This window comes from Nocardia sp. NPDC059764, assembly GCF_042732555.1.
In the GTDB taxonomy this organism is placed as follows: domain Bacteria; phylum Actinomycetota; class Actinomycetes; order Mycobacteriales; family Mycobacteriaceae; genus Nocardia.
This window is the reverse complement of record NZ_JBHWHH010000012.1, coordinates 1-56,930: the sequence shown is the minus strand read 5'-3', so window position 1 is coordinate 56,930 and position 56,930 is coordinate 1. Positions and strand designations below refer to the sequence as shown.

Here is a 56,930-nt window from a genome sequence, read left to right as displayed (position 1 = left end):
CCGGGCGTCGCGGCGTTCGGCGTGGGTGAGCGCCGCCTGGCGACCGGCCTGGTCCGCGGCGTCCCGGTCGGCGAGCAGCGGCGCGATGGCGTCGTCGAGCGACTGCTCGGCGGTCGGTGGCAGCACCACGATCTGCTGCACCAGCACACAGCCCTCGACCGAGGCCGGCCAGCTGGTGGTGCCCAGGAATTCGTCGAGCGCCATGGCGTCGGCCTCGCCGGCGATGTCCTCCGGGAAGGGCTCCTGCGCAATGGGAGTCAGCGCGTCCTTCTCGTCGAGCTGATCCAGCAGCGCGGGCTCGGCGGCGACCAGGTCCGCGGTCGGGACCAGCGCGAACATCTGCGGCGGCCGGTCCCAGCCCTCACCGTCGACATACTCCGCGACTTCCCGAATGCACCGGTACAGGGCCGACGCCGCCCACTGCTCTGGATTCACCCGGTCATCCTCGCATCTCGTGAATACCTGTCCGACGCGGCAGGTGTTGGGCCGCGCGGCGGGCGTTTTACGTAGAGTGGGGCGCGAACGGTCCCCTGGGACCAGCTCGCATCATCGGACTGCGACGTTCGGCGCCGGTTTCCCGGCTCGGACGTCGCCGGACCCTGGGAGAGTGGCATCGTGGGCATGCGCCCCCCGACCGGCTTACCTTCGCTGTCGCGACGCAGCCGCATTCTGCTCGTCACGGCCCTGGTGCTGGCCGCCCTGTTACTGGTCGGGCCCCGGCTGACCGACGCCTATACCAACTGGTTGTGGTTCGGGGAGGTGGGGTTCCGCAACGTCTACCACACCGTGCTGCTCACCCGGGTGCTGCTGTTCCTGGTGGTCGCGGTGGTCGTGGCGGCGATCATCTGGCTGGCACTGCTGCTGGCCTACCGCACCCGGCCGGTGTTCGTGCCGGTGAGCGGTCCCGGCGATCCGATCGCCCGCTACCGCACCACGGTGATGAGCCGGCTGCGTCTGTTCGGCCTGGGCATCCCGGTGCTCATCGGCGTGCTGTCGGGTCTGGTGGCGCAGTCGAACTGGGTGACGGTGCAGCTGTTCCTGCACGGCGGCTCGTTCGGGGTGCAGGACCCGCAGTTCCATCTCGACGTCGGCTTCTACGCCTTCGACCTGCCGTTCTACCGCATGGTGCTGAACTGGCTGTTCGTGGCGGTGGTGATCGCGTTCTTCGCGAACCTGGTGGCGCACTACGTCTTCGGCGGGCTGCGGCTGTCGGGGCGGGAGGGCACGCTGAGCAATTCCGCGCGGGTGCAGCTGGCGATCCTGGCCGGAATCTTCGTGGCGCTCAAGGCCGTCGCCTACTGGTTCGACCGGTACGCGCTGCTGTCGAGCACCCGCAAGGAGCCGACCTTCACCGGCGGTTCCTACACCGATATCAACGCGGTGCTGCCCGCCAAGCTGATCCTGCTGTCGATCGCGGTCATCTGCGCCATCGCCTTCTTCGCCGGAGTCGTGCTGCGCGACTTGCGCATTCCGGCCATGGCGGCGGCGCTGCTGGTGCTGTCCTCGGTGCTGGTGGGCGCGGTGTGGCCGCTGCTGGTGGAGCAGTTCTCGGTGCGCCCGAACGCGGCCACCAAGGAGCGCGCCTACATCGAGCGCAATATCGACGCCACCCGCGCGGCCTACGGGCTCACCCCGGACAAGGTCGAGTACGTCAACTACAAGGGCGTCGCGACCAATGAACAGGTCAGCTCGCCCGCCGACCAGCAGACCATCAAGAACATCCGCCTGCTGGACCCGAACCTGCTGACCCAGACGTTCATTCAGCGCAACCAGCAGCTGCAGAACTTCTACGGTTTCCCCGACCCGCTCGACATCGACCGCTACACCGTCAATGGTGAACTGGGCGATTACGTGGTGGCGGCGCGCGAGCTCCAGCCGCAGAACCTGTCGGAGAACCAGACCAACTGGCTCAACAAGCACACCGTGTACACGCACGGCAACGGCTTCGTGGCCTCGCCGGCCAACAAGGTGAACGCGGCCCCGCCCAAGGAATCCCAGCAGGCCGGGCAGAGCGCGGGCAGCGATTCCAACGGCGGCTACGGCTATCCGGTGTTCACCGTCGGCGACATGTCCACGGTCAGCGACCTGATCACCAAGAAGGCCGGGCTCAAGGAGGCCATCCCGGTCGACCAGCCGCGCATCTACTACGGCGAGCTGATCGCCAAGAGCGACGCTGACTACGCCATCGTCGGCGCCAACGGCCAGTCCCCGCGCGAGTACGACACTCCCACCGACCAGTTCACCTACGCCGGTGCGGGCGGCGTGAAGATCGGCAACTGGTTCAACCGGATGGCCTTCGCGGCCAAGTACGCCGAGCGCAACATCCTCTTCTCGGGCGCCATCGGCTCCGATTCGAAGATCATCTTCAATCGCAGTCCGCGGGAACGCGTCACCAAGGTCGCGCCGTGGCTGACCGCCGACGGCAATGCCTACCCGGCCGTGGTGAAGGGCCGCATCGTCTGGATCGTGGACGCCTACACCAGCCTCGACAACTACCCGTACGCGCAGAAGACCCCGCTGGACGGCGCGGTCGAGGACAGCATCGACCAGGCCACGGGGCGTCTACTACCGCGCAAGGAAGTCTCCTACATCCGCAACTCGGTCAAGGCGACGGTCGATGCCTACGACGGCACCGTCACCCTCTACGAGGTGGACAAGAAGGACCCGGTCCTGCAGGCGTGGATGGGGGTGTTCCCGAACTCGGTGAAGCCGGAGAGCGAGATCTCCGACGAACTGCGGTCGCACTTCCGCTACCCCGAGGACCTGTTCAAGGTGCAGCGCGAGATGCTCGCCAAGTACCACGTGGACGATCCGGTGGAGTTCTTCAACGGCAACGCCTTCTGGTCGGTCCCCAATGATCCGACCCAGGAGGGTGCGGCCAGCAGCGCTCACCAGCCGCCGTACTACGTGCTGCTGGGCGATCCGAAAACCGGTAAGTCGCAGTTCAATCTGACCAGCGCCATCGTGGGCTACAAGCGGAACTACATGTCCGCCTACCTGCAGGCGAATTCGGATCCGGCGAACTACGGCAAGCTGACGGTGCTCCGATTGCCCGCGGATTCACAGACCCCGGGCCCGGGTCAGACGCAGACGTCCATGACGACGGCCGATCAAGTGTCGAGGGACCGGAACCTGTTGACGGGCGGCAATGTCAACAAGATCAAGTACGGCAATCTGCTGACCCTGCCGGTGGGTGACGGCGGCATCCTCTACGTCGAACCCTGGTATCTGGAACGCAATACCGGCGGTCCGAACGCGCCGTCCTTCCCGCAGCTGGTGAAGGTGCTGGCGAGCTACCGCGACAAGGTCGGCTACGGCGCGACGGTCAAGGAAGCCCTCGACCAGATCCTGCCCGCCGCGGGCAATGCCGCGACCGATCAACCGGGACAAGCGGTTACACCGCCCACCCAGGGTGCGACGCCGCCGGCCAATCCGCCTCCGCCGACCGGATCCGCCGGTAAGGACGCGGCGGTGAAGCAACTCGACGACGCGCTGCGGCAGGTGCAGGACGCGCAGAAGTCGGGCGATCTGGGCGCGCTGGGCAAGGCGCTCGAGCAGTTGCAGACCGCGGTGAACAACTACCAGAAGGCCGGTAGCTGATCCGTTGACGTGAGAGGCGCTGTCATCCGTTGGATGACCGCGCCGGTCGCTGTTCGCGCCACGGCAGTTACTGTCGCACAATAAGAATTATTGCCTCGAAATAGCGAAAGGTGCCGCGTCGCCATTGACGCAGCACCTTCCCACATCTTCCGGAAAAGGAAGGAGATTCGGGCTACTTGCCCCAGGTCTCGATGAGGCCGGCGTTCGAGGCGAGGATCTGGTTGTACTGATCCTGCATGCCCAGCTGCTCGGCGACGGTGTTGGCGACGCCCTTGGCCTGGTCGATCACGGCCTGGCGGTCGGTGGGGGCCGCGGGGGCGACGGGCGCGGGGGCCGCGAGCTCCGGGGCGGGCTCGGGCTCGGAGACGCCCGCGCGCAGGTACTGGCCGCAGACCGGCCAGGCGCCGACGCCCTGGGAGGCGAGCACGTTCTCGGCCACCCGGATCTGCTCGGCCTTGCTGGCGCTGGCGGCGTTGCCGGAACCACCGTTGGCGGCCCAGGTGCTCTGCGAGAACTGCAGGCCGCCGTAGTAGCCGTTGCCGGTGTTGATGCCCCAGTTGCCGCCGCTCTCGCACTGGGCGACGCCGTCCCAGTCGTGGGCCGGAGCGGCGGAGGCGGTCGCTGTGAAGCCGAACGGGACGGCAACAAGTGCGCCGGTGACGGCGGCGAGGCCGAGGGCGCGGGTGTTGATCTTCCGGTTCTGTTTCATGTGTTTTTCCCTCCCTGTGCCGACCGGCCCGGCGCGGATGCTCCGCCGTGTCCCTGTCCCCAGGAGTCGGGGTGCTCGACCGCGGGACAGGGTTTCCGGAGTGCAGCGGTTCGAGTCGGAGCCCATCGCAGGTTTGGTCCGGGCCGCGACTGACGATAACGAGAAAATCTCGACAGATCACGTCTTGATAACTTAAGAATTGCATGAAGCGAATGACTGGAAAATCGGCGTTGATGCAGGTTGGCTATGCTGCAAATGCCGAACCAGAGCGGTCTGTTATCTCATCGTGATGTGACTCGAATCACCGGGAATTTGTGACACCGGTCACGTTTCTGGCGTATGTCAACGGCCATACACGTGCGCGAGGCTCTCAAATGGAGGATTTTCACTCCAATTACTCCGCTTGATGGGCAACCGTCCGGTCCGATTCGCTGCGCACTCCTCGCTCGGCGCGCCCGCACCCCGCAAAATCCCGCCTGACCACCCGATTTGGTGCATCTGCTAGCCCGTGTGTAATGTTGTGTTCACCGACGCGGGGTGGAGCAGCTCGGTAGCTCGCTGGGCTCATAACCCAGAGGTCGCAGGTTCAAATCCTGTCCCCGCTACAAACGAGGGCGGTCCTGACCGGTAGGTTTCAGGACCGCCCTCAACTTTTATCGAGGTTTCTGGCAACGAATTTGGCAATCGTCCGGTATGTCGATGCCGAACGGCGCACCAATACTGCGAAATCTATTGCCACCAGGTACGTTCGGGCGGACAACGCGGGACATATGGGACGGTTGCGATCGCTGGGGTGCCAGCCCAGTGATCGCAGGCGGGCGGGATCCCGGACCTCGGGGGATCGAGGGGCAGTCGATCTGGGTGGATGGACCTGTCACAGGCTGCGATTCGGGCGGCGCAATGCACGCAAGGCGACCCCGAGCTCGAGGACCGCTCGGGGGTCGGTGAGGGAACGGCCGGTGACTTCCTCGATGCGGCGCAGGCGGTAGCGGACGGAGTTGGGGTGCAGGAAGAGTTCGCGGCCGGTGTCGGCGGCGGAGCCGTTCGCGGCGTACCAGGTGCGGAGGGTTTGCAGTAGCCGTTCGCGTTCTTCATAGGGCAGGGCCAGAAGGGGGCCGAGCGAAACTCGGGTCATCCGTTCGGCTTCGATCGGTGCTGCCGCGATCAGCATGGCGAGGGGGTCGTCGTCGAAGCGGGCGACGCCGCGGGGGCGGTCGCGTAGACCGGTGAGGGCGAGCCGGGCGAAGTGCAGTGCCTGCGGTGTCTCGGGCAGGGCGTCGTAGGGCGGGCTGATGCCCACGCGGGTGTGATGGGCTCGTAGTGCCTTCAGTGCCGATCGTTCTCGGGATTCGGGTAGGGCGAGTACGCCGATCTGCTGGTCGGGCAGCAATCGCCAGGCCGAGGTGATTTGCGCTGCGTGTAAGGCTATTTCGATGCCGGGTAGGGCCTCACGGCCGGTCGCGGGTGCGTCCGCGGCGACGACGACGTAGCGGCCGGTCGGGGGCAGGCCGAGGATTCGGGTTGCTTCGCCGAGGGTGGTCGGGTCGGCGATCATACCGGTGAACAGGGCCTCGACCAGTACGGAGCGTTCATGTTCGCGTTGCAGTACCAGTTCGGTGGTGGTTTCTCGGTAGGCGGCCGCGACAGCGACAGCGTATTCACCCGACAATGCCCAGACCTCTGCGGCGAGGGCGACGAGCATCGCGTCGGTGACCTCGGGGTGGCGTCGTGAGGCGGAAACCAGTTCGGACCACAGGAATTCGAATCCGATGCGGAAGGCGTGCAGGGTTTCGGCCAGGGGCACACCTTGCTGTGCGCGTAGTCGCCCGGTCTCCTTGGGCGGTTCCGGGTCCACCGGTGCGGTGGTGGTGAAGTGTCGCAGCATCAGAGTGAGATTGCGCGTGCAGGAGGTGCGAATGGTGTCGAAGGGGACCTGCGCCTCGTTGCGGTAGGTGTCGAGTTCGGCGAGGAAGCGCTGGGCCAGCCGCAGTCCGAGGTCGTCGATGGTCGCCAGTAGGAGCCCGGCTACTTCGACGATTGCTTCCGGCGGCGTGGTACGGGGCATTTCTGCAGGTTACCGGTTCGCTGTTGTTGTGGCGAACAGTTGGTGAACCGGTGATGTTGTCCCCGCATCCATGGGAGCGCGATCACATCGATGCGACGATTTCGGCGATGTTTTCGGCACTACCGGAAAGTTGACGATGCGCTCCTTGACCGTGAATCTGCTGCAGTCGGCCCTGCGTGTCCCGGACCGGGTCGCGGTGCGATCGGACGATACGGTCCTGACCTATGCGCAGCTCGAGGAGCGGACCGCGCGGGTCGCCTCGATGCTGCGTGCCGAGGGTGTGACTCCAGGGTCTCGGGTGGCTGTGATGATGCCCAACGTGCCGGAGTTCGCGGTTCTCTACTACGGGATCCTGCGCGCGGGATGCGTTGTGGTGCCGATGAATCCGTTGCTGAAGGCGCGTGAGGTCGCTTACTACCTGACCGATTGCGGTGCGCGCGTGCTGTTCGATTGGAGAAGCGATCCAGGGGAGGGCCCGCCAGGGGCGGCGGTGAGCGGGACCATTGTCCGGACGATCGATCCGACGTCATTTGCCGCCTTGCAGGCGCGGCACGCGCCACGCCATGACAGTCCGGAGGTGGAACTGGATCAGGTGGCGGTGATCCTCTACACCTCGGGGACCACCGGCCAACCCAAGGGAGCGGCGCTGACGCTCGCCGGGCTCGCGCACAACGCCGAGGTGTACGCCTCGACCGTGCAGGAGTTCCACCACGATGATGTGATCCTGGGCTGTCTGCCGTTGTTCCACACCTTCGGGCAGACCTGCGCACTCAATGCCGCGATCTATTGCGGAGCCGCGCTGACATTGGTTCCGCGCTTCGAGCCGGCCACGGTATTCGAGGCGATCGCCCGCGACCGGGTCACTGTCTTCGCTGGTGTGCCGACCATGTACTCCGCGCTGCTGCACGACGCGGTCGCGACGACAGCGGACGTCACGTCGTTGCGGCGCTGTGTATCCGGCGGTGCTTCGCTGCCGGTGGAACTGCTCACCGCCTTCGAGAAGACCTTCGGCTGCGAAATCCTGGAGGGCTACGGTCTGTCGGAGACCAGTCCCGTAGTCACGTTCAACCACGCCGGGCGGCCGCGCAAACCCGGCTCGATCGGTGTGCCGATCCGTGACGTCGAGGTCAAGTTGGTCGATGTGACCGACGGGATCGGCGAGATCGCGGTCCGCGGCCCGAATGTCATGTCCGGCTACTGGAATCGGCCCGAGGCGACCGAGGCCGCGATTCCCGACGGCTGGTTCCGCACCGGCGACCTCGCCCGGCGCGACGACGACGGCTACTACTACATCGTCGACCGCAAGAAGGACATGATCATTCGCGGCGGGTACAACATCTACCCGCGCGAAATCGAGGAGCTGCTCTACGAACACCCCGATGTCGTGCAGGCCGCCGTCTTCGGCATCGCCGACGATCACTTGGGGGAGGAGATCGTCGCCGCCATCGTTCTGAGCGCGGAAGCGAACACCACCGCGGAGGAACTGCAGAGCTTCGTGCGCGAACGCGTCGCTGCCTACAAATACCCCCGCCACGTGTGGCTGCTCGACGAGCTGCCCACCGGCCCCAGCGGCAAGATCCTCAAACGCGCCATCACTCAGCCGTGAAACACGCCGCCACCCTCCATATTTCATCCCTCGAAGCCGCAGGAGCATCCCCATGTCCACCTTCACCAGCAGCGACGGCACCGTCATCCACGTCCGGGAATGGCTGCCGGTCGACCAGGAACCGGTCGGGATCGTGCAGATCGCGCATGGGATGGGCGAATACTCCGCCCGCTACAGTCATCTCGCCGAACGACTCGCCGACGCCGGATACGCCGTCTATGCCCCGGACCATCGCGGGCACGGCCATAGCATTACGGGCACGCCCGGCGACCTCGGCGAGAACGGGTGGAACTTACTGGTCGAGGACCTTGTGACACTCACCAGGCTGCTGCGCGTCAAGCACACCGGGATTCCCGTCGTCCTGTTCGGACACAGCCTCGGATCCTTCGCGGTTCAGCAGTACATTCTCGAACACTCGGGCCTCGTCGACGATGTCGTGCTGTGCGGTACCACAGCGGTCGACCAGCTGTTCGCCATGATCGCCGAGGCAGATGGAGATCTGCTGGGGCTGTTCAATGCCCGATTCCAGCCCACACGCACGACGGCCGACTGGATCAGTCGTGACGAGGCGCAGGTCGACGCGTATGTGGCACATCCGTGGTGCGGGTTCGATCTCGACCCGGCCAACATGACGCTCTTGGCAACGGTTGCCGCCGAACGGCTTTCGAAGCCGACAACCGTTCCCACCGATCTACCTGTCTACGTGATGGTGGGTGATCGGGATCCGCTCAACGACAATCTGCGGTTGAGTGATCTGCTGATCGACCGATATCGCGAGGTCGGGTTGACCGACATCACCTACCGCGTGTATCCGGGGGCGCGGCACGAGATCCTCAACGAGATCAACCGCGACGAGGTGGAAGCCGACCTGATTGCTTGGATTACCCGTGTGCCAAGTCCATAATCGTCTGCTGCCCAAAGCATCTCGTAACGATGAGGGCGGAATCGGCCGGACGAGACGATTGTTCATCGCACTCGTCAGCTCGGTCAGGAAGTTCTCGAACTGCCGGAGCTGCTCGGGGAATGCCGGGCAGGACGGCGGCGACCTGCTCGCCGAGCCGGCGGAAGAACTCGTCGGCGAGCTCGTGTACCTCTGTCAACCTGGTCCGCCTAGGCCTGGCCTTCGAGGTCATCGGTCCAGGCGCCCTGGCACTGTTCGCCTTACCGGAGCGACAAGGCTCCCTGGCCCGCCCAGCCATTGGGCGCGCTGGGATCGTGATCTTTGCCGTGGTGGTGCCGATGCTGCCTGAACGTCGCCTCCGGGACCGCGAACAATTGGCACGGCGACCGACCAGCACCCACGCCGATCGGCCGGAATTGGCAACGGATTTGGCAACCGAACCCGGCGAAATCCAGTATGCCGGGTGAAACGACACGGATAGCACGGACGATCGAAACCCCGTTGACCAGCACGGAACGGATTCCGCCGAACACGGCGGGACCGTGCGGGGCAGGTCCTTGTTGGCTCATAACCCAGAGGTCGCAGGTTCAAATCCTGTCCCCGCTACTGCGAAAGGCGGTCCTGGCCAACAGGTTTCAGGACCACCTTTCAACCTTTGTCGAGGTTGGCGGCATCGCCGTTGGCATCACGCCGAAACGGTCATCTCGGTCAGGGTTGGAAACTCAGTGAACAGCTGCTGACCAGGTTCTTTCCGTGGGACAACCTGGGACGAATGGGACTGTGATCGTTGGGTTGCCAGCCCTGTGATCACACGAACTCGTCAGCGTTGCCTCAGGGTCCACGTAGCCCATAGTCGACTGCCGGCGAGAGCGGTTGTGGCGGTGTGAATCTGAGGGCGGAACGTACGGCATCCACAACAACGCAAACTTGCCGTGAACTGCGGGTCTCTGCCGCTTTTTCTGTATTTCGGCGGATCTATCGGCGATAGCCGTGGTGATCGATCCGACTAGCCTATCGTCGCGATTGGTGGTCCAGGGCGCAGATCAGTGGGCCGCGCTGCGCGCGGCTTGGTCGATCACGTTAGCGACAAGGTCAGGGTGGGAGACTGCGACCGCATGGGAAGAATCGACTTCTGTGACCTGTGCGTGTGCGCGCTCGGCCATGAACCGCTGGGCGGCCGCGGGGATGTTGAGGTCCTGGGTAGAAATCACGTCCCAGCTGGGTTTTTCGGTCCACGCGGCGGTGGTTGCTCGCTCTTCTAGGGCGGTTTGGGTGATCGGGCGTTGCGTGACAGCAGCCAAAGAAGTCCGGTCGGTGGGGACGTCGGCGGCGAACTGGTCGTGGAATCTGTCCTGGCGGATGTAAAGGTCCGTGCCGATCGTGGCGCCTGAGGAGATGATGGGAACCGGCGTCAGGGCTTCGGCCAGAGTGGACCCGGGGAACCTGCTGGAGAGTTCGGCCGCGCTTTCGCCCGGGGCGGGCAAGAAGGCAGCGACGTAGACCAGTGCTTTCACCTGGTCGAGTCCTGCCGCAGCGGCACTGATGACCGAGCCGCCGTAGGAGTGGCCGACCAGGACTATGGGGCCGTCGAGAGATGTGAGCAGACTACGCAGGGCGTCCGCGTCAGAGGCGAGGCCACGCAATGGGTTTGCGGGCGCGACTACGGGATAGCGGTTCTTGTGGAGGATGTCGATGACGTCATGCCAGCTCGATCCATCGGCGAAAGCGCCGTGCACCAACACGATTGTCGGTTGCGCAACGTCTTCGGTCGGCACGGCCTGGATGCTGGTAGTTGATGCGATGGCGGCGCTGCCGACGCCAATCGCGATGACGGTTGTGATCGCCGCGCCCGGCCAAGTCGTGCGCGGAAACCGCAGGCGTTGAAAGATGGTCATTTCCCAACTTCTTTCGATGAAAGTTTCTGTGTGGCAGTCTGTTTACGGTCGAGTTGTCGCCTGCACAGCGGCGAGGATCGATGCGGTCACCGCATCTGGCTGTGAAACGCTGAGCGCATGCGATGCCCCGGGGACTTCGTGGGTCGCCTTCGCATTGGCGCGGTGGGCCATGAATCGGTGCAAGGCGACCGGGATGTTGAGGTCGGCGTCGCCGAAGACGAACCACGAGGGGATCTCCTGCCATGCGGGGGTGCTGGTGTGCAGGCCTGCGGTGAGCGCGATCTCGGTGACCGGTCGCTGGGTCGCGCTCATTACGGCCGCCCGGCTTCTGGGTACGTCGGCGGCGAACTGGAGATGGAATGCCTTCGGCCGGATGGCGAATTCGTTGCCGCCCTGGCTGATCGGATAAGCGGTGAGCGCCTCGCCGAGAGTGCTGCCAGGGAATCTGTTGGACAGCTCGAGAGCTGACTCCCCAGGTGCTGGCGCGAACGCGCAGACGTAGACGAGGCCGGCGACCTTGTCGTGTCCGGCGGCGGCCGCAGTGATCACCATGCCGCCGTAGGAATGGCCCACGAGGATTATGGGTGTGTCGATCGTCGCTAGGACATCACGCAGGTAAGCGGCATCGCTTGGCAGGCCGCGCAGCGGGTTGGCGAGCGCGACGACCTCGAGATTGCGGTCGTGCAGTCGCTCGATCACGCCGGACCAGCTCGCGGATTCGGCGAAGGCGCCGTGGACGAGGACGATTGTCGGTTGCTCGGTCATCGTTGGTTGTCTCCTGTCGAATATCGGTGGAATGCGTTGCGGAGCATTTGGATTGCCTGATTGATGGCGGCACTCGACGCCGCTGTCCCGCGTACCGGGTTCAGCATCATGAAGTCGTGCAAAGTGCCGTTGTAACGAGTGCTGGTGGTGTGCACACCGGCGGCGACGAGCTTGCGTGCGTACGCCTCGCCCTCGTCTCGGAGGACGTCGTTCTCGGCGACGAGCAGGAATGTCTCGGGCAGACCGGTCAGGTCCTCGAGGTGGGCGCGCAGCGGCGAGGCGGTGATCTCACCGCGCTTTTCCAGTTCAGGTAGATAGGCATCCCAGAACCAAGCCATGGCTTTGGCGGTGAGGTTCGGGCCGTCGGCGAACAGGTGATAGCTCTCGGTGGCCTGGCCGGCGTCGGTGACCGGGTAGTACAGGGACTGGTGGATGAAGGTCACGTCGCCACGCTGTTTGGCGAGAATTGTCACCGCGGCAGCCATATTGCCGCCGACGGAGTCTCCGGCCACCGCTAACCGGGATGCGCTCAGACCGTGCTCGGCACCGTGCTCGGTAATCCACCGAGCGGTGGCGTATGCCTGCTCGATGGCGGTCGGGTAACGCGCCTCGGGTGAGCGGTCGTATTCGACGAACACGACCGCGGCGTTTACGCCGATGGCCAGCTCGCGGACGAGCCGGTCGTGGGTGTGCGCGTCACCGAGTATCCAGCCGCCGCCATGGATGTAAAGAATTGTTGGCAAGGGTTTTTCAGCACCGATGGGTCTGACGATGCGAACCCGGACCTCGTCCGCCTCGGTGGGAAGAGTGACCCACTGCTCGTCTATCGGCGGTTTCTCGATGGGTGCGGCCTGGATCTCGTCGAGCACTCTCCGTGCGCCCTCGGGGCCGAGTTCGTATAGGAATGGGGGCTGAGCGGCGGCATCGGCGAACTGTTGTGCCGCGGGTTCGAGGATCGGTTCGTTCATTGCATCGCTTTTCCGTGATGGCATGTGATCAAGGACCCGGAAACGGTGCGCATTCGTGACGAGTGCGCTTGAAATAACTTGTCGCGCTGGCTATCCGGTCGATATTGCGGTCTCCGTGTGGGAGGCCGTGGTATGTCGTTCACGAATGGACACCGATTTGGCGTCCTCGGTGAGCAGACGTTCCAGAGGGGCTACCTCTCCGCATCTAGCGGCGGAGAGGAACACCTTCATCAGTTGGTCGCAAGCCACCCGCTGTACCGGTAGCTGCTTCGGCTTTTCCAGGTGTGCACGAGCTCGTCGCGCCAGTTGCCGGGCGCCGGCTTCGCTGATTCCGAGACGCTCGGCGATCTCGCGAAACGGATAGTCGAAGGCTTCGCGCAGGACGAAGACCGCGCGTTCGGTCGGCGACAAGCGTTGCAGGAGAAGTGCAACCGCGCGTTCGAGCTCCGCGGACCGTTCGCTGAGCAGTGAAGGGTCCTCGGCGGTAACCGCCTGCCCCGGAAGCCAGTGATCGACCGGTATTTCGCGCCGGGCACGAGCCGAGCCGGCGGCGTTCAGGGACACACGGGTGGTGATCGTCACCAGGAAGGCCACCCGGTCCCGGACCTGCGAGCGGTCGGCGCTCTGCCAGCGCAGCCAGACATCCTGTACGACATCCTCGGCGTCGGCCACCCGTCCCAGCATGCGATAGGCGATACCGAATAGGCGTGGGCGCAGCCCATGGAAGTCCGCTGCCGATCCGCTGGCTGCACATGCTGGTTCAGACTGGATGTCAGGTCCGGGAATGACGGTCGTGATGCTCGTCGGGCGCATGGGATCGTCCTTTCGTGGTGACCTCGATCGCTCATCTGGTCCGGCGATCGACCGCACGGCTGCTGATAACCGCGAATCCACCGTCGCTCGCAGCGACTGCCGATCGCGCCCTTGGAGATCCCGGGCGAACCCCCGGGCCGGGGAGACCAGGGGCACGTGCCTGCGGTACCCCCGGGTGTCCCAGGGGCACGGGGTGCAGACCCTGTGTTGCCCTGGGCCAGTGGTTATGCGCTGACGGTATGCCCGCTCGGATGGAGGTCGCCCTGGGCGGATCGTCGGATCATCGTCAGGTAGTGGGAAGATGTGCTGGCCCCTTGCGGATTGGGGACTCGACCTTCTTGCGGTGGTGGTGATGTCGGATAGCGATCGGGTGGGCCCGCTGCGCGGCAGACGCAACGAATGCGCACCGCTGGACAAGTTGCTCGCCGACGTGCGTTCAGGTTCGAGCCGAGTGCTGGTGCTGCGCGGCGAGGCGGGTATCGGCAAAACGGCGCTGATCGAATACCTGGTGGGGAACGCGGCGGACTGCCAGATCACGCGAGCCGCCGGTGTCGAGTCTCAGATGGAGTTGGCTTTCGCCGGTCTGCATCAGCTGTGCGCGCCGTTCATGGACCATCTCGATCGCCTACCGCCGCCGCAACGCGAAGCATTGTCGGTTGCCTTCGGATTGAGTTCTGGCGGCGTCCCTGATCGGTTTCTCGTCGGGCTGGCGGTGCTCAGCCTGCTGGCCGAGGCCGCCGAGACGCAGCCACTGTTGTGCGTCGTAGACGACACACAGTGGCTCGATCGGGTGTCCGCGCAGACCTTGGCCTTCGTCGCCCGCCGGGTGCTGGCCGAGCGGGTCGCGTTCGTCTTCGCCGAACGCACCCCCGTGGCTGATCCGGAGCGGGATCCACTCACCGGTCTGCCGGAACTCCAGCTACGGGGTTTACCGGACAAAGACGCTCGTGCACTGCTGGTATCTGCCATTCCAGGGCGGGTGGATTCGGACGTCATCGACCGGATCGTGGCCGAGGCTCGTGGTAATCCGCTGGCTCTGCTGGAATTGCCGCAGGGACTGACCAGCGCGCAACTCGCGGGCGGGTATGCGCGGCCGGACGTGCGACCGGTAGTGACCCAGATCGAGCACAGCTTCCTACAGCGCATCGAGGCGCTCTCGACCGCCGCGCGCCGCGTGTTGCTCACCGCGGCGGCCGAACCCTTGGGAGATATGGCGTTGCTGCGGCGGGCCGTCGAACGGCTCGGTCTCGGCGCGGACGCCATGGCTGCCGCGGAGAAGACCGGCTTGATCGAATTCGAGGCGCAGGTTCGATTTCGGCATCCGCTGGTCCGTTCGGCGGCCTATCGTGCCGCGGATCCGGGGGACCGCCGGGCGGCACATCGTGCGCTGGCCGAGGAGACGGATCCTGCCCTCGACCCGGACCGGCGCGCATGGCATCGGGCAAGTGCCACAGTCGAACCCGATGAGCAGGTGGCTGCCGAGCTCGAGCGTTCGGCGGTTCGCGCCCGGGCTCGCGGGGGCGTCGCTGCGGCTGCCGCGTTCCTGCGTCGCGCGACCGGACTGACGCCGGATCCGGGCAGGCGCGGAGCGAGGGCGGTGTCGGCGGCGCAGTTCGCGTTCGAAGCGGGCAGCCCGGAAGCTGCTCTGGAGCTGCTCGCCGCGGCGGAGATGGGACCGCTGGATGCTTTTCAGCGGGCACGGCTGGCGCGCTTACGCGCCCAGATCGTCTTCGCGCGCCGACGCGGCGGCGACGCGTTGCCGTTGTTGCTCGACGCGGCTCACCGGATGCGGGTCCCGTCGCCTGAGCAAGCGCGCGAGACCTATCTGGAAGCGATCGGCTCGGCGGTGTTCGCGGGCAGACTGAACGGTCCCGACGGTGTGCGCCCCGTAGCGGAGCTCGCGCGTGCCGCGCTGCCCGGGGCGGGGACCCGGGCAGTCGATGTCCTGCTCCACGGGCTCGCGGCGCGCTTCGCCGACGGATACGTCGTGGGCGCGGAGCCGATGCGCCGGGCGCTGCGGGCATTCAGGGGAGGGACCGCCGCCGCCGACGACATCATGCGCTGGCTGTGGTTGACCTGGCCCACTGCCGCAGACCTGTGGGACGACGAGACGTGGCACGAACTGACCGCGCAGGCGGTCCGAACCGCAAGGGAGGCAGGAGCTCTCAACTTCCTGCCCTTGGCCTTGACCTACCAGGCGGCGGTGCATGTGCACGCGGGTGAGTTCGATCTGGCTTCCACACTGGTGGAGGAGGCCGAGGCTCTCACCGCGGCGACGGGCAACTCACCGCTCGGCTACACCGCGCTGCTGCTCGACGCCTGGCGTGGCACTGATCCGCGGGCCTCGGTGGCGATCGCGGCGAAGCTCGGACAGGCCGCCGACTGGGGTGAGGGCCGAACGATCGGGACGGGCAGTTATCTGCTCGCGGTGTTGCACAACGGCCAGGGCCAGTACCAGGCCGCTCTGGACAGCGCCGGAAAGGCCTGCGAGCACGATGATCTGGCAGCGGTCGGACATGCGCTCGCCGAGCTGGTGGAAGCCGGGGTGCGGGTCGACGATCGGGTGCAGGCCAGGGTCGCGCTGCGTCGGCTGGAGCGCCGCGCGCACGCCAGTGGCACCGACTGGGCTCTCGGAATGCTGGCGCGATCACGCGCGCTGCTCAGTGAGGGAGAAGACGCCGAAAGATCGTATCGCGAAGCCCTGGAACGACTCTCGCGCACCCGCATCGCCGTGTATCGCGCTCGCACCCACCTGGTGTACGGAGAGTGGCTGCGGCGGGAGAACCGGCGTTCCGATGCGCGTGAGCAGCTGCGCACCGCCTATGACATGTTGCATCGGTTCGGTTCCGACGGCTTCGCCGAACGGGCCCGGCGCGAATTGCTGGCTGCGGGCGAGTCGGTCCGGCGACGTGGTGCCGAAGCCAGCGAAGTCCTGTCTGCGCAGGAGGTTCAGATCGCCCGGCTCGCCGGCGCGGGTCTGACCAACTCCGAGATCGGTGCGGAGCTGTTCATCAGTCCGCGCACGGTGGAGTGGCATCTGCGCAAAGTCTTCGCGAAGCTGAACCTCACCTCGCGAAAAGAGCTGCGCCAGGCCCTGAACAAGTGAGTTCGATAGGTGGCTAACAAGTTTGGCCACCTGGTCGGATCACCATCTCGTTGACCGCCACATGCCGCTCCCGCGTGACGATGTAGGCGATCGCGTCGGCCACATCAGCGGGCCGCAGGGCCGTCATCGGGTCCACGACCGGGCGCGCCACGTCCGGCTTCGTGCCGTGGGCGTCTCGCTCGGTCGAGTCGACAGTGCCCGGCGCCACCACGCTGACCCGTACGCGGTCCGAAAGCAGCTCCTGCCGAAGCGATTCGGTGAAGCCGTTGAGACCGAACCTCGTCAGGCTGTAGACGCTGCCGATCGGCCGTGCGATCCGCCCGGCCAGCGATCCGACGTTGATCAGGTCCGACACCATTCGCGGTGAGGTGGCGGCTGCGTCGATCAGATAGGGGAGGGCGGCGTGCGTGATGTGTACCAACGCCGAGACATTGAGCGAGATCATCCGATCCCATTCCTCGATGGGGGTGTGCAGCGCGGTATCGAGCACCATGAGACCGGCGCTGTTGACCACGACATCCAATCGCCCGAACCGGTCGTGCGCGTCCTCCACCGCTTGGTAGGCCAGCGCGGGTTCGGTGATGTCGGTCGCGACAGCGATGGCTTGGCTGCCCGCGGTAGTCAACTCGCCCGCGAGGCGGTCCAGCCGCTCGCCGCGGCGGGCGAGCAGAGCGATCGCCGCGCCCTCCCGAGCCAGACGACGCGCGGTCGCCGCTCCGATGCCGCTACTGGCACCGGTTACGAGTGCGACGGCGCCGTGCAACGGACGATCTGACATGACTGCCTCACTTCCACGATTCCAGGGCGGTCGGCATACAGCGCCGACACGGTCAGACTCGTCTGACCGGTACCCCGGTGGCACCCGGGACAGTCCCTGGTCTTGGGAGACCAGGGACCGGCGCGGCCGGTCGGCGCCGGTCCTCGTCGTCGGATCCAGTGAGACGGTTCGCTTGTGCGGGCGGCTATTCGGCGTGCGGCAGGGCGTCGCGGAGTTGGCGGCGCGAGGTGATGGAGAGCTTGGTGAAAATCTTGCGTAGATGCCACTCCACCGTCCGTGGGCTGAGAAACAGCCGCGCGCCCACTTCGGGATTCGACAGGCCCTCTCCGACGAGTAGTGCGATCTGTCTCTCCTGCGGCGTCAGGTCGTTCTCGGTGGTCTCGACCGTGCGTTTGCGAATCTTCTCACCACTGGCGAGCAGTTCACGCCGGGCGCGTTCGGCGAAGGCCGCCATGCCGATTGTCACGAACATGTCGTAGGCCGTGCGTAACTCGCGGCGTGCGTCGACACGGCGGGATTGCCTGCGCAGCCATTCGCCGTAGAGCAGATGGGCGCGCGCCAGCTCCGGACGCATCAGGGTGCGTTGCAGCCGTTCGATCGATTCTCGGTAGAGATCGTCAGCGGCCTCGTCGGCGAGCAATGCCCGGCAGCGCGCGAGGATGCCGTGCGACCAATCGGTATCGCCGGCCTCCGCGGCCGCCACCAAGTGGTCGAGCGCCTCGTGCGCGGCCTTGTCGTCCCCGACTCGTGCCGCAGCCTCGATGAGTTCGGGCAGCACCCACACCGAGACGACCAACTGGGCGATGTGGGTGCTGGCCCGCGCCGCCGAGAGTGCCTCCTCGTAGCGGGCCAGTCCGTTGTAGAGGACTGCGGCCGCCCAGTGTGCGGTGGTGACACCGGTCAATTGACCATCGGCGCTGGTTTGTTCGATCGTGGCGGCGATGATCGCCGCGGCCTCGTCCTCCTTGCCCTGCATCGCGGTCAGGATCAAGGTGGTGTATGGCGCGAGCGGTATACCGGTGGCAGCGGCGAGGCCCTCGGATTCGGCGACGATCCCGGCCGCTGCGGTGAAATCTCCGATCAATGAGGTCGCCGCCCCCAACGAGGCGAGGTAGATGGGGAGTTCGGTCAGGATGCCCGCTGCGCGTACCACCTCGGCCGCCCGCGAATACGTCTCGATCATGACCTGCTCGCTCCAGACCGCCGGGCTCAATCCGCATGCCGCCCAACCCCACCCGAGCACGTCGGACGCCGGAAGATCCACGAGTGCGTCCATCGCCCGGCGCAGGGTGGTGATGGCGGTGGCGAGACCTTCGGTGACGAGTAACGCACAGGCCTTCAGAACCAGGTCGATGGGGCGCGGATTGCCCTGTGGCGGTGGAAGTTCGCGGATCTTCTCCGAGATCGCCACCAGATTCGCGGCATCCGCGGCACCCCACGCCGCCGAGCCCCAGGCGAGAAGATACGTCTCGCGAGCGAGATCCATGTCGAAGGATTCCAGCCGCTGAGCCGCAGCCAGCAGGATCGGCGGTGCCTCATTGTTGAACCCGGCGGCCTGTGCGATGCGGCCGCGCACCAATTGGGTTCGGGCACGCAGCAATTCGCTGTCGGCATCGAGGTCGGCGATGTCGGCGTAGCGCCGTGCGGCGGCTGGATCGCCGGCCCGGACACTGGCATCCGCGGCCGCCACCGCACGCTCGGCGCGCCGCGCAAGATCGGTCGTCAGCGCCACCGAACGCTGCAGGAACGCCGCTGCCGCAGCCATTCCACCACGGGCCTGCGCGCGCCCGGCGGATCGTTCCAACTCAGCGGCGACCGTCTCATCCGGTCCGGCAGCCGCCGAGGCCAGATGCCAGGCTCGCCGATCCGGATCAGTCCGGGCATCGGTGACCTCCGCGAGCGCGAGATGCACGGCCCGGCGGTCTGCGTCCTCGGCATTCCTGTAGACGGCGGACCGGACCAGTGGGTGCCGGAAGGTGACACGGACATCGAACGACACCAGCTGGTCGATCTCGTCGTCGAGAGCGGTCCCCGGTGTGACTCCGAGCTTTTCGGCGGCACCCCACACCAAGGCGGGATCGCCGATCGGTTCGGCCGCAGCGACCAGCAGTAGCAGCTGACTCTGCCTGGGCAGCACCGCGATCCGGTCCAGGAAACTGTGCTCGATGCGGGTGGGCAGCGTGTCGGTCTGCAGCAGGCCGTACCCGCCCGCCAGCTGGGTGACCGTGCGCTCGCGCGGCAATTCCAGCAGGGCGAGCGGATTGCCCTTCGCCTCGGCCACGATCCGGTCGCGGATATGAGGATCCAGCCGGGCATGGGTCGTCGACTCCAGCAGAGCCAGGGCCTCGGCCTTGTGCAGACCAGCGACCTCCAATTCCGGTAGACCGAGCAGGTGCTGAGTCCGGACCCGGGCGCCGAACACCAGCGCGACCGACTCCGCGAGCAACCGACGGGCCACAAAACCGAGGACTTGCGCCGAGGCCTGATCCATCCACTGTGCGTCGTCGACCACGCACAGCAGCGGTCCGCTTTCGGAAGCATCCGAGAGCAGGCTCAACACCGCGAGCCCGACCAGGAACAATTCCGGCGGGGTGCCGGTCCGCAATCCGAAGACAGTCTCGACCGCGGCGCGTTGCGGAGCGGGCAACACCGGCAACCGGTCCAGCAGCGGGACGCACAGCTGATGCAGCGTGGCAAACGGTAATTCCATCTCGGATTCCACCCCGACCGCGCGCATCGTACGCAGCGCGGCCCCGGCGTCTTCGAGATATTCCAGCAACGCGGATTTGCCGACTCCGGCCGCACCGTGAACGACCAGGACACGGCTCTCGCCGGACCGGACCGCAGTGATCAATTGATCAAGTGCCGTGCACTCCAGCGCCCTCCCCACCAGTCCCACTGGCCTGCGAAACGCCACCCTGCCCCACCTTCACCGGTCGATCGGTGCTGGAAACTCCCAGCAAACACTCGAAGGTCATCTTGTCTGGAAATTTTTCATTTTGAAAGTCCTGCGCCAGGTGCGAACGGACCACATCTCGACACCGATCGTCGACCCTCGTCACGAATCCGCGAGATGTCTTGTCCTAGTTGCCGACAGACTCCGCCGACTATGCCGAGACGAGGTTCCCGCATGGACATGGGCTATCCGGCCATCGATTCCCTTGACGATCTACGCCGCCATTTGCAGTGGGCGATCGAGCTCGAGCACGCAACCATCCCGCCGTACCTGTGCGCGCTGTACTCGCTCGATCCGACCCGCAATGCCGAAGCGGCGCAGGTGATCAGCGGAGTGTTCGTGGAGGAGATGCTGCACCTGGCACTGGCCGCGAACCTGCTCAACGCCGTCGGCGGGAAACCCGAGCTCGACGCGCCGCACCTGCTCCCGGCCTACCCTCACCCCCTGCCGCACGGGGACCCCTCGATCCAGCTCGAGCTGCTGCCCTATGGCCCTGAGTCATTGGAGCTGTTTCTCGATGTCGAGCGGCCTGCCTCGGCCGCTGCGGTACCGGAAGCAGAGGGCTACCACACGATCGGACAGTTCTACGCCGCCATCGAATCCGGGTTTCGAGAACTGACCGACCGGCTGGGCGAAGATGCGGTCTTCTGCGGCGACCCGAAGCGGCAGTTGCAGGAGATGCATTTCAGCAGCGGTGGGGGACAGGTCATTCCGGTGCATGATTTGAAGTCCGCGTTGGCCGCGCTGTCCGAGATCATCGAACAGGGCGAAGGCGCGGCCCGAACCGAGGTGTGGGACGGCGACAAGGACGTTTTCCATCCCGAGCGCGAACAGGTCGCCCACTACTACCGCTTCGTCGAGTTGAAACAGGGCCGCAGGTTCCACGCCGGGGACACTCCGCAGTCCGGCCCCACCGGCGAGGCGATCGCGAGCGATCCCGGTGGGGTGCTGCCGATGCGACCCAACCCGCGCACCACCGACTACCCCGAGGGAAATCCGGTGCGACTGGCGCAGGAGGAGTTCAACAACACCTACTGCCTGCTGTTGTATCTGCTGGAGGACACCTTCAACGGCAACCCCGGTCAGATGCGGGATGCCGTCGGGGCGATGTACGCACTGAAGTCCCAAGCCCAGGCGCTGATGAAGATGCCGAGCGGCGACGGCCGCACCACCGCGGGGCCGACCTTCGAATACGTGCCGATCGACCAGCGGGCGTGAGCGCGCGAGCGTGACGCCCTCCGGCCAGGTCCGGCCGAGTCGCGAGATAAGAGCGGGAACACCGGGTTTCAGACGGCTCCTCGGAGCATGCGTCAAGCAGATCGTGGCTGGTCCCACCCGCCGCCGGAGACACCCCAACCTAGGAAACACACCATGGCCCTGGCTCAGCAGTTCTCACGTATGCGTGCCCGCCGGGCAGCCGCCCGGACACGCCCCGCGCCCGCGAACCTGCCGCACGTGGTGGTGGTCGGCGCAGGGTTCGCCGGGCGCGCGGCGGCGCGCGGGTTGCTGCGTCGCCTGCACGGCCGCGCACGGATCACCGTCATCGATCAACGCGACCACTTCGTGTATCTGCCGCTGCTCCCGGAGGTCGCGGTAGGCACGATCGAGCCGCGCCGGGTCGCCATCGCCTTGAACCGGTCTCTCCGCGGCGCCGAGTTGATAACGGGCGCGGTCGATCACATCGATGTCGACGCGCGCACGGTTTCCTGGCGCTACGTCGACGGTGGACATGGCCGGACCGGTTACGACCGGCTCGTTGTCGCGGTAGGCAGCGTCGGCAAGTTGCTGCCGATTCCCGGTGTCGCTGAGAATGCGCACGGCTTCCGGAGCATCTCGGAGGCATTGTCGCTGCGCGACCATATGGTGCGACAGGTGGAATTGGCAAGTGTCGCAGTCGATCCGGCGGAGCGCGCGGCGCGGCTGACCTTTGTGACGGTCGGTGCGGGCTACACCGGGACCGAAGTCACCGCACAGGGCGCCGCGTTGACGGCGATGCTGGTCGCAGATCGCCCGAGCTTGGCTGAGACGCCGGTTCGCTGGATGCTGCTCGACCACTCCGCTCGGGTGCTGCCCGAACTCGATTCGCGCCTCTCCGGTGTTGCGGACCGGGTCCTGCACGAGCGCGGCGTCGACGTCCGCACCGGGACCTCGATCTCCGAGGCGATGCCCGGTGCGGTGCGTCTCAGCACGGGGTCCGAGGTGCCGACCCACACGCTGATCTGGTGTGTCGGCGTGCGGCCGGATCCGCTGGTCGCCGCTCTCGGCCTGGCGACCGATCGCGGGCGGTTGGTTGTAGGAACCGATCTGAGCGTGTCAGACCACCCCGACATCATCGCCTGCGGTGACGCGGCGGCCGTGCCGGACGTCACCCGGCATGGCGCCCCGACTGCGATGACCGCACAACACGCGACCCGGCAGGGTCGGCTCGCTGCCCGGAATATCGCCGCTTCCCTCGGTTACGGCCGTGCTCGCCGATACCGACACCACGATCTGGGATTCGTGGTGGAACTCGGTGGCGCGGACGCCGCGGCCAATCCACTGGGTGTGCCGTTGTCCGGCGTCGCCGCCGCCCTGGTGACGCGCGGCTACCACCTGTATGCGATGCCGGGCAATCGGATACGCGTGGCCTTGGACTGGCTCGTCGATGCCTGCACCGGTCGGCAGGCGATCGCGTTGAGCACCATCTCCGCGCGGCCCGAACCGCTCGAGACCACCGCGTCCGTCACGAAATCACCAGCTGTCCTGTCCTCGATACAGGGACATTCCACCGACCTCGAAACAACGCTGCAACGGAAGGAAAGAGCATGAAGATCGTCGTCATCGGCGGTACCGGGCTCATCGGCTCGACGGTCGTCACCCGCTTGGGTGAGCACGGCCACCAGGCGGTTCCCGCCGCGCCCAGCCTGGGCGTGAACACGATCACCGGCGAAGGCGTGAAGGAGGTGCTGCAAGGCGCGGACGTGGTCGTCGATGTGTCGAATTCGCCGTCGTTCGCCGACGACGACGTCATGTCGTTCTTCCGGACCTCGACCACCAACCTGCTCGACGCCGCCGCCGGGGCAGGTGTCGGCCACTACGTCGCCTTGTCGGTCGTGGGCAACGACCGGCTCCCGGACTCCGGCTACCTGCGTGCGAAGGTGGCGCAGGAGAAGCTCATCAAGGCGTCGGGCCTGCCCTACTCGCTGGTGCACGCGACCCAGTTCTTCGAATTCGCCGCGGGGATCGCCGATACCGCGACCGTCGGCGGCGAGGTCCGGCTTCCCGGCGCGGGCGTGCAGCCGGTCGCCGCCGAGGAAGTCGCGGCCCTGGTGGGCAAGACCGCGGCGGGCGACCCGAGCAACGGAATCGTGGAGATCGGCGGGCCCGAAGTGTTCGGTCTCGACCAGTGGATCCGCACCGTGCTGATCGCCCGGTCCGATCCGCGTGAAGTCGTCACCGACCCCCAGGCGCACTACTTCGGAACGGCCTTGCAGCACGACAGCCTGCTGCCCGGTCGGGACGCGCAGCTCGGGACGACGCGCCTCGCGGACTGGCTGTCCCGCAAGTGAATTCCGCACGCGGGCGGGCGCTACCCCGTGGCGCCCGCCGGCGTGGCCTCGTTCGAGTTCGAAAGGAATGAACCCCATGGTCGACTCTTCGACCGAACGACAGTTCGCGACCTCGGTGCTGGTGATCGGCACCGGCGGCGCCGGGCTGCGCGCCGCCATCGAGCTGGCCGAGCGCGGCGTGGACGTCCTCATGGTCGGCAAGCGGCCGAAGGCCGACGCCCACACCACGCTGGCGGCCGGCGGAATCAATGCCGCGCTGTCGACGATGGACGCCGAGGACAGCTGGCAGCAGCACGCGGCGGACACGATCAGCGAGAGCTATCTGCTGGCCCGCCCCGACACCGTGCGCATCGTCACCGAGAACGCCGCCCGCGGCATCGAGGATCTCGAGCGGTGGGGGATGCCGTTCGCACGCGAGGCCGACGGGCGAATCTCGCAGCGGTTCTTCGGCGCGCACACCTATCGGCGGACCTCGTTCGCAGGGGATTACACCGGTCTGGAGATCCAGCGAACCCTGGTGAATCGGGCTGCGCAGCTGGGTATCCCGATCATCGACACGTGCTACGTGACCCGAATCCTGGTGCACGACAACGTCGTATTCGGCGCGTACGGATTCGATCTGGAATCGGGGCAACGCTACGGGTTCCGGGCCGACGCGGTGATCCTGGCCGCCGGTGGGCACACCCGGATCTGGCGGCGCACCTCCTCGCGCCGCGACGAGAACACCGGCGACTCCCTCCGTCTGGCCGTCCTCGCCGGCGGCCGGATCCGCGATCCCGAGCTGGTGCAGTTTCATCCGTCCGGGCTCATCGAACCCGAGAACGCCGCCGGGACACTGGTTTCCGAGGCCGCCCGCGGCGAGGGCGGGATCCTGCGCAACGCGGAGGGTGAGCGTTTCATGAAACGCTATGACCCGCGGCGGATGGAGCTCTCCACCCGCGACCGGGTCGCGCTGGCGGCGTACACCGAGATCAAAGAAGGCCGTGGCACCGCGAACAGCGGTGTCTGGCTGGATGTTTCGCATCTGCCACGGGAGACCATCATGCGGCGGCTGCCGCGCGTCTACCAGACGATGCTCGAATTGCAGATGCTCGATATCACCCGCGACCCGATCGAGATCGCGCCGACCGCCCACTACTCGATGGGTGGGGTGTGGGTGCGTTCGGAGGACCACGGCACCGGCGTCGAGGGCTTGTACGCCATCGGCGAGGCTTCCAGTGGATTGCACGGTGCCAATCGGCTCGGTGGCAACTCCCTGATCGAACTGCTCGTTTACGGCCGCATCGTCGGTGAGGAGGCGGCCCGGTATTCGGCCGAGCTGTCGATCCAACGGCGATCCCACGGCGTGCTGGCCGAGGCCCGCGCCGAGATCGACATGTTGCTGGCGGCCGATGGCCCGGAGAATGTGAGAGCGCTGCAGCGCGCACTGCGCAACACCATGACCGAGCACGCCGGTGTGGTCAGGGACGAATCCGGCATCCGGAAGGGGCTTGCCGAGCTCGACGAGATCGAGGACCGGATCGCGGACATCGGAGTGCACCCCGATGCGGCCGGTTTCCAGGATCTGGCACACGCGTTCGACCTGAAGTCCTCGGCACTCGCGGCGCGAGCCACCTTGGAAGCCGCGCTGGAACGAAGGGAGACACGTGGCTGTCACAACCGCTCGGATTACCCAGCACTCGACCCGGAGCTGCGGGTGAACCTGGTGTGGTCGGGTCCGGGCCGACTCGAGCGCGAGGAGATCCCCCCGATTCCTGAGGAGATCGCTCGGCTGATGCGCGATGTCTCGACCGACGGGAAGCTGGTCGAATAGTCGTATGACGAGCACGCCCACGGACGCGGGCCTCGACCGAGCCCTCGACGACTTCTCCGACCTCAAGCCACGGTTGTTCGGCATCGCCTACCGCATGCTCGGCGCGGTCGCCGACGCCGAGGACCTCGTCCAAGACGTGTGGGTGAAGTGGCAGTCCTATCCGGACCGCGTGTCGGTGCGGGACCCGGCGGGCTTCCTGATCACCATGACCACCCGGCTGGCGATCAACGCCACCCAGACCGCACGCGTGCGTCGCGAAACCTATATCGGCCCTTGGCTTCCCGAACCGGTGGACACCGGCTCCGATCCCGCACTGGGGGCCGAGCGAGCCGCGGCGCTCGAGACTGCGGTCCTCGTCGTACTCGAGAAGATGACCCCGACCGAGCGGGCGGCCTTCATTCTGCGGGAAGCGTTCGACTATCCCTACGACCGGATCGCCGAGGTCCTCGAGGTCAAGGAGGCCGCCGCCCGCAAGCTGGTCAGCCGGGCGCGGCAGGGCATCGATTCCGAGCGGCACACTCCGGTCGACGACGCCCAGCAGCGCCGACTGCTCGGTGCGTTCCTCCGCGCCGCGCGGGCCGGGGACTTCGACGACCTCGAGGCGCTGTTCGCCGCCGAGGTGGCCAGCTACAGCGACGGCGGCGGCAAGGTGCGGGCCTCGCGTATCCCGGTGATCGGGCGGACTCGGGTGGCCCGCTACGTGGCGGCGTTCGCCTCACATTTCTGGACCGGGGCCACCATCGACTGGGTCGACGCCAATGGCCGGCCCTCGGTGCTATTGCGCCGGGACGGATCCGTCTTCGCATGGCTCGCCATCGGCGCGGTCGACGGCGAGCACATCGACCGGATCTTCTGGATGCTCAACCCCGACAAGCTCGGTCGTCTTGCCGCCTCGATCGGACCGGCGGAGGAGTCCACCGCGCAGTGATACGCCCAGGGCCGTCGCGCAGACACCGGCGACGGCCGTCACGGTCAGATTCGGGATCGTTAGGGTAGCGAGCGGCGCGGCGAGCACCGATGCCGCTGCGGTGAAGAGGATTCGGGGATTCGGGCGCAATGTCATTCCGGCATGCGTCACCCAGAGCAGTGCCAGGAACACAGCTGTCGGAATCGCGACGGTGTATCCCACAACCAGCGCCGAACCATTGTGGTCGTCGATGCGCACCGCCACTTCCAGACCCGCGCCGAGCGCGGCGAGCGCCGCGAAGGATGTGTAGTGGCCGTAGCCCCACAGGAACGACCATGTCCTGCGCTGGGCTAGCGCATCGCCGCTGGGCTGCAGTTCGTAGAGCCACCACAGCATGAACAACAACGCCAGACCCGACATCGCGACCAGCACCGGCATCGGCCGCAGGCCGCCGCCGAGAGCGTCGGCAATGCCCGTGGACACCGCGAGCACGCTCTCGCCCAGCAGAATGATCGTGAAAAGCGAGTAGCGCTCGGCGATGTGATGGGGATGCCAGGTGGTTCCGATCGCCCGTTCCGCCCACACCGGAACAGTGAGTTCCGTCAGAACCAGCGCGCCGAAAACCCCCTGTGCCCAGACGTCGTGCAGGACATCGAGTTCGACGGCCAGCAGCCGGGTCAGCCACAGCACCTCGAGTACGGCGATGCCCACCGTGTACCGCAGCGCGGTCGCCCGGCCTGCGGCATCCTCGCGTGCGGCCCGAATCCATTGCGTCGCAAGAGCGCTGCGCATCACCAGGTAGCCAACGGTGATGACGATATAGTCGCCGCGCTCGAAGGCCGCGGGAATTCCCGCGGCCAGCAACAGGACTCCCGCCATCTGTGTCAGGGTGAGCAGCCTGTACGGGACGTCGTCGGTGTCGTAGGACGAGGCGAACCAGGTGAAATTCATCCATGCCCACCAGATGGCGAAGAAGACCTGTAGAAATGGCAACAGAGCCGCGCCCGGATGCCCGGCGGCGACGGCATGCCCGAGCTGTGCCACGACGCCCGTCACCGCGACCACAAAAGTAAGGTCGAACAACAGCTCGAGCTGCGTCGACGCGCGATGCGGCTCGTCGATCGATCGGCCGCGCATCCGAATCCGCAGCGGCACGGCCTTTTTGCTGCCGGTCGGGACCGTGGTCGGTTTCGTGGTCATCGGTGTCGACTCCTGCGATCTGTCGAGGTTTACCACTAGGACAGGGCAGCGGCGACATTCGTGACGAGCAGAGCCGAGGTCTGGTTGTCACAGATCCGGGTCGGCCGTTGTCCTTGCTGTGAAGTCAGTCCACGACAGCACGGGAGGAATCGAGATGACCGACGGATCCCCAGCACCCACCGCTCGGAAAAGCACCTGGGAGACGGCCTTCACCGTCGTGCAAGAGGTGACGCCGCCCTTCGTTCCGGCGGGGGCGCACGCGATGACCGTTGTCATCGCCTACCCGCCCGGGGACCGGGGCGCACCGCCGCACCGGCATCCGGGCGGTCCCGCCTTCGGCTATGTGATCGAAGGCGAGATGCTGTTCGAGCTGGAGGGCGAGCCGCCCCGCGTGATCGGAGCCGGTGAAGCTTTCTGGGAGCCCGGCGGCGATGTCATCCACTATTCGGATGGCAACCACCGCGACGACATCGGACTGCGCTTCGTCGTCACCATGATCTGCGACCCGAACCAGCCGATGCTCACCCTCGTCGACGACGCCGAATTGCTCGCGCGCGCCGACCGCCGTGTCCCGTCCGAGCCGAAAGCCTGAGGAGGAAGGGCATTCCAGTGTCGAAGATCCTGCTGCAGACAACCATCACCGAGAGCCCCGACGACTGGAACATCACCCGATTCTCTTTGCTCGCAGCCGAATTACGCGCCGCAAGCCATCATGTCACCGCCCGCAACCGGCTCGGCCGGGGCGAGAGCGACCCTATTCTGAGTCGGCTCGACACCGTCGATCTCGATCAGCTGTGGCTGCTGGCCGTTGATGTCGGGGACGGTCTCACCGACGATGAATCCAAGGCCATCGTGCGATTCCGTGAGCGCGGTGGCGGGGTGCTCACCGCACGCGATCACGTAGGTGCATCGATTCGGCGGCTGCGCAGCCCATTTCGCGCAGCCGCCCTCGACGGCCGGATGCCTCAGGAAGCGCGGCGTTCGGCGACGACGCGGTAGCTCGCGGATTCCGAGGTGAGGTGAAGTCCGGGATCGTCGAACAAGCGCCGCCGCGAGGTACGCCATTCGGGATTGCCGGTCGCTTTGCCGAGCGCGAGGCCCGATTCCCATTCGGCCACATGGATGAATCGGCCTCGGCAGCATCGGCGAGCGGCCGGTGCAGACGCGAGCGGATGGAGCCCGGCTGGGTCGACATGATCCGGGCGTTCTCGTGGTACGCCTCGACGAAATAGTCGGCTTCGGCGGCCGGCACCGTATAACTCTTGATCACGGTGACCGGTCCGTCGACTCCGGTTTTTGGTACCAAGGATTGGCTCATATCCAAAGGGACAGGCGAGGATTCGTTTCTGTGACGCCTCGCCGCCAAAGAGCCGTCAGCGATCGGCGTTCGATGCCCAGTGCGTTTCGAGAGCCGCCGCGACTTCGGCCGGCCTCTGCAGCACCGTCCAGTGGTTGCAATCGATCTCCTCGATGCGCGAAGCTCGGACATTCGCCGCGAGCTGACGCCCGAACTCGATCTGGCACGCTGGGTCGAGGGCGCCCCAGAACACCAGGCATGGAGCGGACACATCAGCCAGGGCCGGCTCCCACTCCGCGCCCATGGTCACAGCGGACCGGTAGAGCCTGAGGATGCTGTCCTTCATCGGTTCGTCGACGTGCCGAACCATCTCGTCGGCCGCCTCTGCGGGGACGTCGAACCCGACCACCAGATCCTCGGCGAAGGATGTCGGCTCCAACTCGGCCATGAAGCGGTCGCCCTCGGTCCGGTCCTGCCAAATCTTTGCCAACGGATGCCACACATAACGAGAGCTGATGGGCCCATTGCCGCCCGCCCACGTACGTACCAGGTCGGGCCGGACCGAGGCGACGCGGGCGGTGAAGATGCAGCCCCAGTCGTGGCCGACCAGGTCCACAGGCTCCCCGATCCGCTCGAGCCGATCGATGAGCCAGTCGACGTACTCCTCTTTGGTGGAACCGAAACCGTTCGGCCGTGCCGCACCGAAGCCTGGGAGATCCCACGCCTCCACGTCGGTGCGCGTCAGGTGCCGACGCACGGCGTCCCATACTCGGTGTGTGTCGGGGACGCCATGGATCAAGATCGCGGGCATGCGTTGCGGCCTTTCATTCATCAGAGGTCATGGTCAGCCGACGGGGCGCGGCGCATTTTCCCGCTTCCCTGGACTGACTCGACAGTTCTGAAGTGTGGACCGGACACAGGGTCCTTCTGTGACACCTGGAACAACCGGACTGCATTCCTGCGCCCTGCGGCCGTGGCGTGACGAATCGCGGCGGGCTCGTCCCCGGATGTCGTCACTGCCAAGGTCGCTGGTGTGGCGGCGGCAGAAGACATTTCGATCGCCGGTCGTGGTCGCGCGGCGGCTGACCGTGTGCATGACGAAATCGCTGGTCCTGGCGTGAAATTGGCATCAAATTTGGCATCACGACAGGGCGGGACCCACGGGTCAGTGTGGGATCGCATGGACATCGTGGACGCTATCGGTTGCGCTGACCCGCACCGATGACACGTGGCGGTACGCGATGGAACCTCCGGGACGGCAACCCGTTGGCTCATAACCCAGAGGTCGCAGGTTCAAATCCTGTCCCCGCTACTAAGGAGAACGACCCCGGAACCATTGGTTCCGGGTTCGTTCTTCGTTGGATCGGCAACGGAGTTGGCAATGTCAGCGAAGCTGAGCGTCATCCGTCTCGATGGCGAGACGCGGGGTGATCCGGTCGAGCCACCGGGGCAGCCACCAGTTGGCCGGCCCGAGCAGCTGCATGATCGCGGGGACCAGGATCATGCGCACCACGGTCGCGTCCACGAGAATCGCCACGGCGAGACCCAATCCGAAGACATTGAGGGTGCGGAGTGGATCGCCGATGACGAAGGACCCGAAGACGCAGACCATGATGGCCGCCGCCGCCGTGATGATCCTCCCGGTCGCGGCGATCCCGTGTGTCACCGCCGCGCTGTTGTCCTGCCGGCGCCGCCACTCCTCCTGGATGCGTGAGAGCAGGAAGACTTCGTAGTCCATGGACAACCCGAAGGTGATGGTGAACATCATCAGCGGGATCCAGGGGTCGATGGGGCCGGTCCGGGTGACCCCGAAGATCGCCGACAGCCATCCCCACTGGTAGACCGCGACAATGGCGCCGTAGGCCGCGCCGATCGACAGCAGATTCATCGCCGCCGCTTTGAGCGGGATTGCGATGGAACGGAACGCCGCCATCAGCAGGACGAAGGACAGCAAGATCACCAATCCGATCACCCACGGCAGCCGGGTGCCCAGGTGTGCTGACTCGTCGATTCCCGCAGCGGTTTGGCCGCCGACCAGAATCCTCACATCGGTGCCCGTGGTGGCCTGTGGCACAACGGAATTGCGCAGACGCTCGACCAGTGCCGCGGTATCCGCGGACTGTGGGTCGCTGGTCGGGTATACCGTCAGAACGGCCGCGTCGCCGGACGCGTTGTAGAGAGGAGCGGCCACGCGGGCTACGCCGGGAACGGTGGTGAGCCGCTGTTCGAACCCGGTGAGTACCGCGTGATCGGTAGTCCCGCCGGGCAATTCGGCGGCCAGCACCAGCGGGCCGTTGAAGCCCGGCCCGTACGCGTCCGACAGCAGGTCGTAGGCCTGACGGGTGGTGAGTCCGGCAGGGTCGTTCCCCGAGTCGCTGAAGGCCAATCGCATGGCGACGGTAGGGACGGCGAGGACGAGTAGCGCGAACAGTGCGGCCGATCCGCACAACACCGGGCGTTGTTGGACCACCCGGCTCCATCGCGACCACGGACCGCGCTCGGCGCCGATCGTCGCGGATCGGAGCGGCCTCGGCACATGCCATCGATCGATGGTGGGACCCGCGAAACCGAGCAGGGCCGGGAGCAGGGTGACAGTCGCCGCCAGTACGGTCAGCACGGCCAGGATGGTTCCGGCGGCCAGGCCGTCGAGGAACTGCTGACCGACCAGGAACAGGCCGCACAGCGAGATGAGGACCGTCGTGCCGGCGAACAGAACGGCGCGCCCTGCGGTCGACATGGCATGGATGAGGGCCTCACGCGGGTCGAGGCCGTCGGTGAGCGCTTGGCGGTACCTGGTCACGATGAACAGCGCGTAGTCGATTCCGACGCCCAGGCCGATCATGGCCATCAGGGCCGGTCCGAAACTGGGCTCGGTGAGCAGGTGGCTGACGAGGGCCACCACCGCGTAACCGACGCCCACTCCGACGAGCGCGACGAGGATCGGCAAGCCCATGGCCACCACCGACCCGAACGCCACCAGCATGATGAGAACGGCCGCACCGATGCCGATGGCTTCGCTCGGTCCGGGCTTCGGCTTGACCGCGACGCTGATCGGCTGACCGCCCAGGGCGACATCGAGGTCCGGCCGGGCATACGAGCGCGCGGTGTCGATCACCCGCTGTACATCCGGCTTGGCCAGGTCGGCGCTGACCGCGTCGAACTGGATCGTCGCGAATGCCGTGCGCCCGTCGTCCGCCCGGACCGGCGGTGAGACCGAGACGACTGTCGGCAGCGGTCGAATCCCGTTGAGTGCCTCGGTGATCCGATCGGTGGCGGCGTCGATCGATGCGGACGAGTGGAACACCACCCGCGCACTGTCGCCGGATCGGGACGGGAACTGCTCGTGCAGGATGTCCTGGACCTGCTGGGCCTGCCCGACACCTCCGAAGTTGTCCTTGAAGTGCGGTCCGAGACCGCTCGCCGCCCCGAACATCGCGAGCAGCCCGATTATCCAGGCCGCCAGCACTATTCGGCGGTGGTCATAGCACCAGCCCCCGATCCGGCCGGGCCGGTTGACGCCCTGCGGAACGGGCCCGGCGGTCTGCCCCGGGCCGGTTGCCAACATAGAATTCATAGTGTCTGATTTAAGCATGGAATTCATAGTGTGTGAATTGTTGAAGGGAGATCTCCATGGCGGGACTCGGACGCAGGCCCGGCGATCAGGGCACCCGCGAGGCGATCCTCGCCGCCGCGCGGGCCGCATTCCTCGAGCAGGGCTTCAACAAGGCTGCGATGACCGGTATCGCGCGGCGTGCCGAGGTGGACGCTGCGCTGCTGTATCACTACTTCGGCACCAAACTCGAACTGTTCGTCGAGAGCATGGCCGGCCTGTACACGCAGGAGCGACAAGCGGCGGCCGCGGCCGAGGGACGGGTGCGCGGCGGCGTCGAGATCGTCTCGGACTTCCTGCGCAAATGGGAGAGCGGTCCGGAGGAGCCGGGCCGTGCCTTCGTCGCCCTGGCGCAGGCCGCGTCCAGCTCACCCGAGGCGGCGACCCTGCTCAATGAGTTCGTCACCCAACGGATCTGGCGCGGCGGCCAGGCCGAACCGCTCGGAGACGCCGCCGCGCGCCGCGCCGCGATGATCGGCGCTCAGCTCGTCGGCATTGCCTGGGCCCGCTACGTCATGAAACTCGGACCTGTCGCCACCGACCCCATCGACGATGTGGCGCGCTGGTTCGGGCCCACCATCGACAGCTTCAAAACAGCTGTCCCCGAAACGAATTGACCGGAGACCCGCATGACCGCACTCTCATCGAAACAGCGCTTCCGCAATCGAGTCGTCGTCTTCTCGCACCGCATCGGACTCCCGTTCGGTCCGATGCACCTGCTGACGGTGCCCGGTCGCAAGACCGGCCGACCGCAGATCACGCCCGTGGCGCCGGTGCTCATCGACGGCACCCACTACCTCGTGCGGGCCTACCCGAACGCCGACTGGGTCAGAAACGTGCGGGCCGCGGGCCGGGGCACGCTCACCCGGGGCCGCCAGGTGCGGAGCGTGGATCTGATCGAGATTCCAGAAGCCGAGCGGGGCCCGATCCTGCGCGAGTTCCCCAGCCAGAACCCCCGGGGCGTGGCAGCATTCGTCCGCAATGGCTTGGTCGATTCCGAGTCTCCGGACAGCTTCGCCGCCGCGGCCCCGCGCTGCCCACTGTTCAGGGTGGCGCCGCGGTAGCGATCAGGTGTGGAGGCGCGGGACCGGTTCCATCCTGTCCCCGCTACCTGGGGCCTTTGTCATTCCGCGATGGTGAGCAGGGCCTGCGCGACGGATGCCGGGGATGGCCGGGTCGGTCTGATCGCCACGGCCCCATAACTCGCCGCCCGAGTGCGCGCGGCCACCCGCTAGATGTTCCTTTTTGGTGGATCGGCTCACTCCGGGTACTGTTCAGTCCACCCGACGCGGGGTGGAGCAGCTCGGTAGCTCGCTGGGCTCATAACCCAGAGGTCGCAGGTTCAAATCCTGTCCCCGCTACTAGCGAGGGCGGTCCTGACCGGTAGGTTTCAGGACCGCCCTCAATTTTTGTCGAGGTTCGTGGCAACGGATTTGGCATCATCCCGATTGTGCCGATGGTCGCCTGAGAGCCAGTGAAATGTATCGCTACCAGCTGATATCGAGCGGAGCGCAGTGGAGCTGGTGGAACTGTGTTCGCTGGGTTGTCAGCCCATTGGTCCTAGACGGCTGTTCAGGTTGAGTTCCGTTGATGTCCATGATCTTTCGGGTCTGGGTGGCTTCCGGGTTGTACCGCGTGCGCGGCACGGCTTGTGCTGCAGGGTCTCAGGTTCAAATCCAGTGCCCGCTACTGGCGAAGGCCCCTTGGTGAGATCGTGAAAAGTGAAGCGGGAACTGCCCATACGGATGAAGTCACCGGGCCGCAAAATGTGACGACCTGTCAGCCGGTCGCCGTTGATGAATGTGCCGTTGAGCGAGAGGCCGCCGTCGAGCCGGGTCCATTGCTCCCCCAGATATTCGGCGGTGGCATGCACGCGCGACACTTCCTCGTCCGATGACAGCGATACGTCCGCCTTCGGGGAACGCCCGATCGTGATCCGTGATCGCCTGGGCGACAGGGCCAATTCCCGATGCCGTCCCCCGTTGTCGTAGACCCGGAAGAACGGTCCCTCGGCGCGGCTCACCGCGCTCCCTTCGTCATCGGGCCGGTCCGCTGTCGGCGACGACCGCGACACCCGCTGTGACATGACGGTCCTTCTTCGTCGAGTTGTCGGATGGTGGTCAGTGGGTCCGGTGCTTCCAGGCCAGTAGTGCGGCCTGCGCGATGAAGAACACACCGCCGCCCGTGGCGTAGATGGCCAGCACGTTCAGGGCCGGGGAGCCACCAGTGGCCCGGGCGATGTAGGTCGCGCCGACCAGGAACGACAGTCCGCCGGAGATCAGGGTCGGCCATTGTCTGCCCCATACCGGGCCCCGCCGGTATATGCCGACAGCCAGCTGGGCAGCGCCGGACAGGACGGCCCAGGCGCCGAAGACCCCCAGCACCGCGGCCGCGCTGCCCGCGGTTCCGGCAATCCCGAGAGCGATGGCGATGACCGCGCTGAGGGTGCCGTTGACGGCGGTCAATCGGCGTTCGGCGCCTTCGGGCACCGCGAGGAAGTCGATCAGCGACGACACGGCGTCGATCAGCGGATAGACGACCAGCAGCGTCACCGCGACGGCATTCAGGGTGTCGTGGGCAGCGGAGAAGGCGATCGCCCACCCGACCGCCAGCACGCCGCGGCTCAGGTACAGGCGAATCAGCGACGAATGCTCGTTATTCGAATCGAGAAGAGCAGCAGTGGTGTTCATGGACACCACCCTCACGCCGGGCCGGAGCCCCCCGCATCCGTCAGCTGACGGTGATCGCGACGTAGGTCATCGGGCCGCGCAACGACGTACGTCGATGCCAGCGTCACCTGACGGATGTGCCGCCAGGGCTCCGGCGACGACAGTGGAATCGCACAACCCGCATCCACCTGCTAGAAGGATGAAATCCCATGGTCTACAACGGAAATGGCCGAAACAAGCGACACGCTACCCGGGCTGCCACCGCGCTCGTGGCCGGTGTAGCGGGCCTGAGCCTCGCCGTCGCCTGCTCCTCGAACACCGTCACCCACGCCGGTCCCGACGCGGATGCGCCGCGACCGACCATCGTGCTGGAGCACGGCGCGTTCGCCGACGGGTCCAGCTGGAACGATGTGATCGCGAAGCTGAGCAAGGACCGGTATCCCGTGGTGGCGGCGGCCAACCCCCTGCGTGGTCCGGGCAGTGACGCCGCCGCGCTGCGCAGCGTGATCAGCCACATCGACGGGCCCGTCATCCTGGTCGGGCATTCCTACGGCGGCTCGGTCATCAGCGCCGCGGCGGCCGGAAACGACAAGGTCAAGGGGCTCGTCTACGTGGCCGCGTTCCTGCCCGCGCCGGGCGAGACCGCGCTCGAACTGACCGACAAGTACCCGGGCTCCACGCTGTCGGGAACCTTGAACCCGGTGCCGTTCACCAATGCCGACGGCAGCGCCGGCACCGATCTCTACATCCAGCAGGACAAGTTTCCCGCTCAGTTCGCGGCCGATGTCCCCGGGGATCGCGCCGCCCTCGCCGCCGCGGCGCAGCGGCCGATCGCCCAGTCCGCCCTCGGGGAGAAGGCCACGGTCGCGGCCTGGAACGAGAAGCCGAGCTGGGACATCGTCACCACCAAGGACTTGAACATCCCGGTCGCCGCGCAGCGCTTCATGGCCGAGCGGGCCCACGCGCAGGTCACCGAGGTCGATGCCTCGCATTCGGTCGCGGTCTCGCATCCGGATGTGGTCGCCAAGGTGATCGAACAGGCCGCCGCGGCCGCGCACTGACCCGAAACTCCCACCACCACAGGAGAACACGATCATGGATATGAAGCTGGAAGTCATCGTGCTGCCCGTCGCGGATGTCGATCGGGCGAAGGCGTTCTATGCCGAGCAGCTCGGATTCCGCCTCGACGCCGACTTCACGGTGGACGACGGCTACCGCGTGATCCAGGTGACCCCGCCCGGCTCCGAGTGCTCGCTCATCTTCGGCACCGGCGTCACCGCCGCAGCGCCCGGCTCGCGGGACGGCCTGCATCTCATCGTCACCGATATCGAGAAGGCCGTCGCCGAACTCACCGAACGCGGTGTCGCCGTTGACGGACCGTTCCGGGACGCGACCGATGTCTTCCATCACGCCGGAACCACCGGCCGCGTCGCGGGCGTGCATCCCGAGCGCCGCAGCTATGGTTCCTTCGCCGCCTTCCACGATCCGGACGGCAATGGCTGGTTCCTGCAAGAGATCACGCAGCGCGCGCCCGGCCGCTGACCCCAGAGCCCTGAGAGCACACCATGTCTGACGAGAACATCCAGATCTACGACGTCATCGTCCTCGGGGCCGGGCCGGTCGGCGAGAATGTCGCCGACCGCACCAGCGCCGCCGGACTGCGCACCGTCATCGTCGAATCCGAACTGGTCGGCGGCGAATGTTCCTACTGGGCTTGCGAACCCAGCAAGGCGCTGCTGCGTCCGGCGCTGCTGTACGGCGCTGCTGCGCGGTTCCCGGGCGTCGCGAGCGCGGTGAACGGACCCCTCGATGCCCGCGCGGTCCTGAAACACCGCGACCGCATGGTCGCCGACTGGAACGACCAGGGCCAGGTCGAATGGCTCGAATCCGCGGGCATCGCACTCATTCGCGGCCACGGGCGACTCGACGGTGTCCGGCAGGTCACGGTCGAAACCCCGGGCGGCGGCATCGTGCGCCTGCACGCCCGGCACGCGGTGGCCGTCTGCACCGGCACCCGCGCGGCGCTGCCACCGCTGCCGGACCTGGACACGTTGCGGCCGTGGACGAGTCGCGAGGCCACCAGCGCCAGGGAGGTGCCGCGCCGGCTCGCCGTTCTGGGCGCGGGCGTGGTCGCGGTCGAAATGGCCACGGCCTGGCGGGCTCTCGGCTCCGAGGTGGTCCTCATCGCCCGGGAGCCGCGGCTGCTCACCCGCGTCGAACCCTTCGCCGCGGACCTGGTGGCCGACCGGCTCCGGGCGGCGGGCGTCGAGCTGCGCTTCGGCTCGGGCATCGCGACCGCCGAACGGTCGGGCGGCCCCGATGACGGTGTGCATCTGAGCCTGGACGACGGCACCCGGGTCGTCGTCGACGAGCTGCTGCTCGCGACCGGGCGTGCACCGCGCACCGAGGACATCGGCTTGGAGACGGTCGGTTTGGCCTCGGGGGAGTGGCTCACCACGGATGACACCTTCGCGGTGACCGCGGTCGAGGGCGAATGGCTCTATGCCGTCGGCGATGTCAACCACCGGGCGTTGCTCACCCATCAGGGCAAGTATCAAGCGCGGATCGCGGGCACGGTCATCGCCGATCGGGCGTCCGGCGGGGAACTCGACACGTCCCCGTGGGGACGGCACGCGGGAACCGCCGATCTGCTCGCCGTCCCGCAGGTGGTGTTCACCGATCCGGAGATCGCCGCCGTCGGCCTCACCACCGAGGACGCGGAACGGGCGGGCCGCACGGTCGATGTCGTCGACTACGAGATCGGCCGGGTCGCCGGTGCGCTCCAGCATGATCCGGACTATCGCGGGCGGGCGCGCATCCTCATCGATCCTGAACGCCGGGTGATCGTCGGGGCAACCTTCGCCGGAGCGGGCGTCGCCGAACTCCTGCATTCGGCCACCATCGCCATCACCGGCGAGATCACCCTGGACCGCCTCTGGCACGCGGTGCCGTCGTTCCCGACCATCAGCGAGGTGTGGTTGCGGCTGCTCGAGACCTATCGGGATCAGCGTGCGAAGGCCTAGTCGGCCGGCGTGTGTGAGCGTCGGTGATTACGTCATTCGACGCTCGCCGCCGGTTCGCGCCGGTTCCTAGCGTCGGAGCTATGACGAACACCCTTCAGCTCGGCGGTGAGCTCACAGTCAACAGAATCGGCTACGGCACCATGCGATTGGCTCCACAGGAACCCGGATACGATCCGGCGGTGTTCCACGTCTGGCGAGCACCCGCTGACCGGCAGGCCGCTATCGCGGTACTGCGCCGCGCGGTCGAGTCGGGGGTGAACCTCATCGATACCGCCGATGCCTACGCGCTCGGCGAAATCGACGACCTGATCGCCACTGCCTTGTCCCCGTACCGCGACGACATCGTGGTCGCGACCAAGGTCGGCGCCGTGCATCCGACTCCGACCGAATGGCTGCCGCTGGGGCATCCGGTCTACCTGCGCCAGCAGGCCGAACTCTGCCTGCGCCGATTGCGACGCGACCACATCGACCTGCTGCAATTGCACCGCGTCGACCCGGCCTATCCGCTCGAGGATCAAATCGGTGCACTCCAGCAGCTCGTCACCGAGGGCAAGGCCCGCCATATCGGTCTGTCCGAGGTCAGCGTGGACCAGATCCGAGCGGCCGCGGAGATCGTTCCCATCGCCAGCGTGCAGAACCTCTACAACCTCACGTACCGGGATGCCGACGACGTCGTGGAATACGCTGCCGCGCAGGGCATCGCGTTCCTCCCGTGGTTCCCCGTCGCGGCGGGCGCGCACGCCGCGACGACCGGCCCGCTGGCTGATATCGCCGCCGAACTCGACGCGACTCCGGTGCAGGTGTCGCTGGCGTGGCTGCTGCACCGATCACCGACGATGCTGCCGATCCCGGGTACCAGCTCCCTGGCGCACCTCGAGGAGAACATCGCGGCGGCGCGGATACGACTGTCCGACAACCAGTTCGGGCGGCTCTCGGCCATTGCGGCAGGAGCAGTCGCGTGATCACATACGACCAGCTCTACATCGGCGGTTCGTGGACCGAACCCAGCGAACCGGCTCTGCTGGAGATCCTCTCGCCGCACGATGGGTCGCTCATCGGCCGCGCGGCGCAGGCGCAACCCGCCGATGTGGACCGCGCGGTGGCGGCCGCGCACACGAGCTTCGAAAGCCGGGTGTGGCGCGATACCGCGCCCCTCGAGCGAATCGCGGTGCTGCGCAAGTTCAACGAGGTGCGCGAGAAACAGGCGGATCGGATCGCCGAGCTCATTACCGCCGAAAACGGATCCGCCGCGTGGTTTACCAATGCCGGTCAGGCTGGTCTGACCCGGCAGGCGAATGCCTACCTGGTGGCCGCCGAGAATTTCGACTGGGAGCGCACGCTGACCCCGTCGGAACCGAATACGAAGGTGCGCAGCGTGGTTCGGCGTGAGCCGATCGGCGTGGTGGCCGCGGTGATCCCGTGGAATTCACCCTTCTCGTCCGCGACCTCGAAGATCCTGCCCGCGCTGCTCACCGGAAATTCGGTGGTGCTGAAGGTATCTCCGGAGAACTCGCTGAGCATGGGCCTGCTGGCCGAACTGGTGGATCGCATCGGACTGCCGGACGGCGTGATCAGTGTGCTGCCGGCGGAACGGGAGACGAGCGAGTACCTGATCTCCCATCCGCGGGTGGACAAGATCGCGTTCACCGGCTCGACCGGAGCCGGTCGCCGGATCGCGGCCATCGCGGGCGAGCAGCTCAAACGGGTCAGCCTGGAGCTGGGCGGCAAATCGGCGGCGGTGATCCTGCCCGATGCCGATCTGACCGCCGTGATCAACGGCCTGAAGTTCGGTTCGCTGCTGAACAACGGCGAATCCTGTATAGCCCAGACCCGGATCCTCGCCCCGAACTCCCGCTACGAGGAGGTGGTCGCGGCGCTGACGGCGCTGGTCGAATCCCTGCCGGTCGGCGATCCGCGCGACCCCGACACCTTCATCGGGCCGATGGTCCGCGGCGATCAGCAACAGCGAGTCCGTGACTACATCGAAATCGGCATCGGCGAAGGCGCGCGCCTGGTCTGCGGCGGCCCGCAGCTACCACCTGGCCTGCGCGACGGATTCTATGTCACGCCAACGGTTTTCGCCGACGTCACACCGGACATGAGGATCGCGCGGGAGGAGATCTTCGGCCCGGTCCTGGTCGTCATCGCCTACGACGATATCGACGACGCGATCCGCATCGCCAACGACTCCGACTACGGGCTCTCCGGTGGCGTGTGGTCGGCCGACGAGGCCGCCGCCGTGGCCGTCGCCCGGCGCATCCGCACCGGCACGGTCACCATCAATGGTGCACCGGTCGGATTCGACGGTCCTTTCGGCGGATTCAAGGCCAGCGGGATCGGCCGTGAATTCGGCGCTGTCGGCCTGGGTCAGTACACCGAATACCAGACGATCACGGTCTGACACCGCTGGTAGAGTGGCCGCGTGCTCATCGAGGAAGTCGACAGAATCTAGCCGCCCAGTCGAAGGCGGCGCTTTCTCTCACACCTTCTTGCCTTCGTCTGGCTCCGTGACGTCCGAAATCACGTGCGGCCCGCTCGTTCACGAGCAGGAAAGAGTCGACGACCCATGTCTTTCATGCACTCAGCCACATCCATGCCCTCTGCCATCACTCTGCAGAATCTGTCCTTCGAATGGCCTGACGGCACCGTCGCGCTGTCCGGGCTCAACGGCACATTGAGCACCGGGCGCACCGGTCTGGTCGGCCGCAACGGCGCCGGGAAATCGACGCTGTTGCGGCTGATCGCCGGACTGCTGGCACCCACCTCCGGGCGCATCGAAACCACCGGCGCGGTGGGCTATCTCCCGCAGACGCTCACCCTCGGCCGCGAGATCACCATCGCGCAATTGCTCGGTATCGCAGGCAAACTCGAGGCCCTGCGCGCCATCGAATCCGGCGAGACCGCCGACGAGCACTTCGAGACGATCGGCGACGACTAGGACATCGAGGCCCGCGCCGACGAGGCACTGCACGAAATCGGGTTCAGCGCCGCCGATCTGGACCGGCGGGTCGGGGAGATCTCGGGCGGTGAAGCCGTACTCGTCGCGATCACGGGTCTGCGGATCCAACGCACGCCGATCACCCTGCTCGACGAGCCCACCAACAACCTCGACCGCGAAACCCGCGCCAAACTGGCCGGATTCGTGGACTCGTGGCCCGGCACCCTCGTCGTGGTGAGTCATGATCTCGAACTGCTCGAGCATATGGACGCCACCGCGGAGCTGCACGGCGCGACGCTCGAGGTATTCGGCGGGCCCTACAGTGCCTGGAAACAGTACCTGGAACAGGAACAGGCGGCGGCCGTGCAGGCGGCCCGGACCGCCGAACAAGCGCTGAAGGTCGAGAAGCGGCAGCGCATCGAGGCCGAGACCAAACTCGCCAGACGCGAGCGCACCGCCCGCGCGACACAGAAGGATGGCGGCATTCCGCGGATCCTCGCGGGCAACCGGGCGAGCAGGGCGCAAGGCTCGGCCGGGGCCATGCGCACCACGCTGGACACGAAAGTCCGTGCGGCTCAGGAAATCCTTGATGCGGCGTCGTCGCGAGTCCGCCGTGACGAGCACATCCATCTCGAACTGCCCGATCCGGAGGTGCCGCGTAGCCGTCGCATCGCGGAACTGGGTGACAGTGACCGGCGCATCGTCATTCAGGGCCCGGAACGAGTCGCCCTGATCGGCCCTAACGGTGCGGGCAAGTCGACGCTGATCGAGCACCTGCTCGCGGGCGGCGACCCGGACCGCGGCACCCTGCTCACCGATCGGGTGGGCTACCTGCCGCAACGGCTGGACAATCTGGACGAGCAGGCCAGCGCGCTCGACAATGTCCACGCGGTGGCCACCACCACCGCGCCCGGTGCGATTCGAAATCATCTGGCCCGCTTGCTGCTTCGTGGCAGCAATGTGGAGCGGCCGGTCTCGACGCTGTCGGGTGGTGAACGCTTCCGAGTGTCCCTGGCGCGCTTGCTGTTCGCCGATCCGCCGGCGCAACTACTGATTCTCGACGAGCCGACCAACAATCTCGATATCGCCAGCGTGGATCAGCTGGTCGAGGCCCTGGCCGACTATCGCGGCGCGATACTGGTTGTCAGCCACGACTATCCGTTCCTGCGCAGGCTCGGCATCGAGACCGTCATCGAGCTCGATGACGATCGCGGCATGCAGCGTCGCGACTCGCTGTAGACAGCAGTCAGCCGGGCCCGGCGCTATCGTCGGGCCCGGTGTCGTGCGATGTCAGAGGTGGTCGGCGTCGATGATCGCCTGGGCGAACGGGTGCGGCGCTTCCTGCGGGACGTTGTGCCCGATGCCGTCGAGCACACGGTGCTCGTACTTCCCGGTGAACTTGGCGCGGTAGCCCTTCCCGTCCTTGGCGGCTCCGTCGAAGTCGCTGCCGATCGTGATGGTGGGCACCGAGATTGCCGGTCCGGTGGCGAGCTGCTGTTCGTACGCGTCGTACTGCGGCTCGCCCGGGGCCAGACTCAAACGCCACCGGTAGTTGGAAATGACGATGTCCACCTGATCGGGATTGTCGAAGGCGGCAGCGCTGCGATCGTAGGTCGCGTCATCGAAGTTCCAGGCCGGCGAGGCGCGCTTCCAGATCAGCTTGTTGAAGTCGTGCCGATTCCGGTCGTAGCCGAGCCGGCCGCGCTCGGTGGCGAAGTAGTACTGGTACCACCAGCCCAATTCGGCCTCGGGCGGCAGCGGCTGCTGCTGGGCCGCCTGCTGGGTGATGATGTACCCGCTCACCGCGACCATGGCCTCGACCCGCTGCGGCCACAGCGCGGCGATGATGTCGACCGTGCGTGCGCCCCAATCGAATCCGCCGAGCACCGCCTTGTCGATGTGCAGGGCGTCCATGAAATCGACGATGTCGCGGGCGATGGCCGACTGCTGTCCGTTGCGGACCGTCTGCGCGGACAGGAAGGTGGTCTCGCCGTAGCCGCGCAGGAACGGGACCAGCACCCGATAACCGGACGCGGCCAGCAGCGGAGCTACATCGGCGTAGCTGTAGGCGTCGTATGGCCAGCCGTGCAGCAGGATCACGGGCTGCCCAGTGGCGGGTCCGAACTCGGCGTAGGCGACATTGAGGACACCGGCATCGATCTTCTTGATCGGGCCCAGGCTGGTGTTGGCTCCCGATCCCACCCGCAGGGCGGCGCCCGGGATGGTCGCGGGAGTGTTGGTCGTGGGCGCGGAGGCGGAGTCCGTGGAGCAGGCGGTGAGGGAAGCCGCGGCCACGCCCGCCGCCAGCACTCCAGCGAAGAGTCCTCGTCGGTTGATGTTCATGCCGTCGACGCTAGGCAGCGTGCCCACCCCGCCGCGTGCGTCGGATGACGTACTCGGTGTCGATCGGCCGCGTGGGCGGCCGATCGGTCAGCTTGCCGTTTCCTCCAGGGTGGGCAGCAGCGCCGCGAGGTCGCCTCGCGAACTGATGCCGAGCTTCGGGAAGATCCGGTGCAGGTGGGTGCTGACTGTCCGGTGCGACAGGTACAGCCGCTGCCCGATCTCCCGGTTGGTCAGCCCCTGCGCCGCCAATTGCGCGATGCTCAGCTCGTGCGGGGTGAGCCGCTCGCGGGCGTCCGGGTCGCGATTCGGGCTGGATTCGCCCGCGCTGCGCAGTTCCAGGCGGGCCCGTTCGCTCCAGGCGGTGAAGCCGAGAGCATCGAAAATCTCTCGGGCGGTGCGCAAATGGGTGCGTGACTCCACGACCCGGCGCTGCCGCCGCAGCCATTCCCCGTAGGCCAGATGCAGGCGGCCGCGCTCGGCGGGCCAGCCGGTGAGATCCGCCGCCAATGCCACGGCGAACAGTTCCGAGGCCGAATCCCCGGCGAGAACTGCTCGCGCGTAACGTATTCCGATGTGCAAGGCAGGCGACGACGTCGTCGCCACCACCGGTTCCAATCCGTGCAGCAGAGCCACCGCCGCGTCGGTCTGCCCGGCGCGGACCGCGGCCTCGGCGAGTTCGGTGAGGAAGCACGCGCGCAGCGTCAGCGAATACGACGGGTCGCGCGGATCATAGATACGGGCCAGATCGGTGAAGGCGTCATCGAATCGGCCTTCGCCGAGCGCGGTGAGCCCCCGGGTCAGCTGCACGGTGGCCAGCACGGGCCGCGCGCCGGCGGCAAGTCCGGTCCGTTCGGCCTCCGCGGTGAGCGCCATGGCCTGCCCGTAATCCCCACGTAGAGCGGCGATTTCGGCCTGCACTGCGATGGCGGTCGCGTGCATGAAGGGTTGCCCGGTCTCTAGGGCGAAGGCCGCGGCCTCCGTCGCGATGGGCGCGGCGGCGGCGAGGTCACCGAGCCGGGCCAGGCTCCAAGCCTGGATCGAGAGTGCGCGGGTCAGCAGCCCCAATTGCCCGGCGGCCCGGAATCCCGGTGCTGCCGCGGCGGAGAAGTGAGCCGCGAGGTCGAAGGCGCCGACCTGGTAGGCCGCGCTGCTGAGAAAGTGATCGACGTCCGAATCGCGCCCCGTGCTCATGGCCAGCACCCGCAGGTGACCGAGGACCTGTTCGCCGCGTTCGAACGGCGCCACGATCGAGTCGATCGCGAGCTTGGCCGGATCGCCGTCGGGAATGCCGAAGGTATCGGCGACGGAGAGCACCGCGTGACGGATATCGGGTCCGGGTTCGGACCAGAAGCACCGCGAGGCCGCGGCCCACAGGATCCGCAGCCCGGCATCGGGAAATCCGTCGGCGGCGACGGAGGCCGCGAGCGCGGCCAGCTCGCCGATGTGCGCGTGACTGTCGCGCATGCCGTCCTCGAACCCGCTGAGCACCCATTTCGCGGTGGCCTCCTGCTCGGCGGTGAGCGGGAGCATGCGCGCGGTGTCGACCAGCCGTTCGACCATCTCGCGGTGGCCGGAGTCGACGGCCAGCTCGGCCGCCCGCAGCAGCCTATCCGCGCGGCGGACGGGAGTGGCGCTCAGGGCCGCGGCCCGTTCCAGTGCCGCGATCGCACCACCGCGGTGCCGTGACCGTTCGGCCGCGCCCTCGAGCGCGGCAGCCACGTTCTCGTCGGCGCCCGAAGTGCCCGCCGCTCGATGCCACACTTGACGATCCGGCTGTTCACCGAGTGTCTCGGCGAGTGCCTGGTGTACACCTTGGCGTTCCTCGGCCGTCGCCGCCGCGATCATGGCGGACCGAACCAGCGGATGGCGGAAGGTCACCGTGCCGGAACCGGTGCCGATCAATCGGGCCGCCACCGCAGGCGCGAGCACTTCGGATGTCACCGCCGTGTTCAGGAGAATCCCGGTGGCAGTGAGTGTTTCAGCGGACGAATTGCCGTCGTTGAGGGCGGCGACGAGCAGCGCCGAGCGCGTCGGCCCGGGCAGTGCGGAGCCACGCGCGGAGAACGCCCTCTCCAGCCGCTCGGTCAAGGGCAGCGTGGGGCCGTTCTCGGTGAAATCCGTTGCAGCCATGGGTAGTTCGGCCAGTGCCAGCGGATTGCCCTGGGCCTCGGTGAGTACTCGGTGGCGGAGTGGGGCGGGCAGGTTCGGTGCGACGGCGTCGAGGACTGCGTTCGCGTCCTCATCGAGCAGCGGGCCGAGCCGCATGACGCTCAGTCCGGTGTCGCGCAGCGGCGACGTCATGGATTCGCGTGAAGTTGCCAGCACCGCAACGGGTTCGGAGTCGATGCGGCGCGCGACGAAGGCGAGTGCCTCGGCGCTGGCCATATCGAGCCAGTGCACGTCCTCAGCGACTACCAGCACCGCGCGGTCGGTCGCCGCGTCGGCGAGCAGGGTCAGCGCGGCGAGACCGACCAGGTGGATGCTCGGCTCGTCGGTGCTGTCCGACATGCCCAAAGCGGTCGCCAGCGCCTCGAATTGACGCGGCGGCAGGGCATCGAACTCACGCCGCAGCGGGTACAGGAGTCGTTGCAGTCCGGCGAAGGCGAGATTGCTCTCGGCCTCTACCCCGGCGGTCCGCAGCACCCGCGATCCCGCGGCGGTCGCGGCGGTCACGGTCCGCTCGACGAGCGTCGATTTTCCGATGCCGGGCTCACCTTCGATCAGGATGCCGCTCCGGCCGAGGCTGTCCACGAGCGCGGCCAGGTCTTTCAGCTCGGTGTCGCGTCCGAACAACGGCATGGTGCGGAATCCTCCTCCGGGCCCCGAACGGTATCGGGCCCGGTCGCGACCCTACCCAAACTGGATTACGTCAAGACAGCGTCATCTGACAGATTCGGCGCCCTGCCACCGGCGGCGAAGGTATTTCCCATGACTACCGTTCGCTTTCACCTGATGTCCACCCTGTCTCCCGCCGAAGTCATGCACGTGCTCACCGACTTCGGACCTACCCGGCCCGAAGCGTGGCCGAGCATCGACGCCGAACATTTCACCGTCCACGCCCGCGGCGAGAACTGGGCCGAAGTCACCGAGGGCACCGCCGCGGCCTGGGAACGGGCCCGCTACGACTGGGATCCGGCCGGGGCCATCGTCACCGTCACCACGCTGGATTCCAAGCTCTTCGGCGCGGGCGGCGGCTGGGTCTTCAAGATCACGCCCGATCTGCCCGGCTGCCGGGTCGATGTCGAACTGACTCGGACCCCGCAGGCGTTCAAGGGCAAGATCCTGGCGGCGCTGCTGCCCCTGGTCGGGCCGTCCTCGCTGCGCAAGTCCTTCGCCGTACCGCTGAAGGCCGCGTGATGGCCGCGCGGCAGCAGACCTCCGGCGCGCTCGCGCCCGGCGGGCACGCCTTCGACTTCGACGGCGTCGTCCAGCGGTATCACGTGCACGGCAATGGACCCGTCTGCCTGGCGCACCCGGGTGGACCGGGCATCCACTGGGAGTACCTGCGCATGCCCGAGCTCGAAGAGCACCTGACCATGGTGTACGTCGAAGCGCTCGGCACCGGCGAATCCGGCCGGCTGCCGACGCATCCCAACGGCTACACCCGCGAGCGCTACAGCATTGCGCTGCAACGGATCATCGACCACCTCGGTGTGCCGAAGGTGTATCTGCTCGGTCATTCGCACGGCGCGTTCGTCGCCGCCTACCATGCGATCCACCGCCCTGCCGGGCTCGCGGGGATCGTCCTTTACGAGGGCGCACCGGTGACCGGACCCGAGCACGGCGCGGAGGCCGGTCGGCGGCTGCGGGAGTTCGCCGCCGCGAACGCCGACCAGCCCGGATTGAACGAGGTGCTCGCGGCATTCGATGGAATGCAAGATATTTCGAGCGATGAGCAGACCCTCGCCGTCGCCCGCGGCGTCCTGCCCTCCTACATCGCCGACTACTGGGGCGACGAACAACGCTGGGCTTCACTGCGAGATACGGTGCGCGCCAGTTATATCTCCGGACTGGACGCGCTCGGTTCCCCCGACCTCATCGACGATCGCGCCGACCTGCCGAAGATGACCGTCCCGGCACTGGTCATCGTGGGTCTCTTCGACGTCATCTGCGGACCACGCTGGGCGCGGGAACTGCACGACCTCGTCCCCGATTCGCGACTGGTGATTCTCGAAAACAGCGGTCACCTGGGGCATCTGGAGGAACCCGAGCGGTTCACCGACGCCGTCCGGAACTTCGTCCACTCGACTCGGTCTCAGCCATTGCCGAGCGACAGCAGTCCCGAAAGGCTCATGAGATGAACCGGCAATATCGCGAACAACCCATGATCGCAGAGCTTTTCGTCTGCGGACCGATCGCGATGCTGATCTGGTCGGAGACCGCCGTGCTGCACGGTCGTGGACCGTCCGTACAGGAGCTCATGGGCTAGCGCCCGCAAGACACCACCACTGATTCACAAGCTATTTCATCACCGAACAGGAACCACCATGGCCAAGCTGACGGTGGGTCGCGAGAACAGCGACACCATCGGCATCTACTACGAAGACCACGGCAGTGGCCGGCCGGTCGTGCTCATCCACGGATACCCGCTCGCCCGGCGCGAACGTTCGTCGTCTGCTGGGCATGCCTAGTCGCGGCGGGCGGGTTGCTGTTGCTTCCGGCACGGATGGGTGATTTCGAAGCAACTGTCGTTGCCGTCCGCCGCGCGGTCGTCGGTCGGCAACCCGCGATGAAATCGCTGGTCAGTGCCGGGGATTTGGCATCAAATTTCGCATCACGACAGCATTGGAACCATCGGACGCAGTGGGATGGGGCGGACGTCGGGGACAGCAAGAATTTCGTTGACCTGCACGATCGGGATGCGGTGACATGTGATGGCAGGTGTGGGACGGTGTCCCCTTGGCTCATAACCCAGAGGTCGCAGGTTCAAATCCTGTCCCCGCTACTACGAAAAGGCCCGGAACCATCAGGTTCCGGGCCTTTGTCGCGTCTACGGGACGAGTGGGCGCTAACTGTTCGCCAGGATCACATACTGGGCGGCAGCACGCCGGTGGACGTCCTGCTCGTCATTACTCCAGACAAGAGCGACATGCCTGCCGAACGTCACGCCGCACTGGAACCGGAGGTCGGCGTCGCCGGCCCAGATCGAGTCGTTCGGTCAGCACCTTCAGTGCGACGGTCCGTCCCTTGACGGTGTCGAAGGCTTCGTAGACCTCGCCCATGCCGCCGCGTCCGATCATCCGGTCGAGCCGGTAGCGGCCGAACATCGTTCCGGCGCGCCATGATTCATCGGGCACGAGAATCCCTCCCCGGTCGGCGACGGCCGCGGAGCGTGCGCGGCGGCGTCTCGGGAAATTGTCCTACCGGCGGGGGAGTGGGGCAGGGTATTCGGGCGATTCGGCCGCCGGTCGATCAGGCCTGCGTCCGGCGAGCCTCGAGCGCGTCGAGGATCAGTTCCAGGCCGTAGGCGAATTCGCCGGTGTGGTCGTAGCCCGCCCCGAGGGCGTGGTCGACGATCATCTCCCGCAGGTAGGGCAATTGCTCGGGAGGCAGGCGTTCGAGGATCCCGCTTGCCACGTTCTCGACGTCGGCGGGTGTCGTTATCGGCAGGTTCGCCTCTTGGAGAACGTATCCGCCGGTATAGCTGTCGATGAGCGACACCGCGTGCGCGGCCAGCGGTAGCGGGAAGCCCGCTTCGCGGAGTACGCCGAGCACCGCGTCATGGCTGCGGAGCGTGGCCGGTCCCGGGTTGCGCCGGGAGTCCACCAGTCCGAGCGCCCAGCTGTGCCGCGACAGAACCGCTCGGGCTGATCGGGCGCGCACGCGAATCGCGTCACGCCAGTCGCCGCCTCCGGCCGCGGGGAGTTCGATCGCCGCGAACACCGTGTCGACCACGCCGTCGAGGAGGCCGTCCTTGTTCGGCACATGGTGGTAGAGCGACATCGCCTCCACGCCCAGTTCCTGCGCCACCCGCCGCATCGTGATCGCTTCCACGCCACCGCGATCCGCGACGCGGATGGCGGCCTCCAGCACGCGTTCCCTGCTCAGTGGTTGCGATGGTCGCGACACGGCGGCTCCCTGGACGAGGTGTTGACAGGCTTACGATCGTAAGTCAACCTTACATGCGTAAGGGTGGCTTACGCATGTAAGGCACCGACGTCATGCGCACTACCGTCAGAAGGAGATGCACCATGCCGATGCCACGTGAACAAGCGGGTGTTCAACCCGCGCGCGATCGCGAGCGGGAAGTGGCCCGTGCTGACCCACGTCGGCCGCGTTTCCGGCGCGACGTACCGCACCCCGATGGACGCCTACCCGATCGACGGCGGCTACCTGTTCGTCCCCGTGTACGGATCCCGCTCGGATTGGGTACGCAATGTCCTGGCGGCCGGTGGAGCCAGCCTCCGGATCGACGGGACGGATATGGAACTCACCGCACCACGCTTGGTCGGAGCGGGCGAGGCCATCCCCGCCTTCCTCGAAAAGGGAGCGCGCCCACCGAAATTGCTCCGCATCAGCGAGTTCCTCCGCATGAACCTGGTCACGGACTGATCGTCCGCGGGTTCACAGTGGCCGGTCCCCGGTCGTGCCACGGGTGGAGGCGGAGACGAATTCGCGGACCGTGTCGGCGAACCGACCGGTGTTCCTCCAAGTGGCCGAGGCGCTACCGCATCACAGCGCTTCCGCGATCAGGTTCGCGAACGCCTGTCCGCCACGGGCATTGGGATGGAACGGCGCGGCCGGGGAGGCGGGCAGCAGCGGCTCGATCCAGCGGTCCTGCGGGGCGGCGCACGAGTCGTGTCCGAGGCCGGCTCGACGCAGATCGACGAAGGTCGCGTTGTGCGCGGCGGCCTGTTCGGCGATGCGGTCGCCGAGACGGTCGATGGTGGTCTGCAGGTAGTCGGCGTCGCGGGCCGTGATCGGGGCCGCGAGGTCCGGGCATCCGCCGGGGCGCAGGTACTGGCCGTAGCTGGTGATCATGACGCGCGCGCGGGGTGCGCGGCGCGCGATCTCGTCGAGGGTGGCGCCGATGGTCGAGGCGGCGGCGTCCACCTTGTTGGCGAGTTGGTCGACGCCGCCGCCGGTGAAGCGGTCCACGCAGGCGCGGGCGGCGTTGTCCGGTGCCGGGTTCGAACAGCCGATCAGGTCCTGGAACAGTCCTGCGTCGTTCGCTCCGATGGTGAGGGTGACCAGGTCGGTGCTCGCGCTCAGGGCGTCGTACTGTGGTGTCGTGCCGCGGCCCCATCCGGGACCGGCTTTGTCGAAGTCCTGGGCTTTGGCTCCGGAGCAGGTCACGTTCCGGAAGTTCCGGATGCCCAGGGTGGCGGCCAGTCGTGCCGGATATCCGTTGTCGACCGACCGCAGGCAGCTCGGCGAGTCGCCGGCCTGGGCCGGTACCAGGGGTCCGGCCGCGAACGAGTCGCCCAGGGCGACGTACTCCTCATAACTCTGCGGGCTCGCGTCGGCCGCTGTCGGCGTCGTGAGCATCGTCGCGAAGGCCGCCGCGGCGGCGAGGCCGGTCAGTGCGGAACGCATATGTCCTCATCTCGGTCGAGGCTGAAATCTGTGCGAGTGTACAGATTATTAGAATCTGTGCGTTTGTACAGGATTCTTTGGGTGATTCGCTGCGCCGCTGGGGGTTTCGGAGAGCTACTCGGGTTCCGGCCCGACGCGCCGCCGCAGCAGCCGGTCGGCCGCATCGCGTTCGGGCCCGGCGAGATGTGACAGCGTCAACGCGCGCAACGCCTGGTGCAGGGAATCGGCTTCCACCGCCCGGGTGCGCGGACGGCCGAGGCGATGCAGCAGGAAACCGTCGATCATGGCAACGATCTGCCCGGCCGCCTCCTCGGGATCGACGGCCCCGCAGGCGCGCAGCACCCGCGCGGCGAGCGCTTCGAACTGTTCGAGCGCCTCGGTGACCGGGCCCTCCAGTTCGGGTCGCCGCCCGGCGTCCAGGTACAGCTGGAACTGGGCGACCACCGCGGTGCGGGAGCGGGCGGCGGTGACGGCGATGAGCCGCAGCAGTTCGTCGAGGGTGGGGCGTTCAGCGAGGGCCTTCTCGAACATCGGCCCGAATTCGGCGATGCGGTCGCGGACCTGCAGTGCGAGCGCCTCGTCGATCAGGTCCTGGACGGAGGCGAAGAAGTACCCGGTCGTCGCGCCCGGTAGTTCGGCGCGGGCGGCCACCTTGCGATGGGTCACGGCCGCGGGTCCCTGCTCGGCGATCAACTCCAGCGCCGCGCGGACCAGCGCCTCGCGCCGCAGCCGGCTGCGTTCCTGTCGGGGCTGTTCGCGCGCGGGACCGCCCATGCCTCCCAAACCCTGTTCGGCGCACAGGCATCCGGGCATCCTGTGCGAATGCCCAGATTCTAGTGCCTGCGGTGGGTCAGCCGTAGAGCTGCACGAATCGTTCGAGGGAGCGTTCGATATCGCCGCGCAGGGCGCGTGCGACGGCCGAGCCGATGGGGCCGAACAGCGGTGCGCCGCCGAGTTCGAAGTTCGCGGTGACCTGTGAGCCGTTCGAGCTCGGCGCGACTCGCAGTTCGATGCCGAACTTGGTGCCGCCGATGCCGGAACCGTTGAGGATCAACCGGTTCGGGGGTTCGGCCGTCTTGACCGTCCAGGTGACGCGATTGCGGAAGCCCTTGACGGTGGCGACCCCGATCAACCGGGTGCCGGGGGTGAGTTCGTCGGGGATCGTGCCGCGCCAGCCCTCGTGCAAGGTCAGCCACTTGTCCAGTTCGGGCAGGTCGGAGGCGCGCGACCAGGCCTGGTCGGGTGGGATCGGGACGTCTATGGAAACCTCGAGCTTGGCCATGGGTGCGATGGTATCCGTTACACGACGTAGCACTGAATGCGCGAGGTCGGCTCGGCGGTTCCTCAGCAAGCCCACAGGCAATTCGGGAGCGGAGCAGGGGTTTCGCCCGTTGAATGGGTAGTGCTGGTCGACAGCACCCCGTGAGTCCGAGTCCCAGGAGGTCGGGTCGTGCACACCGAAGCCATCGAGGTGGGAGGCGTCGAGGTCGATGCGGGGGCGCTGCTCGTCCGGGTGTCGGGGGCGGGGGTGAGCCGGTTGGGCCGTCGGACCGTCAATGCGGACGCCTTCGCCACGTTCACGGATATGCCGAGTGGGCGTAGCGCTTTCGTGGTGGCCGACGGGGTCGGCGACCATCTGGCGGCGGCTCGGGCGGCCCGGCTGGCGGCCTCGATCGCGGCGAAGGTGGCGGTCACCGAGGGCGCGGAGGCCGGAATCCTGGCGGCGCAGCAGGGTTTGGTGGACGAGCTACCCGAGTCAGCCGCCGACTGCGTGCTGGTGGTCGCGGTGCTGCCGAGTCAGGGGCAGCCGGACGGGCCGTGCGATATCGCGTGGGTCGGCGACTGCCGGGCCTACCGCTGGAACGGCCGTGTCCTGCATCGCATGACCACCGATCACACCGTGGCCGAGTACTTCCGGGCGCGCGGGCATGATCCGCTGCCCGGCATGCGGCATCTGGTGACCACGTCGGTGCGCACGGTGCGGCCCGGCGATATCGGCCGCGCGTCCACCGGGTCGAGCGCGGGGCGGCTGCTGCTGTGCAGTGACGGGGTGGGCAAGCAGCTCGGTATGCCGATCATCAAATCGATCCTGGCGCAGGGGTCCTCGGCGGGTCAGGTCGCCGAGGGGCTGGTCGGCGCGGCGCTCGGACGGGGCGGCACCGATAACACGACGGCGCTGGTGGTGGACGCGATTCGCTGACTCGGCAGGACAATTTCCCCGAATCCACCCATGCTGGTCGAGTGACCAACTAGCTTGGGCTCGAACGTTCCACTGGGCAGTATCGGGGTTTCGCCGTGGCAGACAGATCGACATCCATTCGCGCACGCATCGGCGAGCTGCTCCGGACGCGCCGGGCCTCGGGTCCGCTTCGGGTCCTGGTGGTGCTGTTCCTGGTGGTGCCGACGCTCATCTCGGCGGTCTACATGTGGATCATGTGGGACCCGGAGCTGTATCTGAAGCGGATCCCGGTGGCGGTCGCCAGCGACGATGTCGGCGGCGTCTCCGACGGCAAGGCCCAGAACATGGGTACCGAGATTCTCGACACCCTGGTGTCCGGCGGCGAGCTACAGTTCCATCGGGTCAGCAGCGCCGAAGCCGTGCAGGGCCTGCGCGAGAGCCGCTACGCGTTCTCCGTCGTCATCCCCGCGGATTTCACCCGCAGCGTGCTGAGCGTGACCGATCCGGTGCCGCAGCGTGCCCGAATCGCGGTCTGGTACAACGACTTCAACGGCACTCTCGGCCCCGCCGTCGCCAATAGCGTGATCGCCGACGCCCAGAACCAGATCGCCGCCACCATCGGCCGCGGCTACGCCTCGCAGATCCTGGTCGGCGTCAACAGTCTCGGCACGGGCATCGGCGACGCCTCGAAGGGTGCGACCCAGTTGGCGCAGGGCACCGCCCAGCTGGCCGACGGCTCCGGGCAACTCTCGACCGGCCTGGACGAGGCTGCCACCGGCGCCACGCAACTCGTCGCGGGCACCCGCGAACTCCACACCGGCACAGTGCAACTCGCCGACGGCGCCCACGAGCTGGTCTCGGGCACCGATCAGCTCGGCACCGGGGCGACCCAGATCCGCGACGGCGTCGACCAGATCATCACTCCTCTGCTCGACGCTATCGAACCCGCCGGAAAGCTCGCGACCCAACTGAACCCGTTGCTCGACGAGCTGAGCAAGAACCCCGATCCGTCCCTGGCCGATGCCGCCACCCAGTTGAAGGGCCTGATCGGCCAGGCCCGCCCCGGCGACCCCGATTCCCTGGTCGGTCAGCTCGCCCAATTGCGGGACGGCACCAAGGAACTGGCCCGCCAGCTCACCGACCCCAAGGCCGAGTACCGCGCCGGTGTCCTGGCCCTGGCCGACGGCTCCACCCAGCTCCGCGACGGCACGGTCCAACTCGGCACGGGCGCCACCGAACTCTCCACCGGCCTCCGCCAACTCGCCGACGGCGGCCACGAACTCCGCTCCGGCGTCACCCAATTGGGCGACGGCGCAACCCAACTCGACACCGGCCTCCGCGACGGCGCCACCGCTGCCCCCCACATCGAAGACCCCACCGCCTCCGCCGACGTGATCGCCCAGCCCGTCACCATGGACATCCGCAACCAGGAGCCGAGTCAGGTGGTGCGCGGCGGCGACCGCAGCCACAAGGAAATCTCCCGAGGCGCCGCCCCCGCCTTGATCGTCATGGGCACCTTCCTCGCCGCCATCATCCTCTGGATGCTGTTGCACCCCTTGCGAGGCCGCACCCCCGGCGGTACCTCCTGGCTGCGCTCGGCGACCCCTCTTCTCCGCGGCGCAGCCGTCGGCACCACCGCGGTCATCGCAGTTGCCGCCCTCGCCGCGCTCTACGGCCATTCGACAGGTTGGTCCCCCGACAACTGGCTCGCCATGTCAGCAGTCCTGGTCCTCGTAGGTGCGGTAGCCGCCACCACAACCCAACTCTTCGTCATCCTCTTCGGCCGAGTAACCGGCTCCATAGCCGCCTTCGCCTTCTACATGTTCCAGATCTTCACCTTCGGCGGCGTATTCCCCGCCGGCACAACACCCCCCGCCTTCCGTCCCTTCCAAGACATCGCCCCCATGACCTTCGCCCGCCGAGCCATCATCCGAGCCGACATCTCCCTCTACGACACCATGTTCTGGACTTCCATCGCGGTCCTCCTGGTGATGCTCGCCCTATCCCTGGCCCTGATGCTCACCGCCCGCCATTACTCCACCGCCCCCGCCCGTTCGAAGTCCCCCTCCACCCCGGACCTCGCCCCCATCGAAGCCTGAAGACCACCCCTGACCACCCGATTAGGTGCATCTCCACCCCTCTGTGTAATGTTGTCTTCACCGACGCGGGGTGGAGCAGCTCGGTAGCTCGCTGGGCTCATAACCCAGAGGTCGCAGGTTCAAATCCTGTCCCCGCTACAAACGAGGGCGGTCCTGACCAGTAGGTTTCAGGACCGCCCTCAACTTTTGTCTACGCTGCGGGAGGCGGCGTTGACATCATGCCGAGACGATCAGGTCGGTCACCGCCTGAAAAATCGTGAGATGTATGGCCATCAGATGCTTCCAGTGGACAGAGCGGGACAGGTGGGACCGTGATTGCTGGGTTGTCGGCCCTGTGATCGCACGACCTCGCCGATGTCCCCTGGGAGCTCCCCGCGGCCCGTGGTTGGGCACCGGGCAATAGCGGTCATGCCGGTTCGAATCTGCGGTGTGGCGCGCACAGCATCCACAACGTCGCCGCCCAGTAGTGAGCTATCGCGGAGAGTCGTATCGATCGCGGTGGTGAGCCGTTCGAAGCTGATGTCGACCGAGCGGGGCATCGCGAACCTGCGTGAAAGTTCCAGGGAGGGCCTGCCGTTCGGCGAGGTAGTCGACGAGCACATCCCGGATATCGCGATTGGCCAGCTGGTAGCGGTCGACGAGCGTCCTCGACGCTCTGCTGGTCGCCCAACGCGGTGATCCCCCGCCGGTAGCGGCCCACTCGCTCCCGCGCAAACGGTTCCATCGGATTGCGGTGGGCATGCGCCCGCCGCTCACCCTTGCCACGGTCCAACGTGCGCAGCTAATTCGGAGATACCGTGACCGTTTGTGCCTGGGCACTCTCGTTCCGTGCCACCAGCGCGGTATTCGGGTTGCTCTGGTACGGGAGCTCGGTACTGTGCGGCGTGGATGAGCTGATCGTGGAGCGTGGCGGGGATCCGGTTGGGGTTATCTCGTCGCACTCTCACGTCGGATCATCCGGCCGGGGCCATAGTGGACGGCTTCGGAACCGGTGCCCCGCTTCGCCAACTCGTGCGGTGCATCGTGCTCGGCGGCCGGGTGGATCGGCCCGCAAGCTCTTCTGATCCACCCGGCCTGCGCCGCGATTGGACCGTCACGGTGGCAGTCGATGATCGCCATCGGTGATGAGCTGCGCGACCGCTACCCGCAACTATTGCCGGTGCTGACCGGCCTGGATGGTGCCGCCGATCTGGTCCAGGCCGACATCGGGATGCGCCACCGACTCCTCGACGCCGAAATCTGCAGTCGCAAAGCCGATTTCACCACGATCCCCCGATCGGATGCGCCGGCGCCGGCGTACCACCGCCGACCGACGATGTGAGCAATCTGTTGGCGCGGCGGTGGTGAACTATCGAGCGGGTCCTGTTGTCGGTCGAGGGGCAGTGCCGGGGTGCCGATGTTCATCAGCGGTCGTGTCAGTCGCTGCGGTGGTGAGGCCGACGTCGTCATCGGTGCACCGCGTCGGTTGCGGGGTGCGCCCGCTGTGACAAGGTCTGCCACGTCGAAATCCATTGGGCGGACACGGTCTGCGGTTGCATCCGCGGCCGGGGTCCACGCGGGTGGCACTGGACAATGTCAAGATCCACCGACAAACACCATCCAGCAT

Annotated in this window: 46 protein-coding genes, 3 tRNA genes and 5 pseudogenes (1 of these 54 running past the window's edge); 32 read left to right on the top strand and 22 right to left on the bottom strand. The window is 66.9% G+C overall.

The window, feature by feature from the left end; all coding sequences use genetic code 11:
• Positions 1-435, bottom strand: the 5' portion of a protein-coding gene (locus ACFV4K_RS04525) for a PPA1309 family protein (RefSeq protein ID WP_357086854.1). It extends 174 nt beyond the left edge of the window; the window shows 435 of its 609 coding nt (coding positions 1-435); it begins with the start codon at positions 433-435; the stop codon falls past the left edge of the window.
• A 180-nt stretch (positions 436-615) separates the two neighbouring features.
• Between ACFV4K_RS04525 and ACFV4K_RS04520 the strand changes: the two genes are divergently transcribed.
• On the top strand, positions 616-3,600 hold the full coding sequence (locus tag ACFV4K_RS04520) for a UPF0182 family protein (protein ID WP_379272040.1): 2,985 nt from the start codon (positions 616-618) through the stop codon (positions 3,598-3,600).
• Positions 3,601-3,772: 172 nt separating this feature from the next.
• Here the strand turns inward: ACFV4K_RS04520 and ACFV4K_RS04515 are convergent, their stop codons facing one another.
• On the bottom strand, positions 3,773-4,309 hold the full coding sequence (locus ACFV4K_RS04515) for a transglycosylase family protein (RefSeq protein WP_379272038.1): 537 nt from the start codon (positions 4,307-4,309) through the stop codon (positions 3,773-3,775).
• A gap of 531 nt (positions 4,310-4,840) precedes the next feature.
• Between ACFV4K_RS04515 and ACFV4K_RS04510 the strand changes: the two genes are divergently transcribed.
• A tRNA-Met gene (locus tag ACFV4K_RS04510) sits at positions 4,841-4,914 on the top strand.
• Between the two features lie 269 nt (positions 4,915-5,183).
• Here ACFV4K_RS04510 and ACFV4K_RS04505 read toward each other — a convergent pair.
• Positions 5,184-6,374, bottom strand: a complete 1,191-nt coding sequence (locus ACFV4K_RS04505; RefSeq protein WP_379272037.1) for a PucR family transcriptional regulator — start codon at positions 6,372-6,374, stop codon at positions 5,184-5,186.
• A gap of 136 nt (positions 6,375-6,510) precedes the next feature.
• Here ACFV4K_RS04505 and ACFV4K_RS04500 point away from each other — a divergent pair, with 136 nt between their 5' ends.
• The 3 genes from ACFV4K_RS04500 to ACFV4K_RS04490 all read left to right on the top strand — a co-directional run bounded on the left by ACFV4K_RS04500 (position 6,511) and on the right by ACFV4K_RS04490 (position 9,348).
• The gene (locus ACFV4K_RS04500; RefSeq protein ID WP_379272035.1) at positions 6,511-7,980 is read left to right on the top strand and encodes a long-chain fatty acid--CoA ligase; all 1,470 of its coding nucleotides are present in this window, start codon (positions 6,511-6,513) and stop codon (positions 7,978-7,980) included.
• Between the two features lie 52 nt (positions 7,981-8,032).
• The gene (locus tag ACFV4K_RS04495; protein ID WP_379272034.1) at positions 8,033-8,884 is read left to right on the top strand and encodes an alpha/beta hydrolase; all 852 of its coding nucleotides are present in this window, start codon (positions 8,033-8,035) and stop codon (positions 8,882-8,884) included.
• Between the two features lie 311 nt (positions 8,885-9,195).
• A complete protein-coding gene (locus tag ACFV4K_RS04490; RefSeq protein ID WP_379272032.1) occupies positions 9,196-9,348 on the top strand; it encodes a hypothetical protein in 153 nt (50 codons plus the stop codon).
• Between the two features lie 576 nt (positions 9,349-9,924).
• Here ACFV4K_RS04490 and ACFV4K_RS04485 read toward each other — a convergent pair.
• The 4 genes from ACFV4K_RS04485 to ACFV4K_RS04470 form a co-directional block, all read right to left on the bottom strand.
• Positions 9,925-10,776 (bottom strand): alpha/beta fold hydrolase, encoded by an 852-nt coding sequence (locus ACFV4K_RS04485; protein WP_379272030.1) that lies wholly within the window; start codon positions 10,774-10,776, stop codon positions 9,925-9,927.
• Between the two features lie 42 nt (positions 10,777-10,818).
• Positions 10,819-11,541, bottom strand: a complete 723-nt coding sequence (locus ACFV4K_RS04480) for an alpha/beta fold hydrolase (RefSeq protein ID WP_379272029.1) — start codon at positions 11,539-11,541, stop codon at positions 10,819-10,821.
• Entirely contained in the window at positions 11,538-12,509 is a 972-nt protein-coding gene (locus tag ACFV4K_RS04475; RefSeq protein WP_379272027.1) for an alpha/beta hydrolase, read from the bottom strand. Before ACFV4K_RS04475 ends, ACFV4K_RS04480 begins: the two co-directional genes overlap by 4 nt.
• A gap of 90 nt (positions 12,510-12,599) precedes the next feature.
• A complete protein-coding gene (locus ACFV4K_RS04470; RefSeq protein ID WP_379272026.1) occupies positions 12,600-13,322 on the bottom strand; it encodes a sigma-70 family RNA polymerase sigma factor in 723 nt (240 codons plus the stop codon).
• Positions 13,323-13,674: 352 nt separating this feature from the next.
• On the opposite strand from ACFV4K_RS04470, the gene ACFV4K_RS04465 reads away from it, so the two are divergent.
• Positions 13,675-16,428 carry an AAA family ATPase gene (locus ACFV4K_RS04465; RefSeq protein ID WP_379272025.1) on the top strand — a complete coding sequence of 918 codons (2,754 nt, stop codon included), beginning with the start codon at positions 13,675-13,677 and terminating at the stop codon, positions 16,426-16,428.
• Positions 16,429-16,441: 13 nt separating this feature from the next.
• Here ACFV4K_RS04465 and ACFV4K_RS04460 read toward each other — a convergent pair whose 3' ends face one another.
• On the bottom strand, positions 16,442-17,206 hold the full coding sequence (locus tag ACFV4K_RS04460) for an SDR family oxidoreductase (RefSeq protein ID WP_379272023.1): 765 nt from the start codon (positions 17,204-17,206) through the stop codon (positions 16,442-16,444).
• A 184-nt stretch (positions 17,207-17,390) separates the two neighbouring features.
• Positions 17,391-20,096: an AAA family ATPase gene (locus tag ACFV4K_RS04455; protein ID WP_379272057.1), complete on the bottom strand. Its 2,706-nt coding sequence runs from the start codon at positions 20,094-20,096 to the stop codon at positions 17,391-17,393.
• A 240-nt stretch (positions 20,097-20,336) separates the two neighbouring features.
• Here ACFV4K_RS04455 and ACFV4K_RS04450 point away from each other — a divergent pair, with 240 nt between their 5' ends.
• The 5 genes from ACFV4K_RS04450 to ACFV4K_RS04430 all read left to right on the top strand — a co-directional run bounded on the left by ACFV4K_RS04450 (position 20,337) and on the right by ACFV4K_RS04430 (position 26,451).
• Positions 20,337-21,380, top strand: a complete 1,044-nt coding sequence (locus ACFV4K_RS04450; protein ID WP_379272022.1) for a ferritin-like protein — start codon at positions 20,337-20,339, stop codon at positions 21,378-21,380.
• Between the two features lie 87 nt (positions 21,381-21,467).
• The gene (locus ACFV4K_RS04445) at positions 21,468-22,970 is read left to right on the top strand and encodes an NAD(P)/FAD-dependent oxidoreductase (protein ID WP_379272020.1); all 1,503 of its coding nucleotides are present in this window, start codon (positions 21,468-21,470) and stop codon (positions 22,968-22,970) included.
• Entirely contained in the window at positions 22,967-23,710 is a 744-nt protein-coding gene (locus tag ACFV4K_RS04440; RefSeq protein WP_379272018.1) for an SDR family oxidoreductase, read from the top strand. The genes ACFV4K_RS04445 and ACFV4K_RS04440 overlap by 4 nt, the downstream gene beginning before the upstream one ends.
• A gap of 76 nt (positions 23,711-23,786) precedes the next feature.
• The gene (locus ACFV4K_RS04435; RefSeq protein WP_379272017.1) at positions 23,787-25,523 is read left to right on the top strand and encodes an L-aspartate oxidase; all 1,737 of its coding nucleotides are present in this window, start codon (positions 23,787-23,789) and stop codon (positions 25,521-25,523) included.
• Positions 25,524-25,527: 4 nt separating this feature from the next.
• Positions 25,528-26,451 (top strand): RNA polymerase sigma-70 factor, encoded by a 924-nt coding sequence (locus tag ACFV4K_RS04430; RefSeq protein WP_379272015.1) that lies wholly within the window; start codon positions 25,528-25,530, stop codon positions 26,449-26,451.
• Between the two features lie 21 nt (positions 26,452-26,472).
• On the opposite strand, the pseudogene ACFV4K_RS04425 reads toward ACFV4K_RS04430, so the two are convergent.
• A pseudogene (locus ACFV4K_RS04425) lies at positions 26,473-27,567 on the bottom strand (low temperature requirement protein A); the annotation flags it as partial.
• A 217-nt stretch (positions 27,568-27,784) separates the two neighbouring features.
• On the opposite strand from ACFV4K_RS04425, the gene ACFV4K_RS04420 reads away from it, so the two are divergent.
• Positions 27,785-28,222 carry a cupin domain-containing protein gene (locus ACFV4K_RS04420; protein ID WP_379272014.1) on the top strand — a complete coding sequence of 146 codons (438 nt, stop codon included), beginning with the start codon at positions 27,785-27,787 and terminating at the stop codon, positions 28,220-28,222.
• A 17-nt stretch (positions 28,223-28,239) separates the two neighbouring features.
• Positions 28,240-28,531: pseudogene (locus ACFV4K_RS04415) on the top strand (hypothetical protein); the annotation flags it as partial.
• On the opposite strand, the gene ACFV4K_RS04410 reads toward ACFV4K_RS04415, so the two are convergent.
• From ACFV4K_RS04410 to ACFV4K_RS04400, 3 genes are all read right to left on the bottom strand, one after another.
• Positions 28,514-28,948 carry an antibiotic biosynthesis monooxygenase gene (locus tag ACFV4K_RS04410; protein WP_379272012.1) on the bottom strand — a complete coding sequence of 145 codons (435 nt, stop codon included), beginning with the start codon at positions 28,946-28,948 and terminating at the stop codon, positions 28,514-28,516. The pseudogene ACFV4K_RS04415 and the gene ACFV4K_RS04410 sit on opposite strands and share 18 nt — an antisense overlap.
• Before the next feature lie 55 nt (positions 28,949-29,003).
• Positions 29,004-29,738, bottom strand: a complete 735-nt coding sequence (locus ACFV4K_RS04405; RefSeq protein WP_379272011.1) for an alpha/beta fold hydrolase — start codon at positions 29,736-29,738, stop codon at positions 29,004-29,006.
• A 573-nt stretch (positions 29,739-30,311) separates the two neighbouring features.
• Positions 30,312-32,492 carry an MMPL family transporter gene (locus ACFV4K_RS04400; protein WP_379272009.1) on the bottom strand — a complete coding sequence of 727 codons (2,181 nt, stop codon included), beginning with the start codon at positions 32,490-32,492 and terminating at the stop codon, positions 30,312-30,314.
• Positions 32,493-32,557: 65 nt separating this feature from the next.
• Between ACFV4K_RS04400 and ACFV4K_RS04395 the strand changes: the two genes are divergently transcribed.
• The 3 genes from ACFV4K_RS04395 to ACFV4K_RS04385 all read left to right on the top strand — a co-directional run bounded on the left by ACFV4K_RS04395 (position 32,558) and on the right by ACFV4K_RS04385 (position 33,898).
• Positions 32,558-33,154, top strand: coding sequence for a TetR family transcriptional regulator (locus tag ACFV4K_RS04395; protein WP_379272007.1), 597 nt, complete (start codon positions 32,558-32,560; stop codon positions 33,152-33,154).
• Between the two features lie 12 nt (positions 33,155-33,166).
• On the top strand, positions 33,167-33,601 hold the full coding sequence (locus tag ACFV4K_RS04390) for a nitroreductase family deazaflavin-dependent oxidoreductase (protein ID WP_379272006.1): 435 nt from the start codon (positions 33,167-33,169) through the stop codon (positions 33,599-33,601).
• Positions 33,602-33,824: 223 nt separating this feature from the next.
• A tRNA-Met gene (locus tag ACFV4K_RS04385) sits at positions 33,825-33,898 on the top strand.
• A 185-nt stretch (positions 33,899-34,083) separates the two neighbouring features.
• Here ACFV4K_RS04385 and ACFV4K_RS04380 read toward each other — a convergent pair.
• Together ACFV4K_RS04380 and ACFV4K_RS04375 are read right to left on the bottom strand one after the other, a co-directional pair.
• Entirely contained in the window at positions 34,084-34,623 is a 540-nt protein-coding gene (locus tag ACFV4K_RS04380; protein WP_379272004.1) for an FHA domain-containing protein, read from the bottom strand.
• A 34-nt stretch (positions 34,624-34,657) separates the two neighbouring features.
• The gene (locus tag ACFV4K_RS04375) at positions 34,658-35,227 is read right to left on the bottom strand and encodes a DUF308 domain-containing protein (RefSeq protein WP_379272002.1); all 570 of its coding nucleotides are present in this window, start codon (positions 35,225-35,227) and stop codon (positions 34,658-34,660) included.
• A gap of 188 nt (positions 35,228-35,415) precedes the next feature.
• On the opposite strand from ACFV4K_RS04375, the gene ACFV4K_RS04370 reads away from it, so the two are divergent.
• The 6 genes and pseudogenes from ACFV4K_RS04370 (at position 35,416) to ACFV4K_RS04345 (ending at position 42,406) form a co-directional block, all read left to right on the top strand.
• Complete coding sequence (locus tag ACFV4K_RS04370; protein ID WP_379272000.1) at positions 35,416-36,267, top strand: alpha/beta fold hydrolase; 852 nt, start codon at positions 35,416-35,418, stop codon at positions 36,265-36,267.
• A 34-nt stretch (positions 36,268-36,301) separates the two neighbouring features.
• Positions 36,302-36,748, top strand: a complete 447-nt coding sequence (locus tag ACFV4K_RS04365) for a VOC family protein (RefSeq protein ID WP_379271998.1) — start codon at positions 36,302-36,304, stop codon at positions 36,746-36,748.
• 23 nt (positions 36,749-36,771) lie between these two features.
• On the top strand, positions 36,772-38,229 hold the full coding sequence (locus ACFV4K_RS04360; RefSeq protein ID WP_379271996.1) for a dihydrolipoyl dehydrogenase family protein: 1,458 nt from the start codon (positions 36,772-36,774) through the stop codon (positions 38,227-38,229).
• Positions 38,230-38,309: 80 nt separating this feature from the next.
• Complete coding sequence (locus ACFV4K_RS04355; protein WP_379271994.1) at positions 38,310-39,191, top strand: aldo/keto reductase; 882 nt, start codon at positions 38,310-38,312, stop codon at positions 39,189-39,191.
• Positions 39,188-40,630 (top strand): aldehyde dehydrogenase, encoded by a 1,443-nt coding sequence (locus ACFV4K_RS04350; protein ID WP_379271992.1) that lies wholly within the window; start codon positions 39,188-39,190, stop codon positions 40,628-40,630. Before ACFV4K_RS04355 ends, ACFV4K_RS04350 begins: the two co-directional genes overlap by 4 nt.
• Before the next feature lie 174 nt (positions 40,631-40,804).
• Positions 40,805-42,406: pseudogene (locus ACFV4K_RS04345) on the top strand (ABC-F family ATP-binding cassette domain-containing protein).
• 51 nt (positions 42,407-42,457) lie between these two features.
• Here the strand turns inward: ACFV4K_RS04345 and ACFV4K_RS04340 are convergent.
• Positions 42,458-43,510 (bottom strand): alpha/beta fold hydrolase, encoded by a 1,053-nt coding sequence (locus tag ACFV4K_RS04340; protein ID WP_379271991.1) that lies wholly within the window; start codon positions 43,508-43,510, stop codon positions 42,458-42,460.
• A gap of 87 nt (positions 43,511-43,597) precedes the next feature.
• The gene (locus ACFV4K_RS04335) at positions 43,598-46,309 is read right to left on the bottom strand and encodes an AAA family ATPase (RefSeq protein WP_379271989.1); all 2,712 of its coding nucleotides are present in this window, start codon (positions 46,307-46,309) and stop codon (positions 43,598-43,600) included.
• Positions 46,310-46,438: 129 nt separating this feature from the next.
• Here ACFV4K_RS04335 and ACFV4K_RS04330 point away from each other — a divergent pair, with 129 nt between their 5' ends.
• From ACFV4K_RS04330 to ACFV4K_RS04315, 4 genes and pseudogenes are all read left to right on the top strand, one after another.
• Positions 46,439-46,867, top strand: a complete 429-nt coding sequence (locus ACFV4K_RS04330) for a hypothetical protein (RefSeq protein WP_379271987.1) — start codon at positions 46,439-46,441, stop codon at positions 46,865-46,867.
• Complete coding sequence (locus tag ACFV4K_RS04325; protein WP_379271985.1) at positions 46,867-47,811, top strand: alpha/beta fold hydrolase; 945 nt, start codon at positions 46,867-46,869, stop codon at positions 47,809-47,811. Before ACFV4K_RS04330 ends, ACFV4K_RS04325 begins: the two co-directional genes overlap by 1 nt.
• Positions 47,808-47,939, top strand: coding sequence for a hypothetical protein (locus ACFV4K_RS04320; protein ID WP_379271984.1), 132 nt, complete (start codon positions 47,808-47,810; stop codon positions 47,937-47,939). Before ACFV4K_RS04325 ends, ACFV4K_RS04320 begins: the two co-directional genes overlap by 4 nt.
• A gap of 58 nt (positions 47,940-47,997) precedes the next feature.
• Positions 47,998-48,102, top strand: a pseudogene (locus ACFV4K_RS04315) (alpha/beta hydrolase); the annotation flags it as partial.
• Between the two features lie 555 nt (positions 48,103-48,657).
• Here ACFV4K_RS04315 and ACFV4K_RS04310 read toward each other — a convergent pair.
• A pseudogene (locus ACFV4K_RS04310) lies at positions 48,658-48,807 on the bottom strand (serine/threonine protein kinase); the annotation flags it as partial.
• 115 nt (positions 48,808-48,922) lie between these two features.
• Complete coding sequence (locus tag ACFV4K_RS04305) at positions 48,923-49,579, bottom strand: TetR/AcrR family transcriptional regulator (RefSeq protein WP_379271982.1); 657 nt, start codon at positions 49,577-49,579, stop codon at positions 48,923-48,925.
• 135 nt (positions 49,580-49,714) lie between these two features.
• Here ACFV4K_RS04305 and ACFV4K_RS04300 point away from each other — a divergent pair, with 135 nt between their 5' ends.
• Positions 49,715-50,062: a nitroreductase/quinone reductase family protein gene (locus tag ACFV4K_RS04300; RefSeq protein ID WP_379271981.1), complete on the top strand. Its 348-nt coding sequence runs from the start codon at positions 49,715-49,717 to the stop codon at positions 50,060-50,062.
• Between the two features lie 120 nt (positions 50,063-50,182).
• Here ACFV4K_RS04300 and ACFV4K_RS04295 read toward each other — a convergent pair whose 3' ends face one another.
• The 3 genes from ACFV4K_RS04295 to ACFV4K_RS04285 all read right to left on the bottom strand — a co-directional run bounded on the left by ACFV4K_RS04295 (position 50,183) and on the right by ACFV4K_RS04285 (position 52,328).
• Complete coding sequence (locus tag ACFV4K_RS04295) at positions 50,183-51,046, bottom strand: SGNH/GDSL hydrolase family protein (protein WP_379271979.1); 864 nt, start codon at positions 51,044-51,046, stop codon at positions 50,183-50,185.
• 114 nt (positions 51,047-51,160) lie between these two features.
• Positions 51,161-51,820 carry a TetR/AcrR family transcriptional regulator gene (locus ACFV4K_RS04290; protein ID WP_379271978.1) on the bottom strand — a complete coding sequence of 220 codons (660 nt, stop codon included), beginning with the start codon at positions 51,818-51,820 and terminating at the stop codon, positions 51,161-51,163.
• 76 nt (positions 51,821-51,896) lie between these two features.
• Positions 51,897-52,328, bottom strand: coding sequence for an SRPBCC family protein (locus ACFV4K_RS04285; RefSeq protein WP_379271977.1), 432 nt, complete (start codon positions 52,326-52,328; stop codon positions 51,897-51,899).
• A gap of 168 nt (positions 52,329-52,496) precedes the next feature.
• Here ACFV4K_RS04285 and ACFV4K_RS04280 point away from each other — a divergent pair, with 168 nt between their 5' ends.
• The 5 genes from ACFV4K_RS04280 to ACFV4K_RS04260 all read left to right on the top strand — a co-directional run bounded on the left by ACFV4K_RS04280 (position 52,497) and on the right by ACFV4K_RS04260 (position 56,645).
• A complete protein-coding gene (locus ACFV4K_RS04280) occupies positions 52,497-53,246 on the top strand; it encodes a PP2C family protein-serine/threonine phosphatase (protein WP_379271975.1) in 750 nt (249 codons plus the stop codon).
• Between the two features lie 95 nt (positions 53,247-53,341).
• Positions 53,342-55,324 carry a YhgE/Pip family protein gene (locus tag ACFV4K_RS04275; RefSeq protein WP_379271974.1) on the top strand — a complete coding sequence of 661 codons (1,983 nt, stop codon included), beginning with the start codon at positions 53,342-53,344 and terminating at the stop codon, positions 55,322-55,324.
• A gap of 64 nt (positions 55,325-55,388) precedes the next feature.
• A tRNA-Met gene (locus tag ACFV4K_RS04270) sits at positions 55,389-55,462 on the top strand.
• Between the two features lie 363 nt (positions 55,463-55,825).
• The gene (locus ACFV4K_RS04265; RefSeq protein ID WP_379271973.1) at positions 55,826-56,002 is read left to right on the top strand and encodes a hypothetical protein; all 177 of its coding nucleotides are present in this window, start codon (positions 55,826-55,828) and stop codon (positions 56,000-56,002) included.
• 430 nt (positions 56,003-56,432) lie between these two features.
• The gene (locus tag ACFV4K_RS04260; RefSeq protein WP_379271971.1) at positions 56,433-56,645 is read left to right on the top strand and encodes a hypothetical protein; all 213 of its coding nucleotides are present in this window, start codon (positions 56,433-56,435) and stop codon (positions 56,643-56,645) included.
• Positions 56,646-56,930 lie beyond the last annotated feature (285 nt).

What these genes read in the sequence shown, in the direction of transcription:
- ACFV4K_RS04515 (WP_379272038.1), bottom strand. Translation starts at nt 4,309, where the DNA reads ATGAAACAGAACCGGAAGATCAACACCCGCGCCCTCGGCCTCGCCGCC.
- ACFV4K_RS04505 (WP_379272037.1), bottom strand. Translation starts at nt 6,374, where the DNA reads ATGCCCCGTACCACGCCGCCGGAAGCAATCGTCGAAGTAGCCGGGCTC.
- ACFV4K_RS04500 (WP_379272035.1), top strand. Translation starts at nt 6,511, where the DNA reads ATGCGCTCCTTGACCGTGAATCTGCTGCAGTCGGCCCTGCGTGTCCCG.
- ACFV4K_RS04495 (WP_379272034.1), top strand. Translation starts at nt 8,033, where the DNA reads ATGTCCACCTTCACCAGCAGCGACGGCACCGTCATCCACGTCCGGGAA.
- ACFV4K_RS04485 (WP_379272030.1), bottom strand. Translation starts at nt 10,776, where the DNA reads ATGACCATCTTTCAACGCCTGCGGTTTCCGCGCACGACTTGGCCGGGC.
- ACFV4K_RS04480 (WP_379272029.1), bottom strand. Translation starts at nt 11,541, where the DNA reads ATGACCGAGCAACCGACAATCGTCCTCGTCCACGGCGCCTTCGCCGAA.
- ACFV4K_RS04475 (WP_379272027.1), bottom strand. Translation starts at nt 12,509, where the DNA reads ATGAACGAACCGATCCTCGAACCCGCGGCACAACAGTTCGCCGATGCC.
- ACFV4K_RS04470 (WP_379272026.1), bottom strand. Translation starts at nt 13,322, where the DNA reads ATGCGCCCGACGAGCATCACGACCGTCATTCCCGGACCTGACATCCAG.
- ACFV4K_RS04465 (WP_379272025.1), top strand. Translation starts at nt 13,675, where the DNA reads ATGTCGGATAGCGATCGGGTGGGCCCGCTGCGCGGCAGACGCAACGAA.
- ACFV4K_RS04460 (WP_379272023.1), bottom strand. Translation starts at nt 17,206, where the DNA reads ATGTCAGATCGTCCGTTGCACGGCGCCGTCGCACTCGTAACCGGTGCC.
- ACFV4K_RS04450 (WP_379272022.1), top strand. Translation starts at nt 20,337, where the DNA reads ATGGACATGGGCTATCCGGCCATCGATTCCCTTGACGATCTACGCCGC.
- ACFV4K_RS04445 (WP_379272020.1), top strand. Translation starts at nt 21,468, where the DNA reads ATGCGTCAAGCAGATCGTGGCTGGTCCCACCCGCCGCCGGAGACACCC.
- ACFV4K_RS04440 (WP_379272018.1), top strand. Translation starts at nt 22,967, where the DNA reads ATGAAGATCGTCGTCATCGGCGGTACCGGGCTCATCGGCTCGACGGTC.
- ACFV4K_RS04435 (WP_379272017.1), top strand. Translation starts at nt 23,787, where the DNA reads ATGGTCGACTCTTCGACCGAACGACAGTTCGCGACCTCGGTGCTGGTG.
- ACFV4K_RS04430 (WP_379272015.1), top strand. Translation starts at nt 25,528, where the DNA reads ATGACGAGCACGCCCACGGACGCGGGCCTCGACCGAGCCCTCGACGAC.
- ACFV4K_RS04420 (WP_379272014.1), top strand. Translation starts at nt 27,785, where the DNA reads ATGACCGACGGATCCCCAGCACCCACCGCTCGGAAAAGCACCTGGGAG.
- ACFV4K_RS04410 (WP_379272012.1), bottom strand. Translation starts at nt 28,948, where the DNA reads ATGAGCCAATCCTTGGTACCAAAAACCGGAGTCGACGGACCGGTCACC.
- ACFV4K_RS04405 (WP_379272011.1), bottom strand. Translation starts at nt 29,738, where the DNA reads ATGCCCGCGATCTTGATCCATGGCGTCCCCGACACACACCGAGTATGG.
- ACFV4K_RS04400 (WP_379272009.1), bottom strand. Translation starts at nt 32,492, where the DNA reads ATGTTGGCAACCGGCCCGGGGCAGACCGCCGGGCCCGTTCCGCAGGGC.
- ACFV4K_RS04395 (WP_379272007.1), top strand. Translation starts at nt 32,558, where the DNA reads ATGGCGGGACTCGGACGCAGGCCCGGCGATCAGGGCACCCGCGAGGCG.
- ACFV4K_RS04390 (WP_379272006.1), top strand. Translation starts at nt 33,167, where the DNA reads ATGACCGCACTCTCATCGAAACAGCGCTTCCGCAATCGAGTCGTCGTC.
- ACFV4K_RS04380 (WP_379272004.1), bottom strand. Translation starts at nt 34,623, where the DNA reads ATGTCACAGCGGGTGTCGCGGTCGTCGCCGACAGCGGACCGGCCCGAT.
- ACFV4K_RS04375 (WP_379272002.1), bottom strand. Translation starts at nt 35,227, where the DNA reads ATGAACACCACTGCTGCTCTTCTCGATTCGAATAACGAGCATTCGTCG.
- ACFV4K_RS04370 (WP_379272000.1), top strand. Translation starts at nt 35,416, where the DNA reads ATGGTCTACAACGGAAATGGCCGAAACAAGCGACACGCTACCCGGGCT.
- ACFV4K_RS04365 (WP_379271998.1), top strand. Translation starts at nt 36,302, where the DNA reads ATGGATATGAAGCTGGAAGTCATCGTGCTGCCCGTCGCGGATGTCGAT.
- ACFV4K_RS04360 (WP_379271996.1), top strand. Translation starts at nt 36,772, where the DNA reads ATGTCTGACGAGAACATCCAGATCTACGACGTCATCGTCCTCGGGGCC.
- ACFV4K_RS04355 (WP_379271994.1), top strand. Translation starts at nt 38,310, where the DNA reads ATGACGAACACCCTTCAGCTCGGCGGTGAGCTCACAGTCAACAGAATC.
- ACFV4K_RS04340 (WP_379271991.1), bottom strand. Translation starts at nt 43,510, where the DNA reads ATGAACATCAACCGACGAGGACTCTTCGCTGGAGTGCTGGCGGCGGGC.
- ACFV4K_RS04335 (WP_379271989.1), bottom strand. Translation starts at nt 46,309, where the DNA reads ATGCCGTTGTTCGGACGCGACACCGAGCTGAAAGACCTGGCCGCGCTC.
- ACFV4K_RS04330 (WP_379271987.1), top strand. Translation starts at nt 46,439, where the DNA reads ATGACTACCGTTCGCTTTCACCTGATGTCCACCCTGTCTCCCGCCGAA.
- ACFV4K_RS04325 (WP_379271985.1), top strand. Translation starts at nt 46,867, where the DNA reads ATGGCCGCGCGGCAGCAGACCTCCGGCGCGCTCGCGCCCGGCGGGCAC.
- ACFV4K_RS04320 (WP_379271984.1), top strand. Translation starts at nt 47,808, where the DNA reads ATGAACCGGCAATATCGCGAACAACCCATGATCGCAGAGCTTTTCGTC.
- ACFV4K_RS04295 (WP_379271979.1), bottom strand. Translation starts at nt 51,046, where the DNA reads ATGCGTTCCGCACTGACCGGCCTCGCCGCCGCGGCGGCCTTCGCGACG.
- ACFV4K_RS04290 (WP_379271978.1), bottom strand. Translation starts at nt 51,820, where the DNA reads ATGGGCGGTCCCGCGCGCGAACAGCCCCGACAGGAACGCAGCCGGCTG.
- ACFV4K_RS04285 (WP_379271977.1), bottom strand. Translation starts at nt 52,328, where the DNA reads ATGGCCAAGCTCGAGGTTTCCATAGACGTCCCGATCCCACCCGACCAG.
- ACFV4K_RS04260 (WP_379271971.1), top strand. Translation starts at nt 56,433, where the DNA reads ATGATCGCCATCGGTGATGAGCTGCGCGACCGCTACCCGCAACTATTG.